Genomic DNA, 41,045 nt, shown 5'->3' with positions numbered 1-41,045 from the left:
CGATACGCAACGATAATGAAGCCTATCAGCATATTGCCTACTCACCGATATATCCGAAGTTCAAGGTTACAGATATACTTCGCAGAAATGGTTTTAAGGATAATTTCTATGGCATCGTGCCTACCCAACTTATTCCTGCATTGCTTACAGACAGCCGTGTGGAAACATTGCTAAAGGCAGGTCGTACAGACCACTTACGTTATTTTCTTGGCAACAGGAGGACTTTTGAGGAACTATGGCAGTCCTACAAGATTGCAGTCCGTAACGGCTATGAGATAGCAGACATTTCCCTTTGGAGTGATTATGTAGATACACTTAGAAGATTGGGCAAGGACATTCAAAACCCGAAATTTCTTTGCCCCACCCACCTCAAAGCCGAACACGACCGCAGACACGAGGAACTTCTCAGATTGCGTGAAAGGGAGGAGATAGAACAGAAGCAAAAGAAGGCAATGGAAGATGAAAAGCGTTTCAAAGAACTTAAATCCAAGTTTTTCGGTATCCATTTCACGGACGGCACTATCCAAGTCCACGTATTGGAGAGCGTGCAGGAACATTTGGAAGAAGGTGTATCAATGCATCATTGCGTATTTTCTAATGCATACTACCTCAAGGAGGACTCCCTTATCCTTTCGGCTACCATTGAAGGCAAGCGAATAGAAACCATTGAAGTATCATTACGAACTTTGGAAGTGGTACAAAGTCGTGGGGTGTGCAACAAGAACACGGAGTACCACGACCAAATCGTGAACCTTGTCAATGCCAACCGAAGGCTTATCAGACAGCGGATAAAGACAACAGCATAGTATGAACCATTAGATTATTAAAGACATGAAAGCAGAAATTGAGAACATCATTTGCAACTGGGCGGACGAGATACCACACATACTCATTCGGGTTATCAATGCGATAACCTTGTCCGACAACGAGGAAGAGTTAAGGACGGCAATAGGCAAGATAGCCGAAGAAACGGAGCTTGACAGGTTTTTTGCCTACGGTTATGGCGCACATCATTTTTGGCTCACACATCGCAAATTATCTAATGGAGAGCCAAAGGAATACAGATTATTAAAAGTTGAATTTTAAGATTATGAAAGAGAAAGTTTATAGAGTACGGACGCAATACATCTTTGAAGGAGTGTTTGATGTGGTTGCGGAGAGCAAGGAAGATGCACGGCAGAAAGTCCTGCAAAATTGCGGATTGGTGATGGGTGGCAGTATTCACAGCACTTTGCCCGATGATGAAGTAAATTGGGCTTTCTCTACGACCCCCGAAGTAAGGACGGGACGAATAACCATTCAAAAAGAACAGACGGAGTAATGCGGTCGGCAGATTTGCCGACCGCTCCTTTCTTTCGTGAGCTTAGAGCGGACAAAGAAAGTAGCAAAGAAACCCGATGAAAAGTACCTCGTTACTTTTGACAGTGAGTTGAGACGGCTCAAAAGTAACAAAAAGCCGTTACATTACTTTCTATGATGATTATCTATTAATTGGATTAACGTGAGTTCGACGAATTTAGAACAGAGCAAGCTGTGTGTCAATAGTCCTTTGTACATTTATACACGGCTTTTTGGGAACAGGCAATAGGCTGCAATAGCACCTAATAAATTGACGATAAAATTGTCAAAGCATCTATGCATGGAGTGCTCCACCTGTGCAATATTCTTAAGCTCATCATTCACAGTTTCTATAATGGCTCTTTTTCTGAGTAAGAGTCTGTCAGAAACGCTCATCAAAGCTCCTTTCATGTTGCTTTTCAGCTTGGTAATAAGTTGTATTCCATCCACAATATACTTTTGTACCCAAGAAAAGAGAGCAGTTGTGCTTTCAACAGGTAGTCAGAATGGTAGTCATCAAGCGGTCAAAATACTGCTACAAAAATGCTACACTACCGATTTGTCAAAATTGATAGAACAGTTAATTACAACGAGTTAGCAGAGTTTGGTTCATAAACCTCTCTCTCCGCATCACACAGCAAGTTAAGTCCCTTAGTTACAACAACTTAGGGACTTTTTATTTGTCTATACTAAAAAGTTGCCCCACTTTTTGCCCCAAAGTTGCCCCACTTTTTGCCCCACTTTTTTCTCCGAAAATTTGTTCAATCCTGAAAAACGCTTTTTTATGTAAATATTTTTCAGCATTTGTAATTACCTGTTTTTCAATGAATAACAGAAGTCGCAAAAAGTAGGAATCGAACCTTTTATATCAGATAATATCAAAAGTTTCATTTAGCGGACTTTTCGGCACTTGCAATATCACTTTCCCTTATGGTTCTTTTTCGCCCTAATCAACTCCGAAGCTCGAATGATAACCTTCTTGTTTAACACCACCCCTCCACAAACAAAACAATGATATGCAACACCAAAATTTTTATCACCAATATGCTTCTATTCAGGAAGAAGAAATAAGAGTATTAAACGAAACGTTACGCAACAGAACCGACAAGGAGTTTCATTGGTATGCTGACTTCCCTTATGTCATTGCCGAGCTTTCCACTTGTGATGGTCATGTAGATGCTAAGGTCATGGCAGTAAAGTATCCTATCACCCTTTCAGGCGGTATCCTCATAATGCCCGATGAAGATAACGAGTATTACGAGGTCGGATATAATGATATTCAATTCGGAGATATTGATGGGATATTGGACAAATTGCCCGAGGAATGACAAAAGAATACCCCACTGATATTTATCATAGAATAACATCAGTGGGGTAATACTTTAAAATATGTAGGGCTTAATTCACCTTATCTCCAATGATAGGCACTGTCATAGGCATACCGCTATTGTTCATATAGCTATACGTTCCTGTCCTTTGAGGATTTTTCATGGTAACCACTTGGTCACTATAAAAATCCTTACCAATCAGCACAACCGTATTGCCAAGATACATATCTAATTCCTTGTCAGATATTTCTTTTGCTAACGCAGCATCTTCACCAATCACCTGAAACACCTTGAATGATGTCTTCTTTTTGTTTTCATAGCTAACAGGCTTTTCAAGACGCTGTATAGCATCGTCTTCGTTGTTCTTTTGTCTTACAAAGCCAATAACAAATAGTGCTACTATTGTCAGGACTATACCTGACAACATGCCGATAAAAAAAGATGTTTTGTTCATTAGTTATTTATTTGCAAAGTTACTGGAAATAGAACTTAAAAGCAAATGGATATACTCTTTTTTTAATACTTTGAAATTCTATTGACTTTAATGTTCTCATACCCTATTTACCCCTATAGGGTAGCCCTTCTAATTTTTATTCATTCGCCAGAGCCAAATAGCACTGACTTCATTAAGCCCTCAGCAAAACACACTATCGTAAGTTTTGGTCTTGTATATAGCCCTAATCAGCTTCTATGAAGCCCTGTGGTCATAGGCGTTGCCTACTTTTGTGTTGCTACTCTGCATTGATTTTTATTGTGCAAAGGTAGCGTAGCTTCCATTCCTGTGAAAGTACCGCTAACACTATTTTCAGTAGATTTTTCACAAACCCACCGCAATTTCTCTTACAGACAAATTGGGCATCCATGAAAAATCTACTGAAAATTCCTTGCACATCCATTCCATCCACGCTTTTCCCATGCACATAAAAATTCAATCCCGAGCAGCCCCACTTAAAAAAGTGGGAACTAAAGGGAAAAGTATCAATCATTAAAACTTTTAGCTTATGCAGACAATTCAATTGCAAGTTAGTAACATCGACCCTATGATGATGGGGTATGAGCAAAAGACTACCTTTTGGATGGACTTTTCCATTGCAGACAAGTTTGGTATCGCTGCCATCAAAGACACCTACAAACGAGCTTTCAACGCATGGAAAGACAATCATGTGTATCTCACAGAGCTTGTTATGGTACTCAATCACAAAATTTGGCAGTGGTACGAGGAGAATGAAGCCATTGCAGGAGTGTACAACACACTTTGGGAGGAAGCTGACCTATGGGCGCAAGAAAACCTCAAAGGCAAAAAACTTGAATACTTCTATAACGTAACCGACTAAAAGGAAACGGAGAGGCTAACCACCTCTCCACAAAACTTACTAAAATGAAAGACCTAATTATACTGATTTGCTTTATAATAAGTGCAATAAATCTCATTGTAGTGGAGCATCCTGGCGATTTTCATAAGTGCATTGCATTAATCTTTTTTGTGGTTATGGCTTGTTTATGGATAGGTTCAACGAAGCAGGGGCATAATATCATTAAGTATCTATGTGATAATGTTTAAATCTGTATATCATGGGAAAGTCACATTTATCAAGCCCCTGCCCTGTGTGTGGAGAAAGAATAGTCATGAATAGTCATGGATACCAATGTGAATGTTGTAGCTTTAACTTTAGCTATTATATCTGTAACAGATACATTGATAAAAGAGAGGCTGAGATTATTCTTACTGGAGAAAGAATTATCTTAGATGGTTTTTCAACAAATTCTGGGCATGTGTTTTCTTCTATCCCAGTGTTAGATGGAAATTCTATTCGCCTTGATAATACGATTGATTATATATCTGGAATTGGTAGAATTATTGTAGGCAATAAAAGCTTTACCAATAGTGAGCAACCACATAAGTTGAGAATACAACGAATGTATAACGGTCATAGACTGACCATTTCAGAGATTAAAATCTTACTCCATGAAGGAACTGTTTTAATTGATACTTTTGACGAAAAAGGTAATGAAACTAAGAATATTCTTCAATACATGAAGAATAAACAAAAGGTTTCATTCCGCCAAAACTAAAGCAAAGGAGTCCCTGTCTCACGACAGAGACTCCTTTTAGGATTTAAAAATTCAATTGTCATTAAAACTTAATTGCTTATTTTCTTGTGGTTCTATGTGCCAACCATACTCTTGCAAGTTCTTTGCAAAGACAAAATCAATAAGGCTTTTTTGCTTATATTTCTTTGTTCCTTGCACAAACTTAGGTTGTTTTTGCTTCTCATAAAGAACCTGGATCACCTGAGAGTAACTTTCCTTGCATCGCAACTGTTCTTTATCTATTCTTTCCATGTAATAATTTACATCTTCTTTATCTAAATAGCTGTTAAGTAATTGTAATATGGTATCTCTTTGAAATGTTTCATCAAGTTGCAGCCAGCTGGTTTGCTTTATTTGTTTTCTTTTAGCAGGACGATGTTGTTTAACTTCTTCATATGGAAAGAGGTTCTCCCCTTCTTTACATGGACGATCTAACTCGGAGTCTTTAGATTTAGGATGCTCACGTGTGTAGATATAAAAGCGTAAAAACTTTGGAGAGCCATTACGCCCACGTCCATACCGTTCTGCAACTTCATAATCAAACCATACATCTGAACGTTTTTCACTATATAACCTATAAAGTTCTTGCTGTGGAGGGATAATAACCTTCTCAACCATGGTCTTAAATCGAGTATATTTCTCTTTTTCCAGCAACTCACCAGTCTTTGGGTCATGTAATTCAGAAAGTCCAAAAGTAAAACGGAATGCTTCGACAGACATCTTGACAACTCGTTTCTTATATGTTTCGTTCGGGGCAGATGGATCTACAAACCGAAACTCACCTGAGTACTGACAACAGAACTCATAGAACTTTTGTGAATACTTTGATTCAAGTAAAATGGCTGTGTGAAGATTTAGAACCGTAAATGATTTGGTTAGGCAGATAACATAATCATATAGCTCTGGTGAAACACGTACAGTATAGTCATTTGTTGCTGTATTCCAACGAAAGGCATCTATCCAATGAAAGTAATCTATGACAAGTTGGTTTTTCTCATTATTATGAAATTGAATGATTGATTTCTGCGCAAGCGAACGAACGGTTTTATAGGTTCTAACAATATTCGTATTGCCTCCTATTAAAGACAAGTCTTTATCCGTCATGTTAAAGACAAGATTTTCCCAGTTTTCACGCATCTTTAATCCCATTTCTTCATAACGCATTTTGATAGCTTCTGACAACTTATAAAGAAAACGTCGTTCCATCATGGTATAGCGTAATGGAGAACGCATCAACAGATTGCTGAAACTAAAAGGACTTCCTTTCGTTCCTCCATTCTCAATCAAAGTAAAAATTCGTTTTGTCATTTTTAAACCCTTTAATAACTTTTCTTTTGGATAAATCCTTATAAGGTCGTAGCGAAAAATGTATTAAAGGGTACTGTAGCGACTACTGCCTACTAAACCAGTAATTATATTAAAGTGTCTCGAAACGACGATACAAAGATATTTCTTTTCATTCATATAGGCAAAGAAACTTCATCTTTTCATAGTGATTTTGCAATTGTTCTAACAAGCAAAAAGAAGATATTATTCGTTCTCAAAAGGTTACATAATGCTTCTCAAAAGGTTACATAATGCTTCTCAAAAGGTTACATAATGCTTCTCAAAAGGTTACATAATGCTTCTCAAAAGGTTACATAATAACAAATAAACAAAATGATAATCAACGAGTTACAAGCCTCTAAAATAAAGCTTATAAATAAAATATATAAATAAAGCTTATAATGCGCGTGCGCAAGGAAACTTTTAACTAAAGGGAAAAGAACATTAAGGTTTATATCTCCCAGTTCCTTTTATATTGACCAAATACAATGGCTGGCTTGGTGGGATAAGGAATTTAAGGATAGATATGAGGAGATTTTGTTCTACAACTTTTTTCTTTATATCATTTATCTATATATTGACTCTTTTATATTACAATACATTTTCTATATTATTTCTTGTTGAATTTCTGCACACAGAAGGCATTACTATATTTTTCCCTTTCGTTTCTTTCTCATAAGGTTACATGAATATCATTCTTTTCCCTATAAGGTTTTATTATATCTATAATAAAGAAATAACATCATATTTTATTATTCTAATCGTGTATTATAATAATCATATAATCGTATTATGAAAGCATAAAATATGCTTACTTTATAGATGTATTTTATTATTGTCATATTTTAATAGTGTGATAAAGGAATAAATTCATAAAGGTATATTATAAAAGTGTGATATAGCTATTTATATAATATCAGATAATAGGTATAAAGTAATAATAGAATAAAGCTATATAATAATATTAGCATAGTTTATTATTATCACATTATAATCATAAACTACTTATCATTTTAGTATATTAGTATAATATAATACAATCATACTGATAATAAATATTATTATCATGATGTTATATAGAAAAGAAAAATCATTTAAATGGTTTATTAGTATGGTTTATACTTGGTATAAGTGTTGATTTCAATCGGAAGCAAGTTGTACCTTTATGCACCTATTTTTCAAATCGGGGCATAAAGGTTACTTGCCCACAGAAGTGGGAAATATACTGTCGCAACTCCAGTATAAGGACAAAAAGGTATAAGAATTTTATAATTTGAGCAATTTTTTAAAGATTGCTGATTGCTGTTTTTTCACATCATTTGTTAGTTCCTGCAATACTTTTACTTGAGGGAGAAATACATTTTCATAATAGTTTTTGTCTAATTCCCCAATATAAATGAGTTCATTTGCACGCTTAGTTATTTGATTTAGATTACCCCCTTGCTTAGAGAGTTCAGTAGAAAATTTGGATATAAGTATAGATAAATCGGTCAGAGATTTAATCCAACCTTTCGTTTTTGTGTCATCTAATTGAGATACAGCAGCTCTAATCATCGCAGACATATTGCTATAATTAGTGGCTTTCTTTTTAAATAATTCTAACTCACAATCATTTAGATTGAGAGGGATTCTGTTTATTCTTTTATATTTCTTCATTGTTATTTCTTTGATAATTACATAAGTAAAGATACAAAATCCCATCCAAATTAAATTATTTTCTTTACCTTTGTATTATCACTTTAAGAGGCTTTAATATAATTACTGATATAGCTGACAGTAGTCTTCACAGTATCCTTTAACATATATCTTTAAGTGAGTATAAGTATAATTAAAGGGTAAGTATGATTGCAACTATTTTAAGGTCAAGCTCAAATTTTAATGCAGTAGAATATAATGAGGCAAAAGTCTCAAAGGGTGTGGCAGAACTGGTTGAAATTAAGAATTTCGACCTTCTTCAAAATACAGGTAATGTTACAGCTTCTAACTTGCAAGAGTTTCTCATCAACTATTCTTCTCAAAATGACAATATTAAGAAACCACAGTTTCATCTTGCTATCTCATGTAAGAAAGATGAATATGATTATGATGAGCTTGTCAAAATAGCACATCAATATCTCAAAGAGATGGGTTATGGAGAAGATGGACAACCTCTTTTAATATATGCACATCATGATACAAGTAATCATCATATTCACATTGTAACAAGCAGAATTAATCCACAAGGAAAAAAAATCGACCATGATAATGAAAGATTACGATCACAGGCTGTTATAAATAAAATAATGGGAGTCAAGCCCAAACAAGATGTGAAAAACATAGTGCAAAAGTCTCTACGCTATTCATACGAGACCCTGGGACAGTTCCAGGCAATTCTTGAATCAAGTGGATACGAAAGTTATATAGAAGGAGACAATCTGAATATAAAGAAGGGAGGCACTGTACTCGAAAATATATTAATTGCAGAGATAGAGAAACATACACAAAAACGTTCTAAAGAGGAAACGCAAAAGAGGCGTATGCAATTAAAAGCTATATTGCTTAAATATAGAGATATTACGTCAAATAAGGAAGAACTCAACGAAGTTCTTAAGAAGAAGTTTGGTGTTAGTTTAGTTTTCATGGGAAAGAAGGATACACCATACGGATATATCATAGTAGACCATAAAGAAAAAGCCACCTACAAAGGAAAAGACGTGTTAGGGATAAAGGAATTACTTCACTTTAATAAAGAGGCTGTAACAGAAAAGAACAAGGACGAAATAGCAGTTTTCATACACAATCTTCTGGAGGAAAATAAGAAACAAACAATAGGTGAACTGAATGAGAAATTATGGAGAAAATATAATGTTAATGTTTATCATGATGGCTTTGTGCGAGATAGACATTACAAGATGGTTTCACAAGTAAATACTAAAGACTTTGATATTCTAAGATATAATTTTAAAGTGCAATGGATTCAGTCGTTTAACCCTTCAAGCGAGGAAGAACGATCTATTCTATGTAAGTTCGGGCATATTGAAGATGTAAATAACATCATAATAAATGAAAATAATGATGTGAATAAGATAAATTCGACAATCAATAATATCAAGAGTATCGTAGATGCAGAGGGAACTGGTTCTATATGCAAGGAACTTAATAGGGCAAAGATTGTTATTATCAGAAAAGAAGAAACTTTATATGCAATTGATATGGGAGCATCTACTATCATAAATCTAAATGAAACAGATATTGATATAACTAAACTTAAACAACATAGTTCTGTTGGAGCAAATGCTTCTAATGGTATTGTAGCAAATAAAGATAATATGCAACCGCAGATAACGAAAGTTGAGAGCTTGTTAAACTCAAAAGATACTGGACATCATTCTAATAGAGAGTGGGAAGTTGGTGGTTTTGATAATTGGGACGATATAGATGATGAACGGAAATTACGTCGATAAGTTATTACCAGGTAGTAATTTTTTGTTCATTCTCTATCGGTTTGAAATAATTTTCTAAATATGAATATGACAATTTCTTTTCATCAAGGAAAGAAATAGATATGGTACCATTACTTGATATACCCATAACTATTTCCATACCATTTGACAGCCACTTTGCCCTTGGAAGGAAAGCCCCCGAACTACACAAGGAAATCCATTGTGCATTATACTTTTGAGACATATTATTTTGCTTTTGAGAGAGTGCCTTAATTTCGTATTCTTCAATTGGTTTCCCATATTTTCCAGAGAGATATATAACCAATTTGTTTGCTTGATTTATGAGCTTATTATGGAGAGCTGTATTTAATATATCAAATACAGCACGATTTTTAGGTAAATCCATAGAAGAAAGAAAATTAGGTATATAACACATCATACTCTCTTCCGATGGTAGAGATTTAATAGTTATAGACACTAATTTACCATCAAGAAAATATGTAACTCCAGTAAAGAAAAAAGGAGAGGTATTACTGCTGTATTGTTCGAAATCCATTGTACCAATATCATGACAAGATGAAACATCTGTACAATCCATATCGAACTTAGCGCCATTAATTAATATTAAGTGTCGAGCAATTCCAATAGAGTCTGTCATAGCACACTCTTCTTTCATCTTGCTTGCCTGGTTATAGTGACCTTCATAGGTCATACCTAACCTATAATATCCTAAAATAGGATATTGAGAGGGGATAGTATCTGTTTCTTTGGAATGTACAGATAAGGCTATAAATAATGAGATTACTATAAATAGACAACGCATATTCTTTGTATTTTATGGTTTATTTAGTAATAACGTCATGATATACATTTTATTACCCACAATCAATTATTTCACTATTTTATTTATGATACACTTAGTCTACCTTTGTACTACTATTATTTTTGTATCCTGTATAAATAGAAATTATACATATTAGTATAAACATGCAATATAGACAAATTAGTCCAAATAAATATAGTCTTTTCATCTACTCATTAAGTAAGTTGATATATTATATCATCATATGTTTGATGAACGATAGCAGATAAAACCGCTTCTTTTTCTTCACAAGAAGGCAATCTGAAATAATAGCCACCAACAACACTTGATATTTGTTGTTCAGGAAGTGAATAACCATTAAAAACAGCTGAAATTGTAAAATCCCCATTCATATGTTTGCGTATTATAGTATCTATATACGATATTTCTTTCTTATATCTAATATTTAGAAAACTTTCTTTAAGTCCCAGACTATACAATGGAACGCCTTCCGAATAAGAGATAATAGAAATATTATTTTGTTGCTTACAGAGTTCGATAATTTGTGTTGGATTAATTATCACACATATATTTCCTCTCACTCCTAATGTCTTTATATCATACAGATAGGCATTGTTTAATAAGTTATGTACAGCAATTGCATCATCATCGAACGTCAAGTAATAATCCGTGCATTTCACGCAGACTATATTCCCGTTATGATTTTCAGACTTCTTTTTTAAAAATAAATTATGCAATATTGAGTTTTTTGACTGTTGAGTTCTCGCGGCAAGGCTATAATTTTGCACCATATATAGAATATATGCATATTGCTCTTGAAATAGATCTTTCAATGAGTCCAATATAGCTCTCTCAACTTTGCTAAAACTCCATTCATATTCATTAACCAAGGTAACTACCTCGCTGTTATCTATTAATACAGAAATCTTATTTCTATCTATGTGGAAGGAAGAAAGGCGAAGGGTTCTTATAAAGCTCAATCCTTCCACAGAAAGTTCTTTATCAACAATTGGGTAATCTATAGTTCCCTCATTGGAACTTATTCGCAAATAGTCCAACGATTGCTGCAATTCTGCAATTGTTGAAAGTATATCATTATGATAGATAATGCTATCATGTTTCACTATATCATAATTCATGGATTCCAATACTTTTATACCATATTGATTAATAATCATAAAGGAATAGATAGTATTATCTTCCTCGAAGTCAATTAACTCCCAACCCATCTTTAGATACAATTTGTCTGCTTCATTATTAATAGCGACACAACATGCACCTATATTAAAAAGCACAAGTGCCTTCTGCTCTATAATCAGATTAGAATGACACTTGTATAAGCTTTTAATAAGATTTGTAAAATCTTTCTTTAGCTCCATTATGGCAACGGTATCTCAAAGGTTTTAATTACATTCTTACCATCTTTATCAAAGAAGACCCATCGTTCAGCCCGATATTTTAGTCCGTCTTTATCTACACATTCATAATCAATTTTGACTTTCCACCCAGACCATTGTCCTTTTGGTACATTCTTGAAAATCATGTTTTGAACCTCAGTTGCAGCATTCATTTGACGACGCATTAAACCAACAGTATACGCATCACTATTCGAAATATCACTAATGTCTTTTGTCTTAGCCATAAGTTGTTTAGTAACAACAGCCATAACTTTCAACATACCAGTAATCTCATTGCGTGTGAAGTAGGTAACTCCAAAAGCAGAGTCAGGTTGTGAGTAGGCGATTATCTTTAATTGCTTTGGATAATCAAGCGATGCTTCAAGATTCTCTTTGGCTCTGTGTGTCATTTCAGATTTAGAAGATCGACAAGAAATAATAATCAATGCAGCCAAGAGAATAATAATTATAGGCAACTTCTTCATAGAATTTAGTATTTTATGTGATAAAAAAAAATGTTCTTAGAGGGCTTAAAACGAACTATCTGATGCTTTGGAACAATAACAGGTGTATTGTGGGGTGGAGGAGGAGTAACAGTACGTTCCTCTATTGTTCTTACACAAAAACTACCGAAGTTATCTAAAGATACCCTTTTGCCTTCATCTAATGCCTCACTTGCTGCTCCCAAAAGAGCTTGTAAACTCTTTCGTAAAGTTTCTTGTGATAAACCTGAACGTGTCTTTGCAAGACGAATAAGTTCATTTAATGTAATTGTTCTTTCTTCCATATGCTATCTTCATTTATTTGAAATTATTTGTATCTCGTTATGACTTCCCAACTGTAAATTAAGTGCAAGAATGTGACCATACTTATCAAAAGCCGTAAATGGTTTTTGTAAATGACCATTAGAAAGGAGTTCTTTTGCATCCTGCAAATTTACTTTATGACCATAATAATGCTTCCATATTTTAAAATTACAGCCATGTTTATAATTAGAACAATTGAAAGCTGTTGTACCAACAAGAATATCACCTCCACATTCAGGACACTTGCCTACAAATGATGTTAGTTCAACCTCTCCATGTGAGCCTCTTGATAAATAGGCACAGAACCACTTTCCTTGCTTATTATAAAATCCATCAAGTATGTCCCCTCTTCCATTGCAGAAGGCTTCTGCTTCTTCTGGGGATATAAACCTATTACAGATGAAATTTGAAATATGAAAGCTACAAGTCGGATTTGCATTAAGACTATTTTCACACGCATACCCAAAACGAGTTAATATAATCTTGCCACCACAGTCAGGACATACAGCATTGAGTGTTATCTTTTGTGTTTCTACAATATATCCTTTATCCTTAACTATAGTGAGATGTCCTTTATATGAGAAACCTCTTTGATCAGATAAAGTAAGTTCCTCTGTTCTACCATTCTGTATCAAGTGGTGTATCATCGAGTCTGTGAATGCGATACCATGCAAATGTAATGGTAGCGAAAAACGACAAAATTTTCCATTACCTGATGGCTTTAGTTTATTCGTACATACATAATCTCTATTGGTTCTAATAATATGTCCTTCACCACACACAGGACACAATCCCAAACCTCTTTCTATTTTTTCCATTAAAGTATCATTAAATTGAACGTGGATCTTTTAAATCGGCATTATATATGAACAAGTTTACATTCCAATCACGAATAACACCTTCTATAATATTTTTTCCTGACATAACAGCAGCCCATCCTTCTGGGTCAAGTTTGAAAAACAAATCTCGCCAACGCAATGTTTGAATTTCCCATGCAAGAAGATATAGAGAGGTGTTGATGTTCTCTAACTTGCTTAACACGGTATTGCAGATGTAATAGCGTTCTGCTGAGTTAAGTAGATTAACCTTATGCTTCTTGTCTATTATATTACCTTTCTCATCAAACTCTTTAGTATTGTATGTACCACTGGTAACAAGCTGCTCTAAGAAAGGATATAAACTCATCATTTCTGTTGTCAGGTTAGTAAGTTCACTACCAACCACAGTAGAAAGGAAAGTACCCTGAAAACCTCCTATACGAATTGCCTTACGAACATTCCCTATATTAGCAGGGATATCTTTCGTTACTAATTCACCAGCTCGTTTGATTTGGTAAAGGTTCTGAAAAGCTCCTTGTACATTTGCCATATATCCAAGTACTTTATTTTCCACCTTGTGCATTTTATCCAATGCTACCGTTACAACCGCTTCTGTCTCTATAATCTTCTTCTGAGTTTTATTACGTTTAGAATAAATACTTTGAAGAGTTCTCATTTGAATAATTATGGCGCTTGTTAAAGCTGGATCTACTTGTGCTACAGAAGCAGAGATAGAAATTCTGTTGATACATAGAAAAATAGCAATAATAGCTATTGTTTTACTGATTTGTAATTTCATATATTCTTTTGTCTTGTTTACATTTTTCTACTCGATTACGAATTATCTGTACTAAAGGGAGAGTTGCTTTTACTCCATATATGCACATTAAGCTATCAGTTTTATCTGTTGATATTATGCTAATAGTCTTAACTTTCCATATCTTTTGCAAAAGAGTTTGTGTTTCTCTATAATCCACAACACGGTAAAGCTCGATATAGTCCGTATGTCGTGAGAAAACACCTTGAATACGGCTCAAAGTAGAATTACCAACAATCCATATAACAGCTGTAAGCATAATGTATCTAACTGTGAGCACAACCGCCAATATCAAAGAACAAGAAGAAATACCTATTTGAATATACCGGTTATCTATAGCTCTTGACAAAGGCATAGCAACAATACTCATAAAAAAAAGACAGCTTATCCCTAAGTTTTCAGCAAGGAACTCTTTATAGTTTGGCTTTATTGATATATCCATAATACATTTATATCTTAATTCCACCAGTCCTTCTTTTATGAAGGTTTTCGTCTCGTTCATACTTGTTTTTTGAAAATATCATAGTGGAGGGCTTATTCTGGATAACATCATTCCAGTCTTTGAAGGCTGCAGGAGCCTTTTCTATTCCGTATTCTCGTTTGAAAGGAATAATAGAGCGCAAACTATGTAAGTTGGCAGTTTCTGCATTAAGGATATGAATTACTCCATTATTATTTACATCTATCATTTTATTATGTTGATTGATTGAAAGAGGTACTTTCTCAATAACACTAACCATTCGCATTCCATAAATACGACCAGGAATGTCATTGTCAAAGCAATCTACAGCACGGGCATATGAATAATAGTTCATTATACCTGCAATCTGTTGATTAGAGAATGTACCACCAATAGATACAAAAACAGACTTGTCCAGTTCTCCCTGTAGTTTTGCTTTGTTTGCTTGAAAGAACGCCATAATGTCATAAGCACTTTCTGCAAAAAACACATGCTTTATATCTTGCGGATTGTTGTTTTTGGAGAAATCAACAATCCACGCTGCCGTAGTAGAGTTTGTTCCAGTTGCTTTTCGTTTGAAACTCCCATAGCCACGTATTTCATAGCCTTCAACTTTATCACTTCCTGGTTGTTTATAAGGAAAACCTATATTGAAGAAATCCTTTTCAATTCGATTGTCCTTAATCTGTTGAATCCAAGGAGCAAATGTTTCTACAGTTTCTCGCTTTATACCTCGTTGTTTAAAGATATATTGAGCCTTATCAATATTCTTCATGATAGGCTTTGTCTGATAAAGTTTAGGGTCGAATTTTTTACTATCAGTACTTAATTGTGCATAAGGGCGAGGAACTTTTTCTTCAATAGGTTCATTTGCAAACTTTGCCATAACTTTACTAATTAAGTCCCAATTGTTACGCCGCGATATGCCAAAAGAACCAGCATTCTCTTGAATGAAATTAATCACATCGCCACGTTGCCCATTACGACGAAAGAAAGTTTGTTGTGCCTTATCATTTAAATGGCTAACAATAATCGTATCTTTCCTTCCGCCAGCACCATCAGGAAGAACGAACTCTACATATCTTCCGAGTCCAGCCTTCCTGTCCACTTGATAACCTAAGCTATATGCTACGTCATCAATTCCTACCTTTGACTTCAAAGCTTTGAAGTCTATTTGATATTCCTTCATAGGCTTATCATATCTTTAATCCTTGTGAAATATGCTGTGAAACTTTTGGCATAGATAATTCTTCTCCATAATGCTTTTTTACAATATCAGAAAGCATCTTATCTTTTTGAGAATTATCACTGATTTTGAGGTAGCTAACAGCTGTTTTGTTATCTATAGGCTTAGACTCTAATTCTTGACCATCTACAGATGCACGAACAACATAATTACCTGTTGGTTGCTTATATATTCCTGCTGTAATTGAAGACTTTTCAGAGTCGCTACGACTAATGTTTAATATCGGCTTTTCTCCTAAAGCAAGTTTTTGCTCATCAATTTTTTCAAGAATAAGATGTGAAGCCTTATTCACGTCTGCCATCACAGACATGATAAATCGAGGTTCTTCACGAAGCGTATGAAGCCAACTGTCAATATAAGCTGCATTATTATCCGTAATTCGCTTATCAAAGCCCATGGTATTACCAACCATTGCTGCTGACAACTCTGCCACAAGCTCTTCCTTTGCGTATTTAGGATCTCCATAACGTCCTTCCATATTTCTGTTTAGACGCTCAGCTGTACCTGTAGAGTGTGTCATTTCATGTAAAGCAGTAGAATAATACTCCATGCCATCCTTGTAAATATCGCTTTCTGTTTTCCCTATCTTGAATTGCTCTTTCTGTGGAATCACAATAAAATCATGAGTGGGGCTAAAAAACGCTCTATCAGATGGTTTGTCGCAGTGAATTTTACATAACCATTCTTGATACTCGAACATTCTATCAAGAGCAGCGTTCTTATACATTCCTTGTGTATCTGTAACTTTGGGGGACTGGAACTGCGCAACAAGTTTTTCGTATTTTTCTTTATTGACCTCTTTCATGTTAGTTTGGTCAATATTGTAGACACGGAAAGAGCGAAGAAATGGGCGAGCTTCACAGTGTTCCCGTTCCTCTTTAGACATATCTCTATAATCTGTCAAAGAGACTTTTTCCCCTTCTGCATCCTTAATATTCCAATCCCAGTACACTACAGGCATAGCTTTCGCTCCTTTATTAAGGCGCAAACCTTCTTTTTCCTTCTGAAGGAATGTAAGATATATAGGAGCTGCATAGTTATTCATTGCGGTGTGCATGAATAGGAATAAGGAATTTGTACCCGAATAAGTTCTGCCATTCAGATTTTGGGGTATTCCTTGGAATCCTTTTCCTCCAATCCAGCCTTTCTTCCACTCACTTGCCTTAACTTCTTCAAGACGAGAGATAATCATTTCAGCAAACGCTTCTACAGCCTTAGCGCTGGAGCTTTGAGAATTGCCTTTATTATATTGGTATGCCATTGTCCTTACATAAGAAAGTCTAGATTATCAAAAAAAGAGGCATCTGTTTGTTCGAGAAACAACTCTGCATTATCTTCATCAGCTTCTGCACCTCTGTCATTAAGCCAAAGCTTGTAGCTCTCTCCATACTCACTTTGCAGGAGAAACTCTACCCATCCTATTCGTCCTTCCTGCTTAAGCAGTTCTAACTCTTCAAAAGATTTTCTTTCCATATAGTTTATTGTAATTTTGAAGTTTGCCACACCTCACTCTAAAGTGAGGTTGTAGTAATTTGATTTTAAGTTTCTTTGCAATTACTCATATTTATCTTTTTAAGCCATGTGAGCGTTCTAATGGTTTACTACGAGACAATTCTTTAATATCCTCTGTCAAATACTTTGCAGCCAACTGTTCTCTCGTAGCTGTCTTAGACTTAAAAAGAGAGTAGAGATCATTACTTGAAACTTTATGTTCAGGGGTCTGTCCTTTGTTTCCTAAACTGGCAGAAATAAGCCAGTTGCCATCAGGTACTTTTCTAACACGAACTTCTTGGATTGGTATGTTGTCAGGTAATTTGTATTTCTCATACGCTGACTTTAGATGAAGTTGTTCGCCAATTACCTTTTCTGCTATTTGCCCTTTGCTTTGTGTTTTATCAAAGTAGGCATCTAATTGGTCATGACTTAAAGGGGTAGCATGGAAACGTTTATTACCCATCTCGGCATACAAGAGGTACTCTCCGAAATGTGATTTTTCCTCATTACGTTGTTTATATACTCTGAACTTGGTTAATTCATTTCCATCTGAAAGTTTGAGACTATCAAAGTCTTCTTTATCCAACTGTTTTGCTATCTTAGTTGGGTAATATTTTTCAAACATATCCTTAACGGATAGTTCTTGTTTCATGAAGGCTTCTACGTCCTGTGGCTTAACAGCCTTTGGATGTAAGCCTACACCATCGAGGCGAGCATAGAAGAAATATTTTCCTTCCTGTTTTGGTGATTCATAAAGATTTGCAGATGTAACTTTTTGACCATTCTCAGTAATAAGCTGTGGAGCAACAGCTTTCTTCACTTCGCTAACAAGATAATCATAGAACTCAGGACGAATATTTTCAGGATGATAATATCTACGCTTTTGAGCATCATCACCTGGTACAGAACCAGCAAAAGAAATGTTGTCATTCCAAGCGTATACACGACTTAGAGATATACCTTTATCTTCTCCAGTACCAGCAACAACACCCTTTTGAGTTCCAAAATCAGGGAGAACAACCATTCTTGTAGTACCCATTGCTGCCTTAATATCATCTATAAATTTTTGTTGCTGATCTGATGTTGCACCAATTGTTTCAGATGATTTTTGAGGGTTTCGATGATTATCAAGTTTTACATCTTCTTCCTGTCTTTTACTCTGAGTTTCTTGCTTATGCAGTATATTTTCAACTTGATCAACAATAGCTACACGTTCTTTTGCTTTAATCAACATCGGGAGATATGTGTCAAGTTCGTGTTTAGGGAATTCTACTTGTTTTGTCCCATCTTGCTGACTTGATAGTTCGATTCCAAGATGCTTTGACGCTTTCACAGCATCTTCATTATATGATTTAAAAGAATCACCAACACGAAAAAGAAGTAAAGCGTCTGGGTGTTGTTCCTTCATTGAAGTATACCTCTTCATAATAGGTGACAAAGAACTGCTATCAGATTGCTTTTGAGTCCGACTTTCATTTGCTTTATAGAGCTGTTTTACATCATTGGTTGAATTTTCGGATAATCCATAACGCTCTATATTCATCTTTACTTCCTGCGCTTGAACTTTGCGGAATACTTCATAAGTTCCTCCAACTACACTGTTGTACACAACCGCATAGTTCTTGTTTTCGCGCAAAAGTTCGTCTCCTTTATTCTGCAATGGTGACTTAAAAGTGCTATTGAGGTTTATAGCTTCGCCATGATCATAGCTGGCAACAGTAGTAAGCAGTTTATTTAAATGACCTCTTTTGTGCATAGCACTAATATCTTTTATATCCTCTCCTGCTTGCAAATAAGCAACAGAGGAATAAAAGACTTCTGATTTCTTTGCAGTCTTTTTATCAGAAAGACTCTCTGAATCTCTCCGAACGGCTTTTTCCTGCTCCACCAACGGTTTTACTTTTCCTTCCATATGAATGATTGTTTATTATGTGTAGCTGAAAGAATCCTCCATTCGCAGCGCACAAGCATATCTATCATATCCTGCCAGTTCAACCACGATGTGGACATATTCTTCCCATTCTGTTTCTTTGAAATTTTGAAAAGCCCAGTATTAGAATCATAGCTTTCAATAGAAAGCAAATAGTTGCCGTTTTGAATATTTACATTAGCATACAAATTACCAACAAGTGCTTGTAATCCACTATCAGGTCTTAACTTATAATTACGGCACTGTGCTGGAGAAAGTAAATGATCAAAAACGACTTGCCCAAATATAGTTCCTGAGTCTTGATGACGTACGAAACCAAATTCGGGCTGAGTATCTCTACCATATGGACGTGCCATAAGGGTATAGATATATTCTTGCTTATCAGAAATACCTTTAAACTTCTGATAAGACTTTAATTTATATAATGATTGTTCCCCTGCGACAGGAGATAAGTCTTCTCTGGGCATAAAACAAAATCTTATGCTCCTTGAACAACAGTCTTTAAAACTGGGGAAATATATTAAAGACTACCGAGAAGACTACTGTCAGCTAATTCGGTAATTGTATTAAAGTGTCCCTATCAAGGGTGAATTAATTATTATCTTAATCCCTAATAAAATATAGGACTATACTTGTGTTAGTAACAGGATATTTAGTGCTAAATCTTAATACCTGCTGACTTTTTTTGTTCTTCTTTGATTTCCAACTTATTTTCTTTATGTTGGAGTTTATCAACAACTTTTTGATATTCCCATCGGTTTTGATCGGTGAGAACATAACCCATAAAGCCCTCATTCGCCATATCGTATTTAATCTTTTGTTGGCGTTTCCATTCCGTCATGTCTCCTTTTACAATTTTGAAACCTTGTGGTTCTTTCAAATCGACACCAACGGAGACTTTCTCATGACCAATCTCCAGTTCGATAGGCTTCCCCTCTTTAATGGCATTTTTCTGATTCTGACCAAGCTGAATATCATTAATCTTCTCCATTTGTGCAATCTGCTCAGGAAGACGTAAATTACTCACATTCCGTTTAATAAGGGATTTTGTCTCATTATCCATTTGAATGAATTGCATTCGACGAATTCCATTCTCTTTTATCTCCTTGCGAATGGTATCACCCTGTTGCAGTCTCTCCCTCTCATTTTCAGAAAGAGAAATATCACTCATTAAACTCTTTCTGACAGGGTAAGTCATCAAATCTATCTTTCCCTCTCGATCTCTTATAAGTTGCAGTTTAAGTGGAACTTCATAAGTTATTCCACTTTCTGAACGAACATGAGCTTGAACGAGAGGAGTAACTTTACCACTCATCAAACTCTCTAATAAATCTTTTGGCATAGATAAAGTCTTTTCTCTATCAATACCAAGATTAGCTAATTTGCCGTATGGAATGTCTTTTTCCAAAAAACGATTTACCATTGCCATATCCATATATTTGTATTAATTTTGATTCAAAATTAAAAAAAAACATTGTAAGATGAAAGTAAAATCGTTGATAATTGGTACGACCTCTTTAGTGCTATTTCCATTAACAATGAAAGCACAATTCTACACTATCATGAGGGAAAAAGAAATTAAAATTACTAATAACACTGCTACGAAAAAGAAAGCTGTACGTGGTAGTCATGAAGATTATTTCTATGCTTATCAAGACTCTTTAAAATCTATAAAATCATCCAAGAAAGAAGAAGATTATCTAATCGACTTTTTTTCAACTACAGAAGGACATGAAATTTCTATAGAAAAGGATATTCCTATTTTTGTCAATGTTAAGGATAGCCTGTTATTTGGCTTGATAAAGCAACGTATGGATGTCTGTCTTCCCTTGGATTTTATTAGTGTTACGTCTAAATATGGCTATAGAAAAGACCCTTTTAAAAAATGTTCTGCTTTCCACGATGGAATAGACCTTGAGTGTAATATGAAACATGTTTATTCAATGCTTCCTGGTAGAGTTTTAAAGGTTGTGTATAGTAAAAAAGGATATGGTAATCACGTTATTCTTGATTATGGACATATACAATGCCTCTATGGGCATCTATCTGTAATAGCGGTAAGACAGGGAGATGAAGTATATGCAGGGACTATTGTAGGAATATCAGGAAGTACAGGACGCTCTACGGGACCTCATTTACATATTAAGATTTCCTCTAATGGTAAAAGCCTTAATCCTGCTCCTTTCATAGCATATTTAAATAAATATATTACAAGTTTACGTGATAAAATTGCATATGTTAGATTTGGAACAAAGCCACCTAAAGAACTCAATATCAATAATTTATATCAGATATTAGATAAATATGGTATCCTATATCCGAAGATTGTAGTAGCACAGGCTTTACTTGAAACAGGGTACTTTACTTCCAATGTATGTCTTAATTATAATAACTTGTTTGGTTTACGTCGTCCCTCTGATGGTTCTTATTATAGATTTAATAATTGGGAAGAATCGGTAAAAGCATATAGGGATTATGTTCAGTATAAATATAAGGGTGGAGATTACTTCGGTTTTCTTAATAGAATAGGCTATGCTTCTGACCCAAATTATTTGTCTAAAGTAAGAAGTATCAGTAACTCATTATAAGAGGTTTTAGATGTTGTCATAAATAAGTGATGGGAAGTAGTTTTTTATGCTACTTCCCATCTTTTTTAACTCAAAAAATTATACCTATAAAGTCCACAAAATGCACCCAATTATAATAATATCTACTTATTGACCCTTTTAGATTGCTATATTATTGATGGCTAAAAGTTCTTATTTCAGTTCCTCTAATTTTATTTTTTTTATAATACTGGTAAGCCTTATCATAGATAAATCTTATCATACGAATTGTGTTCTTGCTTACAGCTAAGATTATTTTAAGCAGCATTTTAGCTATAGAAGCTAACAGTAGTGCTACAAAAACGAGGAATTGAATTAAAAACCTACCAAAACAAAACCCAACGATACAAGCAAGAAGTACTATCATAATATTCTCTTTTTTAAGTGAAACAATTGGCTGCTAGAACCTTGATGTGATATATTTGTATATCAAATATACAAATATATTTCAACATTACTCTTATTTTCTCTTAAAGTAAATTAGCCGTTTCGGTAAGTTTCTGTATATATTCAGACTTTAGCCTAGATAGTTCCTTCTCAAATTCTTCTCTTATCACTTCTATTTTAGCCTTAACTATCGTATTTAAGGAGAAGGATTTTGTGTAATTATCTGCATCTGCAACATTGAAATCCTTTGCAAATAGGAAATCTGCTGATATGTAATTAGAGTAAAAGAGAAACAATCGTAAGAAAGAATCTGAATTAACAACTTTATCGTGTTCTATCTTAGATATTGTTATCACAGATACATCTGTTTGTTCAGCAACTTCCTGTTGCGTCATCATTAAATACCTGCGCACATTCTTTAAACGATTACCTAATTTCTCTTGCAGCAAGTTACTTACATTTTGTGTCATATGTTTCTTCATTATTTTACTGGTTTACCAGGTGGTAAAAGTTCATTAATCATGTTTTCTATCTCAGACTCTATTCTGTTAAAGTTACGACTAAGTATGACTTTCATATTTCGGTCAGAGCCAAAGTCATAAATTGGTGGAATATTCTCATATTTTTCTTCCTCAGTCTTTATCCTCTTCATGTCAAAATCAGTCTTACAGAAATACTTTGAAGTTTTAAACTCTTCTGAGTTTTCGATTTCAAAAGTAGTCATGGCTTCATTAGGAGTAGGGGTGAAATCTCGAGCAACTTGTCCAGCCAACCACCCGGTAGGCATATCAGCTATTTTTGCAGCAGGAAGCATGTGATCCATTTTCTCAGATATAGAAGTAGAAACCTTTTGGTCATTGATAGAAATTGATTTACTTGTCTGCTTTACTTTTCCAAACACATCATTCTGTGCCCATTCAAGTGTCTCTTTGTTGCGTGCAGCACCCATAAAAACATTACCACATGTAGCTATGATAGTTTGCATACCATTTTTTCCATAATCAGCTTCGAGTTGAGGTAGTTCCTGGAAGCCGAGTGTAACAGAAACTTTGTTACTTCGTGCAGTTCCGATTAGTCGATCTATTTTATGAAAATAGAGTGTTGGCAACTCATCTATTATCAAACTACAGGGATAGTTGTTTTTACTATTAATCTTAACCACAAGACGGTTTAAAATTAATGCATTTAGTGAACCTATAACCTGTTCCTTTTCAGGGTCATTAGCAATGACAAGATAACTTGGATTTTCCTTATCTGATATTTTTAGGTCAAAGTCATCACCTGTAAAAACCCAGTAGGCTTCCTCTGTGGCAAGGCGACCAGCTGCAACACGAAGTGTTCCCACCATACCTTCCAACTGATCCATAGCCTTGTTCTTAAAAGCAGATTCAAAAGGAGCCATGAGAGGCTTAATAGCTTTATCACTCATCAATATCTTGAAAACACTATCATACGATTTATTAAGGAATTGTAGCACGTGAGCCATATCAGAGTACTCTCCAGTGATAGTGTCTGGTGTAACCTTATTTCCATTACTATCCTCGTACCATGCATCTGTAATACTAACAAGACAATTATCACTGTCTTTGTAGGAGAATCCATCTAGTTCTACGAAGATGCCATCTTTGTCTAATGACATATTGACAAATTCTTCATTATTAAAATCAAGTATAACTTCTCCCTTTTCGTTAATACCAGCATAATCCGTCCATTGTCTATACACAAGTTGCAATATACCTTCTTCAACTTGATCAATATTGATTATTCGTGTATAGTGGAAGAAGCGCTTTAGCTTTTTCCCTTTCAGATAACCTGTAGGATGAAAATTAACAAAGAAATATATGATAGCTGCAAGAAAGTTTTCAGAAGCATTCTTAAAAAAAGCCTCTGAACCACCTTTTTTGTCTCCTCCTCCTTTATTGAGAGACTCTAAGAGAGTTGCTGCTGTTTCTGATGCTGCTGCTATATCGGGGATATACTTCTTTTGAATTGGATTGATACGGTTCGAGTATCTTACATTTGCGAAATTAATGATACGAAAACCACAATTCTCAGGCAAATGACCATATTTTTTGTTCTTACAATATTGATAAAGTAAATTCTTTGCGAGAGTAGGGAATTTGTAATCATATACCATCATCGTAAACCCTTTGGCAGAGTGTTGTCGAATAAAAGGGTCTATGATTCCAAATGATTTGCCAGAGCCTGGAGTTCCTAATACAAGAGTAGCACGAAAGGGATTGATAATATTTATCCACCCATGGCGCATACGTTTCTTAAAGTAAAATATCATAGGTATGTTCACAGAATACGGATTATCAACCTTATTCTCCATCTGTTGGAAACTCTCATTTTCAAAATTGAAGCGGTCATCTCCAAGTTTATGATTAAAATACTTGCTTATAGCATCTAATCCCTGATGTACGAGCATTATACCAATGACAGAACAAAAAGCATATATAATCCTATTGGTAGGAAAACCTAACATTGTTCCACCCCAGCTATCCTTATGTACTAATACGCTTGTTAAAAGAAGGTAAAAGCCAATACCTAATGGTATGACTACCATTGTTTTCATATTGAATTTCAACTCCTTTTTTGCCCTTGTCCCTGTACACGTAACAGCTATACATACCAGTTCCATAAACTTACAGCCAATAACACTATTAAAGAGCTTTAGCTTGTATAAGAAGGATAAAAGAAATTTTGTTATCGGATCACTTGTCAGAATTGGTAAATTCATAACAAGTTCAAGGATAAGGATAATATAGATACAACTTCTGAAAATATTGTATATCTGCTGTTGTTCCTTAGTTTCTTCTATTGGCATAGAGCAATTTGCGTTTATTTATCTTACGTTTATTCGCAGTACGGGTCGTATTTGTGCTACATCTTTTTTAAGGATAGATGATATATAGCCTGATTGAAGCATTATACACTTTGCATATAATTCTTCTGTTTGTGAAGAAGAACCATCTGATGTAGAACTTAAATAGGGAGAAGATGAGAAAATGTCCCCCTTGATAGTCTGCATAGACTTTCTAATAGTCTCTAAATTAGCTGATAGCATTTTAAGTTCACCAATAGATGGTAGTGCCCATCCTGTAACAGAAGAGGGGTAAGCCATTATTGCATTAACAGCAGGACTATTTCTTTTTGATTTAAGGATAGCTGCAGTGTTCTCTAAACCACATAAAAGCATCTCATTTGAAGAGACGTCAGAGACCGTGCTTAAGGTGTCAAGATAAGAGAATTGTCCTAGTTCCTTAGTATTGACAACCCACACGGTATCTTGTCTTGTGCCGATAACAACACCTACAGCATTCATTTTTGTTGCATTAAAGGATTTCTCTGATATAATCTGATTGTTTGTTAGTAAAATGCAACCAGGCGTTATGTTCACATGCCATTCGTCATCTAAATGTTCTGAACATGAAGATAACTGAAAAGACAATGATATAACGAATAACATCCATATTATTGATTTTGTTTTCATACTCTTTCTTTGATTTTTTTATAATATCTTTTTGTAGCACATAATTGTCTCTCCATTCGTTGACAAAGGGAGTGAATATGTGGTACATAGCTCCTTTGCGTAAAATGAGGCAACATTGCAATCAGACGTTCTTATTCTGTACAGGATTTTCTTACAATGGAATTTTAATACCTACAGTTAGTCCGTTTCGGAAAGTATCACCATGAATGAAGCATACGTTGTTCTTTTGTTTAAGAACAAGTTTTATTCCATTACGTAAAGTATAGCTATATTCAAAACTACCTTCTGCTCCAAAGAAATAATTGCCACGTACTGCTCCAGCTAAAGGACCGACATTGAGACGCAATGTTGAATTTCGCCAGCGAACAAGACTTTTCTTATAGACAACCCCACCATTCCAGTAGTAATTTTTCCAAAAGGACTTACTACACACCTTACCACATTCAGGATCTCTTTCCCAGCGGTTTCCAACTTCACCAAATATCTCGAAGGCATTGTCATAATTTAATTCTCTCTCAAAACCAAAACTGGCGTTTAGAGTGTTTCTAAACAGAATTCCAGTATTCAATGTAAAGAACTGATCTCCATCACCTGCATAGGTATTTAAAGTTACAATAAGTAGTAACATTAGGGGTAATAGTATTTTTTTCATGCTCATATCCTTTTCTCTTAATTATCTATTACGTGAAAGGCTTTTCATTAAATGCTCATCAAAACCATCGGCATGCAATATATCTGAATATTCTATTGGAATATACAATATTCGCCCCGATATTTGATTTTCAGAAATTTCTAAATTGAGTATCTTTTCATCAGGGAAAGTTAGCTTGTTCAACACAATAACATTACGATATCCCTTTTTGAAAGAAGTTGCTTTGTTAAGTTCATATACAGGAGTTAGCTCTATAGTTTGAGTATTAGTAGCTTTACTTTCTTTCTTATCTGTTAGCTTAACTCTTATCTCATCAATATCAAACTTAATGTTAGTGTTATTATACAAAGAGAAATCTATGAAGAAATAATCATCTATAGAATAGATGTTATTAACAACAGCCTTGATACCATATTTTTTGTAATGAATGTTATGGAAACGAGCAGATGTCCCATATATAGCCCATGCAAGACGTGCCATATCAGCCTCTGGTATCATCACATCGGGATTAGTGTAGCGTTTAGTATCATATAAATCTATATTATAGATAGAATTTGCAAGTGCTGGACCTTTCACATAGACAATATTTAATTGTGCTATATGACGTTCGCCTATCACAGTCATTGTACCTGCAAGTTCATAGTTATACATTTTACCTGCTGGCTTAATTCTTACAATATTATCTGCACATTGATTGCCAATAATATTATTTGTTGATATATCTACGAGCTTAACATTTTCGGGCATGATAATGTGGGTTGTAACCTGCTCATTTACGTATACTGTATTTTTTTGAAGATTGCTATCAAAGATGTAAGCATCTTCTAAACTTCCACGTTGGATATAATGCACCTTTGCTGTATCAGGTACAATTTCTTTATATCTCTTTTGTGCCCATGCTGTTATTGTACAAAGGCACACTAATGATAATAGCATTAATTTTTTCATTACTTTCTCTTTTAATAAGTTATTCTTCGGTTGATGTATTGACAAGATAAACAATAGTATTGTACTTAATACGTGCTTTGTTCTTACGCATATTGGAAGAAAAAGCACTGCTTGCCGACTGATAAATGTTCTGTAGGGCTTGTAGGGCTACAGATTCACCACTTACGGTACTTCCTGTATTATTACCAAATTGCATATTCTGTTGAATAGCCTGCGCACCAGCTTCTTTCATCATGTCTCTAAAAGCAGATTCAGGAACATAAAATCCCTCCATACCATCATTGTCATATACTGACAAGTTTACTTTTATGAATTTATTACCAACAAGAACACTAGTGATACTTGCAAGTACACGTTGCTGCCCGAATCCAGTAACGAGACCATACAAATATGTACCTCTCTTTAAGCGTACTTTATTAATTGTTACATCATCAAGGAGTTTGAAACGTAATCGAGTTCCTTCATGTGCTTTAGTAGTCTTATCTATCATTGCTTTGATTAGAGGAGAATCTATACTCTTGTTTGCAGTTACAGTGTTAAACTTATCTGCATTTTGACTCTGCACCTTTTTTACTGTTTGTGGTTTCTCCTCTTTCTTTGATTTTTTACTCTTTGAAGAACTTGAAGGACGTTGCGATTGCCCATTTCTATGCCCATAGCTTGGAATATCGTAATCATCATAGCCCCCTCCGTTATAATCATTATCTTCTCTATAGTTTTCCTCTACGGCTTTTTGGGCAGCACGACTTCGTTTCTGTATATATTCAAGTTCCTTAACATAATCGTCTAACTCGTCCTGACGACTACGAGGGTTATTTCTGCTTGATATTCTTCCTCCTCCATTATAACTATTATACCCACCATTAGCATAAGAGTTAATATGCTTACGAGATTCTGCAAGACTACGCTCCATCTCCTCCTGTGCTTTCTGCTGTGCTTGTCGTTCTGCATTGTCTTTATCGATCTGATTCATTTCGTCCTCAGAATAGGCATTACTATATTTTTCCCTTTCTCCATCTTCTCCAAATCCTCCAATAGCAGAATAGCCGTCGGTCCCCATGTTTAAATCTTCCATACCAGCCATCTTATTTTTCATCTCACTATTCTCTGCATCAGGAAGAGCCATGTTCAGAGAATCGGTAGCTACTTTCCCGGTTGTTGTATTTCCTCCATCAAATACTGATGAAATCTCATAGGCAAAGAACGTTAAAGGGAGAAATATTACCAGAGGAAAAATATACTTAGGCTGTTTTAAATTTAGCTTTCTCATTATTTTCCTTTCTTTAAAAAATTGACAATACGTTGTAACTGGCGATAATCCTGTACGATACGCACAGAATCTTCATGACTTTTATCTTTAATCGCCAAAAGAGAATCAAGTTCTCGATGAATAGACACACCTTTATCAGTAACTTGCTTAAACTCTAATTTGGTTGTCTTCTTTGTTTCTTCAATCTGTCTAAGCCCATTCATCATTGGAGAAATATCCTCGATAGAGTTCTCTTGCTTATTAATATTCACATCTATATTATCTGATGACTTATCTCTTGTCAGGTCATAGACAATAGATATAGCAGTAGTTGCAAAAGCAAAGCCAAGAATACCAACAACTAAGGCAAAGAAAGTCTTTCGATTTTCTAATGCCCATTGGTTGCCTTGGTCTATTCTATCTCGTAGTTTCCAGCCATTGGATGCTTGTCTGCAAAGATACCGTAGCTGACGTTTGTATCTTGGTATTTTTTTTTCGTTTTCTTTTCCTGTCATAGCTTTAATATTCAAGATCTGTATTCTTTAGAGTTCTCCAATGTGTAATGAGTAGTCCATGTGGGTTGTTCTGAGTGCGTGGTACAGTTTCTATATCACCAGCAGTAATGAGCGAACGTCTCATACTCTTTGTACGTCTCTTTATATTTTGAGTCCCATAATATGTAAACTTTCGTGTTCTTTCATTCAATTTTATACTATCACACATAATTGTACACGTTGCAGAGGAAGATACAATGTCAGAGAAGAAACCATTCTCTTCCATAGCTTGCTTCTGCTTCAATGCTGTGCCATCAGCCATATACATTGCTTTCCCTAATGTCCATTTAATATAGTCATCATCAGGTGGGAGCGTGAAAAAATATTGGTGAAAGAGCTGAATATGGGCTTTTGCTTCCATGACGAAATTAGCCTCCTGTTTACTACGTTCAGCAAGGAATGGTATATCGCCATCAAGCACATAGACTTGATTACGTTCATCTGTCAACACCTTAGCTCCATATATAATAAGCATACCGCAGATAACTACATTGCCGACAATAGTCAGCAACACTGTCATCAAGGCTAATTTTGTTTTCTTTTCTAAACTCTGTATTAACATATTCACTTAATTATCTACAATTCTATTTTTTCATTTCATTATTAAGTTTTTCAGCTCGCTCTGATCCTGATATGAAACTCTTACCAATGCTTGAATTACTAATTGCACTATTGACAATAGAACCAGTAACAGAACCTCCACTTGAACGGCTTTGGTTATAAGCTCCTGCAACACTTGCAGCAGTACTTGCACCACCTGTTACAGCTCCAGCAGCTACACCGACTGCTGCTCCAGCAGCTCCAGCAACGCCACTTGATGTACCAGCAGCCATAGAACCAGCACCAGAAGAAACACCTCCAGGAATGAGCCAAGAACATACCTCAGGTACCATACTTAAAATCTTTGCACCTGCTAACATTCCTACAACATACATACAAGTTGTTCCTATAGCTTGCATACCAAGTGCTCCAATATTATTCAAATCAGCAGCATTGTGAAGGAGTTGATTATATGCCGTTAAGTCCGACTTTAAATAATACATAATTAAGAAGTCTATGTAGTACACTATGAGATATACAAGAAAGCCCCAAAGGGAAATAGTAAGATACTTTGATATCCATTGTGACCAAGCACTTCTCCAGGGTGGAACAATAGACAAAGCAAACATGACAGGGCAGAATAATTTTAATACACTTAGAAAAATTCGTTGTCCTACTAATATTCCATAATAGCACATTTGAAAAATAATCTCTCCTATGAATCGAATGATGTCATTTGCCCATTCACTAATCTTTGTTTCGAGCAATACAGCAGCTTGCTTTGCATAATTTTGAATACTTATACCTATATTTTCTATGCCATGTTGGATTTTGTCAAAGATACCATCTTCTGTAGCAGCATCTTGTGCTGCTTTCTGCTCTTCTTGTTTTGACATTTGACTTCGAAGCGAATCCATGTACTCTTGCTGTTTTGTTGCAACTGCTCTTTCTAAAGTTGCAACTTGCTTATTTGCAACTTTTGCCATGCCTTGCGTTCTACTTTCTAACCAGTTACCTGGAACATCCAACGCATTACAGATCGAAGGGGAAAACTGGATGCATATTGCAAGGCCTAAGATACGGAGTATCTTTAGGACATCCATTGCACGCCTTCCAAGTATCATCACCCAACATTCATATGAGCCAACGCACAAAGCAAGTGTTATACCTAACCCCCTTGCCATACTTTGCATTTCCCCAAACAGACCATTTGTCGGAGCAGACTTCATAACACTCATAAGTTCAGCCAAACTTTCATCTATGACAGGTAAGCCCATTGTTAGAAGCTGATTAACAAAGGCTGTCATCATCATATTTATACTCAATAATTGGTCTATCATAATCATCATTCTTATGAATTAATAAAAAGCTTTTGCGAGACGTGCAAGAGTTGTTACCTTCTTTACAAGTTCTTCCATATCTTTCTTTGCTTTAGCAAACCCTCTTTCTCTTTTTGCATTTTCAAGTTCATATCCAACTCCTGTTTTGCGAAGGTAGGCTATGTTTGAAGTTATCACTTCATTTCTATCTGTGAGTTCTTTAATACTTCCAGCCATCTTACCTTTGCTTTTTATCATACAATAAGTCAATCCTTCTGTAATGGACGATTGCATGTCCGTAAATAACTCCTTATACTTCCCATACACCATATCAGAGTTTCGATCGGCTGCACGAGCTATTTCTTCGTTATTGAGTTCTTTTATCTTTTTACGTTCTTTTTCTACAATTTGTTGTTTTAAGAACTGAGCAACAAGCTGCTTTTCTCGACGTGGAGCAATTGTCTTCACGTTAGAATCACTTTCCTTGAAAACAACACGCCACCCGGATTTAAAGCCTCTCCATTTCCATTTCTTGCTTGCACCGCTATATTTTTTATGGAAAAGAAGATACCACCAACTTGGAGAGAAATCCCAATGTCCTTGTTCCATAGAACGTATTTGGTGCTCTTTTTGAGGATCATGAACAGGTCGCTGAGCTGTAACATTTAAAGTCACTATTATGAGGACTATAAGGCAAAGTGTTTTTTTCATATCTCTGTAAGATTTTTATTCCATGAGTTTATAATATCGTTTGCTATACCTGTATAGACTTCGCTGTTGAGAATGTCCCATATATAATCATATTTAAACCCTCCGATGGCAACACAACCGCTCCAAAAAAGAGCTTGACTGATAATTCCTCGGATAATAGATACTTGTGCTTGAATATTAAAGATAATTTCTATACGTTCATCTAATGATGCTTTAAGAATATTGGTCTCGGAAGCAACGAGTAATGCAACTGATTTTTTTAAGAGCGAAACTCTTTTACTTACGTTGTAGTTTGCTTCTGCAAAATACCATGCTATCTGTGGCTTACGTAATAAGTTTTTTCCCATTAGTTTGGTGAATTGTATATATTCCTTTACAGTACTTCCTACATCAAGTGTTGTTTTTGACATAGCAGCAGCAAGAACTATCCATTGATGTGCATTATTGAGCTTTGTATTTAGCGTAGTGCGAACATCATTAAACTTAGTAGCATTATTTGTTACAAGTTGCTGTTCTATATAACTTGTGTTTACTTGATTTACAGAAGCATCCTCAGCCTTAGCCATTTTCTTATGAAGACTTATAAGCGCTGATAATGTAGGCATATCAGCTGGGAATTCAATCCCAGCATGACAATATGCAAACGAGCCAACTATAAAAAATAATATAAGCAGTATCTTTTTCATTCTGTACAGGATAAATTGAGAGTGATAAACTTAATTAACCTTGCATTTCATACTTCCAATCATTGATAACCCCTTGTACCATATTTGCTCCCTGAAAATATGAAGCCCAAGTCAAAGGATCAATATTGTACATGAAATTACTGAATGTACGGCAATATTCGCATATATAAACAATTTGGTTAAGTCGTGTATTAATATCAACAATATGGGCTAGTAATTCATTGGCTAATGTAAGGCGTTGATACCGATCGAGAAAGTTATATCCATCTCCTTTCCCTAAGTGGGCATTCTGTAATAGTTTGGAGAGCTTATCATTACTTTTTCCACTTGTAAATGCGGAAAAATCAACTTTACCATTATTTACTATATCTACAAATTTTTCTACTAAACCAACAACATCTGACTGAATATTAACAATTTCATTTAAACTATTGATATAGTTAATACCAGGACAACGATTAATAGCCTTTACCGCTCTTGCAGTGTTACCTGGTATTTGTAAGAAGTTATCAACCATTTGTCTGTAATAGGCTGATTCCTCTCCAAATCCACTAATATTCTGCATTGACATGCGATAAAGTTCTTTTATGGATTCCATCGTAGCAGTATAGGACATAATCTTTTCTTGCTTCTTACGTATATCCTCCAAAGTCTTATTGTGGACAATTTCAATGGTACTTTGAATAGCAGTATTAGCCGTTACTGCTGCTACACTTTTCTTATCAATTACTACTCGTACTACCGCATTACTTGAAATACAATATAATGACAAGATTATTAAACTCAATAATACCTTTTTTGTTGATTCCATAAGCTCATAATATTTTGATGTTTATTAACGAGGACTGCAAAGTCAAAGTATCGACTAATTTTCATAGCTTTTCTGTCAGCTTCTATATGAGCAATGGCTTGCTCAATATCATCATTGAAAGCTTTTTCATAGACTTTTAAAGCTTCTTTCTCAACACGTTCTGTTGTAAATGCCCAGTACCATTCCGGTGGTACTTCTACAGAATACACATCAGAATTTTGTCCACGACTTATCCACACTTCTTTATGATAAGGGATACCTTCTTTGGGAGGTAAAGCATTAACCGTAAATATCTGTTGTCGTTGAACAACTGTTAATCCAAGGATTGCAGAAATAGCCTCATATCTATCCTTAAATTTACTTTGATCCAAAAGTATTTTTATGTCAGAGTTATTGATGATTGCCTCCTTAACAATAGGGGAATCTATCACGTCATTGAGCTCCTGTGTAACAACACCAGCAATACCATTGAACTTACGAACTGTTTTATAGAGGTACTTAATATATCCTGCCATTGTGGGAGAAGATATAGCTTTCCATGCTTCCTCAATGATAAGAGCCTTTCGCCCTTTCTTTAGACGCATTTTTTGTAAAAATACATCCATTATAATCAAGACGACAATAGGAAAAAGTATAGGGTCATCTTTTATCTTATCAATCTCAAAGACTATAAATTTTTCATCAAAAAGCGACTTATCGAGGTCGTTATTTAGAGTATGCTCCAATTCTCCACCTTTATAGAATTGTTCTAAGATGGCTGCAAAATCATCTATATCGAATTCTATTTTCTTTTCAGCCATTATTTGAGGAATACGCTCTAAAGCAAATTCATAATATGTATTGAATGATAGGTTGGTAACGTGCAATTTACGACGTTTCCTTTCCATTCTGTCAATCTTCTTCTCAATACGCATCAGGTATTTTCCCTCTATAAGCTCTGGCATAAGACGAATAAGTTGCTTGTTGGCATTCTGCTTTTCACCATCAGATGCAGCCTTATCATTAACTACATTGCGCAGCTTATTAACTTGACGTTCTACTTTTGCATGATGACTTTTTTCTTCTGCGGTAAAATCAAAGTTATCAGAACTATTTTTTGAATTATAACCTCTCGAAATGTTATTATTGTCTCCATCGTCTATATCCCCCTCCAGTTCTTCTATACGATAATCATCCCCGTATTTTTCCTCTAACTTCTGCTCATACTTTTCATATTCGCCATTCTTTTTCTCTTCAAGCAAAAGACGTTCGCGAAGACGTTCTCTGTCTTTCTTAGAGAACTTTTCAAATGGGTGAAAGTATTCTTCATAATACTCTACAAGAGTTTGATTGATGATTTTATCTTCAATCTTTGTAGGTTCTTCGCTCCCTTTGAATATTAGGAAAATTAGAGATTTTAAGAACTGCTTTTTCTCACCAAAATTTAGATTATATTCATCAGTTGTAATACTGAATGGGTTCATTGATATAGGGCTCTCTTTACTATAGGTGATATAGGTACCGTGGAAATAATGGCTTATCCCTTCATAACTATCTCCAGTATCAATCATAACGACATCAGTATCTTGCATGAGAAGCTGTGCTACAACTGAATTCATGTGGAAACTCTTTCCACTTCCACTGGGACCTAGACAGAAAAAGTTAGCATTGTCTGTCATCTTAATTTTTCCTTCCTTTCCTGTTATATCTATAGAAACAGGTATACCCTGCCTATCTGTATAATAGACATTCAGACGAGAGTCTTCACTATGTTTCATGTGTTCTTTATAGAATAAACATATTGCAGCATCTGCAAGGGTAAGGAATAAATCATACTCCTTATTGAGAGAATAAGACATACCAGGGAAAGAGTTTGTGAACAACTCTAATTGGTTGTAACAAGCCTTTGATGGCATAATACTACAATCATACAACTTCGTTTCTAAAAATGAACTTACATCATTTATTTTGGCAAGGGGGCAAGAAGTTATAATATTAAAGTTACAATATACAAGCAGCTTACTTTCTTTAGCAAGTAAATCAAGCACAAGATCAATATCAGCCTTTGCAATCTTGTTACTTGGGTCAGGCATAGAATCATGACGTTTTGCCTTACTCTGTAACTTGCGCACCAGTGGACGTTGTTGAGGTATCTGTATTACTTGATTATAAATAACACAATCCGTAGATGGTATATCTGCAAGAAATGACAGAAGATCTGTTGCAATATTAAAGCCGTTGATAGGCATTGTATTAAAAGGACGAATGAATGTTGGTAGGTCTATTGTGTCTATATTAACCAATGAAAAAGATTTTATGGCTCTTTCGCCTGCCTTAATATATTCATCTGTTACATTCATATTGTTCAAAGAGAACGGCTGTGGTTTAAAATTAAAAGCAAGGAAGCGATGTACATATTCTGCAACTTCTTTCTTATTGAGTTTATAATGTGGAATGCTTTTTTCTGATAAGATATTAATAACCTTGCCGACCTTTGAATGAAAATCAAGCCATGCTTTAGGATCGTATTTAACGAAAGAACTCTGTTTGAATTCCTGTGTAATGATTAAGAATGTACGAATATTGGTATACTCACGTCCCTTGAAATAATTAAAATATGATTTATAGAGAAAGCTCATATCATCAGTGACAGCATGATTATATCCCTGCTTACAAAATACATCTTGTTTTTGTAAACAATAGCCTTCCCCTAATGTTTGAATTATATTGCTTAAAATATCAGCATAGCTATAATAAAGCTCTGCATCCGTACAATATTGTTGGATGGGATTCTCTATTTCAATAATAACAGACCAGTTGCCGTCCTTCGAAAAAAGGACGGTATTCGTGATTTCTCCACGTGCATCCTTGATCTCTTCAAGTTCTGCATATAACTTGTCAAATGGTCTCTCTTTTTTCTTTGCCATTGCTAATAATCAAATAATCCTGTATAATGTACAATTCCTTTATAGCGCTTCTTTGCGTGTAGTCCAAGTTTTTGCTTGATAAAAATGATAATAATTCCCGTACCTGCTATAACTGCAAGGGCAATTGCCCCAGCAAAGAAATTAATTATAATGTTAAATACAAGAAAGCCAATAAAACCTAATAAAAATGTACCAGCAGCATAATAGATAAACTTTCCACGAATCCCCATAAATTCTAATGGCTTTTGTAAACCCTTAAATACTGGATAGCTATTGAATTCTTCCATATCAAACAAATAAATACATATCGCTTAATGAGATATACACCGATATAGAGCTAAAAGCTGCTATATCGGGTATATTCTGCTACAACCTATTTGAAGAACAGTGGTAGTGCTGTAGCCATGGCTACCATGGCTACACAACCGCCAATAGTCATCATAATGGTCTTCTTCACATCCTGGTCACCATTTTGCATCTTAAAGTAAACATTAAATGCACCTACCAACGCAATAACAGCAGCAATGGCATACATCAGCTTTCTTACGGGTTCAGCATAGCTGCTGACCTCCCTAGTAGCTTTCTCAAAACCACCGGCACCTTGACTCTGTGCAAAAGCTTGTACACCGCCCATGAAGCCGATCATGAAAAGGGTGAATCCACGATTAAGAGAAATTTTTGATTTACCTGCCACCTTCTTGGCAGAATCTAAAAAACGCTTTAATTGAAACATTTAAATTATTTTTTTTGATATTTCGAATTAAAGTACCGAGAAAAGAAGCCTTTTGCCAATTATCACATAGTGATAAATCGTCTGGACGGCTTAGAACCTATTGTGTATTTTAAATGAAGATATTATATAGAGGAGGGCGTCATAGCTTTTACGACAATATCAAAGTTAGAGCCTTCCTCTTTGTTTTCTAACGAGGTTATCAGAGTAGAAAGGTTATCTGCTTTAACACCTCCTGACATTGCAAATGTAGGTTCACCTTTATCATCATTGGATCTTAAAGGTTTGCCTGGAATAACATTTGAAGAAGATGTGCTTACAGGCTTCTTTTCTTCACTTATACCTTCATCAGCATTAAACTGGGTGAAGCCTCCCAATTCGTCTTTTATATCTACTTCTTGTTCATCAACGGCAGCAGTGGTAACTACTTCACCTGACTTGTCGAAGTAGAGATCATAAACGATATTGTAACCATAATAGCCAATATAGCCAATTATGATAATGGTCATAAATGTACCAAACATAAATTTAACACTTTTAGATTTCTTCGTTCTCTACAAAAATTCAAAGTTCAAGTAAAGGGCTTTGTAGAAACTTTCACAAAAGTATCGTTTTATTTACAACCACACACTCCTCAATGCAGAATACAACAATGAGGGAAAAGAATCAGTGATAAAATAATGTTTTTCGTACTTTATAACGCAATAATAACTACTTATCAACACAAAAGAAAAACGGACTACCTTTCAGCAGTCCGCTTAGATTTATTTCTCATTTTTCTATTGTTGTTCCTTGACAACTTCCCATGGACGATTAGATGGATAATAGTTACCATTCCTTTCTGTAGAACGTGCTGTGTATTTTACAGTTACCATATCGCCTACATGCACATCGAACTTGCTAATATTATCTTCTCCAAAGGTTTCAAGTACCCAATGCTCGGGATATTGTTGTCCCTGCTCTTCAACAACCCATTGTTGAGAAGACCATTTTCCTCTTTGACTCTCACCAGTTTTTACTTCACCGATGGCAATTACCTTTCCATTACATTGTGACATAATTCTCTTGTTTTAAATTGTTTATTTATAACGGTAGTTTCTTGTAAACTCTTCTGCTATTTGCTTTTCAGCCTCTCCATTCTCAGAGACGAAATCTATCGAATAATATTCTTTTACTGGAAGAATGATATTGAAACCCAACTTTTGAGCTTCATGTTCAATGCTATCATGACGGCGTGTTTCATCATCAATAAACACGTCGATACTATTCCTATCTACATCGTATCGGCATCGTTTTAAGCGGTCACGCATACGATACTTCTGTTTGTTAGGAAAAACTTTTAACTTCGTCTTAGGATTTAAACCAAAAATAGCGCGTGCTCGTTCCTTCTTGATAAGACGGATGCGAGCTTCTGACATTATCTTTTTTGTCGCTTCCTTGCTGCGCTTCTTATACCCATTGGTAGTTGCTTTGTTGACAATGGTTTTTACAGATGATAGTGATATATCCAATTTGTCAGCAATGGATCTATAAGAGTTTAGTTCAGACATCTTAAGAACATTTGCTTCTAAAGCAGAATGTATCTTGCGTTTGGCGCAGACTTTCTTTAATCCTAACTCGTAAGCCTTTTTTTTCACCGAGGGAACAGAAATACCGAGGCGGTTTGCTAAATTGCCATTAGTTTTATAAGCATAATTCTCTTTTAAGAACTGCTCTCTTTCTTCATTCCATATTGTTGTAGTCTTACTCATTTCTTTTCTTTCTCAATTATGTTTATGATAGAGCTGTCACTATTTTTTTGATAAAACATGGTAGCAGAACTTGGATTTCTCTCCTCATTATAGAATTTCTTTCCTTGTTCATAAAGTTGCTCTCCTCTTTTGTACATAGATGGTGAAATGGCTACCACCCATGTCACACCCGCAATTAGTAGTACTAAAATGTATTTTGTCATTTTTGACACTATCTTTGTTCCATATTTTTGAAAATAATTCTTATTCATAGAACGTACATTTATAGCAATGACTTTTCTGACTTCCTATACTCGTTAAAATTTTTCTTATAATGAAGTATAAAACTTCGAAGAATAGCATTAACTACTGTCTGAGTAGTATAGCCTCCAACTACGTACTTCTTGAAAGTTGCAAGGATATCCTTGTCAACTTTGCAGAAGCTTACATTTCCATCTTTTCCTACAATTTTAGGCTGTTGGCTCTCTGTGGCACATTGTCTCCAAAAAGCTGTCCATAAAGCATCACCATTAACTATTTTTGGTTGTTCAAGCACCTTAGCAGGCGTCTTGGAACTTTTCTTCTTTGTAGCTTCTGTATGGGATGTTGATGTTGCAATAGGAGGAACTGCTGCTGGTGATACTTCTACTTGCCCATGAATGTCATGTAACATTCCCTCGAGTGTTCCTGGGAGTTCCATCATAGAAGATGCTGATGCTGCAATATCTGTTTTATACTTAGTCATTGTCGTTTTCTTTATAAATGGTTTTAAAGATAAAATCAAAGCACTGTTTTGTGAGTTTGTCTGCCTTATCACTATTACTAATAGTATTATAGCGTTCCAAATCGGCATAATTACCAATGCGAGGAGCAATAATACCATATCTCTTGAAGAACGCATCTACAATCTTCCATGCTTGCAACTCACTTCCTTTGCCAACTCGTACATCATACTTATTGCAAATAAAGATAAATTGTGCTTTAATCTGTGGATAAGCTTGCTTCAATCGCAGGACAGCAAGAATGAAGGCACGTGTTGAGTCTATCGTATTTAAATCATAGTGATAAGGACATACGATATAATCTGCATTAGCAAGTAATTCTTTCATTCCTTCCTGTGTTAAACTTCCTGGGGTATCAATAATAGTTGTCCCTTCTAATCCTCTTAATGTTAGCATAATATTTCGTGTGCTGGAAGGATCTTTTATTGTAACAGACTGTACATTATAAGGTATATCTTTCTGTCTACGACTATCATCTTTACGACGATTGGCAAAAGTTTGCTGGGGATCTGCATCGACAACAAGTAGAGACACTTTACGTGTATCTGCAAGGTAATTAGAGAATAAACCACATATGGTAGTCTTACCAACTCCACCTTTCTGATTGGCAAAGAGGATAATCTTATTATCTATGATCTTATTAGAAATGTCTACTTTCATAGTAACTCCTCCTATTTTACTTTTGTGAAGCCATTCTCAGGGATAAAAGCAATACTAACGACATTATCTGTTGCCTTAATACTAATATTATGTGTCTCGTCCCGGATTACCTTATCATCCTTGAAAACCTTTGCATGAACAGAGATCTCTCCACTTTCTTCCATTAAATTAGTGAGAACAAGTACTGCTGAGAATGATGAATATGCACCTTTTATTTGAGCTGATGCATATGAAAAAGGAGTGTTTTCGTAAATGAGCCCCCAAATCATACTCACGTCATGCCCGGTCGATGTATGCATAGTCATACCTTTCCCCTTTAAGTCCCATGCATGAAACTCGAGAACTGGATTAAACTTTGCATAGTCACCCGATAAGAACAATTCCATTTTCATAACAGAATTACTGTTGTTGAGAACTTCTTGGGCTCAGTAGAAAATCAGTGGGGATATGCGTATAGATTTGCAATTCTGAATAGGAAGAACTTCTTGTCTGCCACTCCTCTTAGATTAGCTCGGAAAAGTTTAATTTTGGCATTGAACGATTCTGCCATGGCATTCGAAGCCCTGTTGTTATAGAAGTTCAATATCTCATCATAATGCTCGTAGAATGTGGCAGCAATGACATTGAATGAATGAAAGCCTGCCTCTTCAACTTTATTGTACCACCGTGCCATGGAAAGTCTGGCTGCATCCTTGATGGTGTTCTTTGCAAAGATCATGCGCAGAGAATGGCACAATCCGTATGCCTTTTGGATGTCCGGATATTGTTCAAAAAGAATTTTAGCTCGCAGTTTCTGACGCTCGGTCCATTTGTCAGCGGACTTGAAGAGCAGATATCTTGACCTGGCGAGAAGCTCTTTTCTTGTATCTCCATTAGCGTATCGGTATGGGCTGTATGGTTCATCGCAGAGTTTTGCCTCCTCCATCTCGTCGTTTGCCTGCTGTATTGCATCCCAGCGGTGCTTGATACGCAATTCCTGTAC

At 35.3% G+C, this 41,045-nt stretch carries 47 protein-coding genes and 1 pseudogene; 8 read left to right on the top strand and 40 right to left on the bottom strand.

The window, feature by feature from the left end:
* From E0E16_RS00915 to E0E16_RS00905, 3 genes are all read left to right on the top strand, one after another.
* The coding region (locus E0E16_RS00915; RefSeq protein ID WP_181951308.1) for a PcfJ domain-containing protein at positions 1 to 806 on the top strand (806 nt) is incomplete at its 5' end.
* Positions 807 to 831: 25 nt separating this feature from the next.
* Complete coding sequence (locus tag E0E16_RS00910; protein WP_061450632.1) at positions 832 to 1,086, top strand: DUF8466 domain-containing protein; 255 nt, start codon at positions 832 to 834, stop codon at positions 1,084 to 1,086.
* A 4-nt stretch (positions 1,087 to 1,090) separates the two neighbouring features.
* On the top strand, positions 1,091 to 1,321 hold the full coding sequence (locus tag E0E16_RS00905) for a hypothetical protein (RefSeq protein WP_165444174.1): 231 nt from the start codon (positions 1,091 to 1,093) through the stop codon (positions 1,319 to 1,321).
* Positions 1,322 to 1,557: 236 nt separating this feature from the next.
* Here the strand turns inward: E0E16_RS00905 and E0E16_RS00900 are convergent.
* Positions 1,558 to 1,782, bottom strand: a pseudogene (locus E0E16_RS00900) (transposase); the annotation flags it as partial.
* Positions 1,783 to 2,354: 572 nt separating this feature from the next.
* Here E0E16_RS00900 and E0E16_RS00890 point away from each other — a divergent pair.
* Entirely contained in the window at positions 2,355 to 2,666 is a 312-nt protein-coding gene (locus tag E0E16_RS00890) for a hypothetical protein (RefSeq protein WP_130828412.1), read from the top strand.
* 70 nt (positions 2,667 to 2,736) lie between these two features.
* Here E0E16_RS00890 and E0E16_RS00885 read toward each other — a convergent pair whose 3' ends face one another.
* Positions 2,737 to 3,120 carry a VPDSG-CTERM exosortase interaction domain protein gene (locus tag E0E16_RS00885; RefSeq protein WP_130828411.1) on the bottom strand — a complete coding sequence of 128 codons (384 nt, stop codon included), beginning with the start codon at positions 3,118 to 3,120 and terminating at the stop codon, positions 2,737 to 2,739.
* Between the two features lie 547 nt (positions 3,121 to 3,667).
* On the opposite strand from E0E16_RS00885, the gene E0E16_RS00880 reads away from it, so the two are divergent.
* The gene (locus E0E16_RS00880) at positions 3,668 to 4,000 is read left to right on the top strand and encodes a hypothetical protein (protein WP_130828410.1); all 333 of its coding nucleotides are present in this window, start codon (positions 3,668 to 3,670) and stop codon (positions 3,998 to 4,000) included.
* 238 nt (positions 4,001 to 4,238) lie between these two features.
* Positions 4,239 to 4,739 (top strand): hypothetical protein, encoded by a 501-nt coding sequence (locus E0E16_RS00875; protein ID WP_130828409.1) that lies wholly within the window; start codon positions 4,239 to 4,241, stop codon positions 4,737 to 4,739.
* 51 nt (positions 4,740 to 4,790) lie between these two features.
* On the opposite strand, the gene E0E16_RS00870 is transcribed toward E0E16_RS00875, so the two are convergent.
* Together E0E16_RS00870 and E0E16_RS00865 are read right to left on the bottom strand one after the other, a co-directional pair.
* Positions 4,791 to 6,065, bottom strand: coding sequence for a replication initiation protein (locus E0E16_RS00870; protein ID WP_130828408.1), 1,275 nt, complete (start codon positions 6,063 to 6,065; stop codon positions 4,791 to 4,793).
* A gap of 1,284 nt (positions 6,066 to 7,349) precedes the next feature.
* Entirely contained in the window at positions 7,350 to 7,739 is a 390-nt protein-coding gene (locus E0E16_RS00865; protein ID WP_130828407.1) for a mobilization protein, read from the bottom strand.
* A 185-nt stretch (positions 7,740 to 7,924) separates the two neighbouring features.
* Here E0E16_RS00865 and E0E16_RS00860 point away from each other — a divergent pair, with 185 nt between their 5' ends.
* Positions 7,925 to 9,526, top strand: coding sequence for a relaxase/mobilization nuclease domain-containing protein (locus E0E16_RS00860; protein WP_130828406.1), 1,602 nt, complete (start codon positions 7,925 to 7,927; stop codon positions 9,524 to 9,526).
* 4 nt (positions 9,527 to 9,530) lie between these two features.
* On the opposite strand, the gene E0E16_RS00855 is transcribed toward E0E16_RS00860, so the two are convergent.
* From E0E16_RS00855 to E0E16_RS00795, 13 genes are all read right to left on the bottom strand, one after another.
* Entirely contained in the window at positions 9,531 to 10,328 is a 798-nt protein-coding gene (locus E0E16_RS00855) for a hypothetical protein (protein ID WP_255418085.1), read from the bottom strand.
* Positions 10,329 to 10,543: 215 nt separating this feature from the next.
* Positions 10,544 to 11,707, bottom strand: a complete 1,164-nt coding sequence (locus tag E0E16_RS00850; RefSeq protein WP_130828405.1) for a hypothetical protein — start codon at positions 11,705 to 11,707, stop codon at positions 10,544 to 10,546.
* Complete coding sequence (locus tag E0E16_RS00845) at positions 11,707 to 12,210, bottom strand: hypothetical protein (protein ID WP_165444172.1); 504 nt, start codon at positions 12,208 to 12,210, stop codon at positions 11,707 to 11,709. The genes E0E16_RS00850 and E0E16_RS00845 overlap by 1 nt, the downstream gene beginning before the upstream one ends.
* Positions 12,211 to 12,215: 5 nt before the next feature.
* Positions 12,216 to 12,512, bottom strand: a complete 297-nt coding sequence (locus E0E16_RS00840; protein ID WP_117654016.1) for an HU family DNA-binding protein — start codon at positions 12,510 to 12,512, stop codon at positions 12,216 to 12,218.
* Positions 12,513 to 12,521: 9 nt separating this feature from the next.
* On the bottom strand, positions 12,522 to 13,349 hold the full coding sequence (locus E0E16_RS00835) for a topoisomerase (protein WP_130828404.1): 828 nt from the start codon (positions 13,347 to 13,349) through the stop codon (positions 12,522 to 12,524).
* Between the two features lie 10 nt (positions 13,350 to 13,359).
* Complete coding sequence (locus E0E16_RS00830) at positions 13,360 to 14,148, bottom strand: hypothetical protein (protein WP_165444171.1); 789 nt, start codon at positions 14,146 to 14,148, stop codon at positions 13,360 to 13,362.
* On the bottom strand, positions 14,129 to 14,632 hold the full coding sequence (locus tag E0E16_RS14070; protein WP_255418083.1) for a PH domain-containing protein: 504 nt from the start codon (positions 14,630 to 14,632) through the stop codon (positions 14,129 to 14,131). The genes E0E16_RS00830 and E0E16_RS14070 overlap by 20 nt, the downstream gene beginning before the upstream one ends.
* Entirely contained in the window at positions 14,616 to 15,815 is a 1,200-nt protein-coding gene (locus E0E16_RS00820) for a toprim domain-containing protein (protein WP_130828403.1), read from the bottom strand. Before E0E16_RS00820 ends, E0E16_RS14070 begins: the two co-directional genes overlap by 17 nt.
* A 7-nt stretch (positions 15,816 to 15,822) precedes the next feature.
* Positions 15,823 to 17,133, bottom strand: a complete 1,311-nt coding sequence (locus E0E16_RS00815; protein ID WP_130828402.1) for an ArdC family protein — start codon at positions 17,131 to 17,133, stop codon at positions 15,823 to 15,825.
* 5 nt (positions 17,134 to 17,138) lie between these two features.
* Positions 17,139 to 17,345, bottom strand: a complete 207-nt coding sequence (locus E0E16_RS00810) for a hypothetical protein (RefSeq protein WP_130828401.1) — start codon at positions 17,343 to 17,345, stop codon at positions 17,139 to 17,141.
* Between the two features lie 91 nt (positions 17,346 to 17,436).
* On the bottom strand, positions 17,437 to 19,278 hold the full coding sequence (locus tag E0E16_RS00805) for a MutS N-terminal domain-containing protein (RefSeq protein ID WP_130828400.1): 1,842 nt from the start codon (positions 19,276 to 19,278) through the stop codon (positions 17,437 to 17,439).
* A complete protein-coding gene (locus E0E16_RS00800; protein ID WP_130828399.1) occupies positions 19,263 to 19,763 on the bottom strand; it encodes a hypothetical protein in 501 nt (166 codons plus the stop codon). Before E0E16_RS00800 ends, E0E16_RS00805 begins: the two co-directional genes overlap by 16 nt.
* A 191-nt stretch (positions 19,764 to 19,954) precedes the next feature.
* Positions 19,955 to 20,725, bottom strand: coding sequence for a DUF4099 domain-containing protein (locus E0E16_RS00795; RefSeq protein ID WP_255418082.1), 771 nt, complete (start codon positions 20,723 to 20,725; stop codon positions 19,955 to 19,957).
* 52 nt (positions 20,726 to 20,777) lie between these two features.
* Between E0E16_RS00795 and E0E16_RS00790 the strand changes: the two genes are divergently transcribed.
* Complete coding sequence (locus tag E0E16_RS00790; protein WP_036883839.1) at positions 20,778 to 21,884, top strand: peptidoglycan DD-metalloendopeptidase family protein; 1,107 nt, start codon at positions 20,778 to 20,780, stop codon at positions 21,882 to 21,884.
* A 488-nt stretch (positions 21,885 to 22,372) separates the two neighbouring features.
* Here E0E16_RS00790 and E0E16_RS00785 read toward each other — a convergent pair whose 3' ends face one another.
* From E0E16_RS00785 to E0E16_RS00675, 23 genes are all read right to left on the bottom strand, one after another.
* The gene (locus E0E16_RS00785) at positions 22,373 to 22,771 is read right to left on the bottom strand and encodes a helix-turn-helix domain-containing protein (RefSeq protein ID WP_130828397.1); all 399 of its coding nucleotides are present in this window, start codon (positions 22,769 to 22,771) and stop codon (positions 22,373 to 22,375) included.
* A complete protein-coding gene (locus E0E16_RS00780) occupies positions 22,771 to 25,119 on the bottom strand; it encodes a type IV secretory system conjugative DNA transfer family protein (RefSeq protein ID WP_130828396.1) in 2,349 nt (782 codons plus the stop codon). Before E0E16_RS00780 ends, E0E16_RS00785 begins: the two co-directional genes overlap by 1 nt.
* Before the next feature lie 18 nt (positions 25,120 to 25,137).
* A complete protein-coding gene (locus E0E16_RS00775) occupies positions 25,138 to 25,785 on the bottom strand; it encodes a hypothetical protein (protein WP_255418081.1) in 648 nt (215 codons plus the stop codon).
* A gap of 151 nt (positions 25,786 to 25,936) precedes the next feature.
* A complete protein-coding gene (locus E0E16_RS00770) occupies positions 25,937 to 26,437 on the bottom strand; it encodes a hypothetical protein (protein WP_181951310.1) in 501 nt (166 codons plus the stop codon).
* Between the two features lie 21 nt (positions 26,438 to 26,458).
* Positions 26,459 to 27,385 (bottom strand): conjugative transposon protein TraN, encoded by a 927-nt coding sequence (gene traN, locus E0E16_RS00765; RefSeq protein WP_130828395.1) that lies wholly within the window; start codon positions 27,383 to 27,385, stop codon positions 26,459 to 26,461.
* A 19-nt stretch (positions 27,386 to 27,404) separates the two neighbouring features.
* Entirely contained in the window at positions 27,405 to 28,655 is a 1,251-nt protein-coding gene (traM, locus tag E0E16_RS00760; protein WP_130828394.1) for a conjugative transposon protein TraM, read from the bottom strand.
* On the bottom strand, positions 28,655 to 29,149 hold the full coding sequence (locus tag E0E16_RS00755; protein WP_255418080.1) for a hypothetical protein: 495 nt from the start codon (positions 29,147 to 29,149) through the stop codon (positions 28,655 to 28,657). The genes traM and E0E16_RS00755 overlap by 1 nt, the downstream gene beginning before the upstream one ends.
* Positions 29,150 to 29,153: 4 nt before the next feature.
* Positions 29,154 to 29,750 carry a conjugative transposon protein TraK gene (gene traK / locus E0E16_RS00750; protein WP_036883820.1) on the bottom strand — a complete coding sequence of 199 codons (597 nt, stop codon included), beginning with the start codon at positions 29,748 to 29,750 and terminating at the stop codon, positions 29,154 to 29,156.
* A gap of 22 nt (positions 29,751 to 29,772) precedes the next feature.
* A complete protein-coding gene (locus E0E16_RS00745) occupies positions 29,773 to 31,068 on the bottom strand; it encodes a TraJ family protein (protein WP_130828392.1) in 1,296 nt (431 codons plus the stop codon).
* An 18-nt stretch (positions 31,069 to 31,086) separates the two neighbouring features.
* Positions 31,087 to 31,758 (bottom strand): DUF5045 domain-containing protein, encoded by a 672-nt coding sequence (locus tag E0E16_RS00740; RefSeq protein ID WP_130828391.1) that lies wholly within the window; start codon positions 31,756 to 31,758, stop codon positions 31,087 to 31,089.
* The gene (locus tag E0E16_RS00735) at positions 31,755 to 32,444 is read right to left on the bottom strand and encodes a hypothetical protein (protein WP_130828390.1); all 690 of its coding nucleotides are present in this window, start codon (positions 32,442 to 32,444) and stop codon (positions 31,755 to 31,757) included. The genes E0E16_RS00740 and E0E16_RS00735 overlap by 4 nt, the downstream gene beginning before the upstream one ends.
* 34 nt (positions 32,445 to 32,478) lie before the next feature.
* Positions 32,479 to 33,255 carry a hypothetical protein gene (locus E0E16_RS00730; RefSeq protein ID WP_130828389.1) on the bottom strand — a complete coding sequence of 259 codons (777 nt, stop codon included), beginning with the start codon at positions 33,253 to 33,255 and terminating at the stop codon, positions 32,479 to 32,481.
* A complete protein-coding gene (locus tag E0E16_RS00725) occupies positions 33,228 to 36,161 on the bottom strand; it encodes a TraG family conjugative transposon ATPase (protein WP_130828388.1) in 2,934 nt (977 codons plus the stop codon). The genes E0E16_RS00730 and E0E16_RS00725 overlap by 28 nt, the downstream gene beginning before the upstream one ends.
* 2 nt (positions 36,162 to 36,163) lie before the next feature.
* Positions 36,164 to 36,448: a DUF4133 domain-containing protein gene (locus E0E16_RS00720; protein ID WP_036883804.1), complete on the bottom strand. Its 285-nt coding sequence runs from the start codon at positions 36,446 to 36,448 to the stop codon at positions 36,164 to 36,166.
* Positions 36,449 to 36,534: 86 nt separating this feature from the next.
* On the bottom strand, positions 36,535 to 36,894 hold the full coding sequence (locus E0E16_RS00715; RefSeq protein ID WP_130828387.1) for a DUF4134 domain-containing protein: 360 nt from the start codon (positions 36,892 to 36,894) through the stop codon (positions 36,535 to 36,537).
* Between the two features lie 122 nt (positions 36,895 to 37,016).
* On the bottom strand, positions 37,017 to 37,415 hold the full coding sequence (locus E0E16_RS00710) for a hypothetical protein (protein ID WP_130828386.1): 399 nt from the start codon (positions 37,413 to 37,415) through the stop codon (positions 37,017 to 37,019).
* A 255-nt stretch (positions 37,416 to 37,670) separates the two neighbouring features.
* Complete coding sequence (locus E0E16_RS00705; protein WP_025876626.1) at positions 37,671 to 37,949, bottom strand: DUF3127 domain-containing protein; 279 nt, start codon at positions 37,947 to 37,949, stop codon at positions 37,671 to 37,673.
* Positions 37,950 to 37,970: 21 nt separating this feature from the next.
* On the bottom strand, positions 37,971 to 38,642 hold the full coding sequence (locus E0E16_RS00700; RefSeq protein ID WP_025876624.1) for a hypothetical protein: 672 nt from the start codon (positions 38,640 to 38,642) through the stop codon (positions 37,971 to 37,973).
* Complete coding sequence (locus E0E16_RS00695; protein WP_025876622.1) at positions 38,639 to 38,893, bottom strand: hypothetical protein; 255 nt, start codon at positions 38,891 to 38,893, stop codon at positions 38,639 to 38,641. Before E0E16_RS00695 ends, E0E16_RS00700 begins: the two co-directional genes overlap by 4 nt.
* 11 nt (positions 38,894 to 38,904) lie before the next feature.
* On the bottom strand, positions 38,905 to 39,366 hold the full coding sequence (locus E0E16_RS00690) for a hypothetical protein (RefSeq protein WP_036883791.1): 462 nt from the start codon (positions 39,364 to 39,366) through the stop codon (positions 38,905 to 38,907).
* Positions 39,359 to 40,063, bottom strand: a complete 705-nt coding sequence (locus tag E0E16_RS00685; protein ID WP_051274770.1) for a ParA family protein — start codon at positions 40,061 to 40,063, stop codon at positions 39,359 to 39,361. The genes E0E16_RS00690 and E0E16_RS00685 overlap by 8 nt, the downstream gene beginning before the upstream one ends.
* A gap of 11 nt (positions 40,064 to 40,074) precedes the next feature.
* Positions 40,075 to 40,455: a hypothetical protein gene (locus E0E16_RS00680; RefSeq protein WP_181951307.1), complete on the bottom strand. Its 381-nt coding sequence runs from the start codon at positions 40,453 to 40,455 to the stop codon at positions 40,075 to 40,077.
* 44 nt (positions 40,456 to 40,499) lie between these two features.
* The coding region (locus tag E0E16_RS00675; RefSeq protein WP_130828424.1) for an ISAon1 family transposase at positions 40,500 to 41,045 on the bottom strand (546 nt) is incomplete at its 5' end.

Source organism: Prevotella rectalis (genome assembly GCF_900607215.1).
GTDB classification, from domain to species: Bacteria; Bacteroidota; Bacteroidia; order Bacteroidales; family Bacteroidaceae; genus Prevotella; species Prevotella brunnea.
This window is presented reverse-complemented; position numbering and strand designations above follow the sequence as displayed.

Coding starts and splice junctions, on each gene's coding strand:
- E0E16_RS00720 (WP_036883804.1), bottom strand. CDS start 36,448: ATGGAAGAATTCAATAGCTATCCAGTATTTAAGGGTTTACAAAAGCCA.
- E0E16_RS00685 (WP_051274770.1), bottom strand. CDS start 40,063: ATGAAAGTAGACATTTCTAATAAGATCATAGATAATAAGATTATCCTC.
- E0E16_RS00790 (WP_036883839.1), top strand. CDS start 20,778: ATGAAAGTAAAATCGTTGATAATTGGTACGACCTCTTTAGTGCTATTT.
- E0E16_RS00795 (WP_255418082.1), bottom strand. CDS start 20,725: ATGGCAATGGTAAATCGTTTTTTGGAAAAAGACATTCCATACGGCAAA.
- E0E16_RS00785 (WP_130828397.1), bottom strand. CDS start 22,771: ATGAAGAAACATATGACACAAAATGTAAGTAACTTGCTGCAAGAGAAA.
- E0E16_RS00890 (WP_130828412.1), top strand. CDS start 2,355: ATGCAACACCAAAATTTTTATCACCAATATGCTTCTATTCAGGAAGAA.
- traM (WP_130828394.1), bottom strand. CDS start 28,655: ATGAGAAAGCTAAATTTAAAACAGCCTAAGTATATTTTTCCTCTGGTA.
- E0E16_RS00740 (WP_130828391.1), bottom strand. CDS start 31,758: ATGAAAAAAACACTTTGCCTTATAGTCCTCATAATAGTGACTTTAAAT.
- E0E16_RS00695 (WP_025876622.1), bottom strand. CDS start 38,893: ATGAATAAGAATTATTTTCAAAAATATGGAACAAAGATAGTGTCAAAA.
- E0E16_RS00865 (WP_130828407.1), bottom strand. CDS start 7,739: ATGAAGAAATATAAAAGAATAAACAGAATCCCTCTCAATCTAAATGAT.
- E0E16_RS00745 (WP_130828392.1), bottom strand. CDS start 31,068: ATGATAGACCAATTATTGAGTATAAATATGATGATGACAGCCTTTGTT.
- E0E16_RS00810 (WP_130828401.1), bottom strand. CDS start 17,345: ATGGAAAGAAAATCTTTTGAAGAGTTAGAACTGCTTAAGCAGGAAGGA.
- E0E16_RS00835 (WP_130828404.1), bottom strand. CDS start 13,349: ATGGAAAAAATAGAAAGAGGTTTGGGATTGTGTCCTGTGTGTGGTGAA.
- E0E16_RS00800 (WP_130828399.1), bottom strand. CDS start 19,763: ATGCCCAGAGAAGACTTATCTCCTGTCGCAGGGGAACAATCATTATAT.
- E0E16_RS00820 (WP_130828403.1), bottom strand. CDS start 15,815: ATGAAGGAATATCAAATAGACTTCAAAGCTTTGAAGTCAAAGGTAGGA.
- E0E16_RS00705 (WP_025876626.1), bottom strand. CDS start 37,949: ATGTCACAATGTAATGGAAAGGTAATTGCCATCGGTGAAGTAAAAACT.
- E0E16_RS00700 (WP_025876624.1), bottom strand. CDS start 38,642: ATGAGTAAGACTACAACAATATGGAATGAAGAAAGAGAGCAGTTCTTA.
- E0E16_RS00780 (WP_130828396.1), bottom strand. CDS start 25,119: ATGCCAATAGAAGAAACTAAGGAACAACAGCAGATATACAATATTTTC.
- E0E16_RS00805 (WP_130828400.1), bottom strand. CDS start 19,278: ATGGAAGGAAAAGTAAAACCGTTGGTGGAGCAGGAAAAAGCCGTTCGG.
- E0E16_RS00775 (WP_255418081.1), bottom strand. CDS start 25,785: ATGAAAACAAAATCAATAATATGGATGTTATTCGTTATATCATTGTCT.
- E0E16_RS00840 (WP_117654016.1), bottom strand. CDS start 12,512: ATGGAAGAAAGAACAATTACATTAAATGAACTTATTCGTCTTGCAAAG.
- E0E16_RS00855 (WP_255418085.1), bottom strand. CDS start 10,328: ATGCGTTGTCTATTTATAGTAATCTCATTATTTATAGCCTTATCTGTA.
- E0E16_RS00870 (WP_130828408.1), bottom strand. CDS start 6,065: ATGACAAAACGAATTTTTACTTTGATTGAGAATGGAGGAACGAAAGGA.
- E0E16_RS00690 (WP_036883791.1), bottom strand. CDS start 39,366: ATGACTAAGTATAAAACAGATATTGCAGCATCAGCATCTTCTATGATG.
- E0E16_RS00715 (WP_130828387.1), bottom strand. CDS start 36,894: ATGTTTCAATTAAAGCGTTTTTTAGATTCTGCCAAGAAGGTGGCAGGT.
- traN (WP_130828395.1), bottom strand. CDS start 27,385: ATGAAAAAATTAATGCTATTATCATTAGTGTGCCTTTGTACAATAACA.
- E0E16_RS00905 (WP_165444174.1), top strand. CDS start 1,091: ATGAAAGAGAAAGTTTATAGAGTACGGACGCAATACATCTTTGAAGGA.
- E0E16_RS00860 (WP_130828406.1), top strand. CDS start 7,925: ATGATTGCAACTATTTTAAGGTCAAGCTCAAATTTTAATGCAGTAGAA.
- E0E16_RS00830 (WP_165444171.1), bottom strand. CDS start 14,148: ATGAAATTACAAATCAGTAAAACAATAGCTATTATTGCTATTTTTCTA.
- traK (WP_036883820.1), bottom strand. CDS start 29,750: ATGTTAATACAGAGTTTAGAAAAGAAAACAAAATTAGCCTTGATGACA.
- E0E16_RS00770 (WP_181951310.1), bottom strand. CDS start 26,437: ATGAAAAAAATACTATTACCCCTAATGTTACTACTTATTGTAACTTTA.
- E0E16_RS00845 (WP_165444172.1), bottom strand. CDS start 12,210: ATGAAGAAGTTGCCTATAATTATTATTCTCTTGGCTGCATTGATTATT.
- E0E16_RS00735 (WP_130828390.1), bottom strand. CDS start 32,444: ATGAAAAAGATACTGCTTATATTATTTTTTATAGTTGGCTCGTTTGCA.
- E0E16_RS00725 (WP_130828388.1), bottom strand. CDS start 36,161: ATGGCAAAGAAAAAAGAGAGACCATTTGACAAGTTATATGCAGAACTT.
- E0E16_RS00875 (WP_130828409.1), top strand. CDS start 4,239: ATGGGAAAGTCACATTTATCAAGCCCCTGCCCTGTGTGTGGAGAAAGA.
- E0E16_RS00755 (WP_255418080.1), bottom strand. CDS start 29,149: ATGACAGGAAAAGAAAACGAAAAAAAAATACCAAGATACAAACGTCAG.
- E0E16_RS00815 (WP_130828402.1), bottom strand. CDS start 17,133: ATGGCATACCAATATAATAAAGGCAATTCTCAAAGCTCCAGCGCTAAG.
- E0E16_RS00730 (WP_130828389.1), bottom strand. CDS start 33,255: ATGGAATCAACAAAAAAGGTATTATTGAGTTTAATAATCTTGTCATTA.
- E0E16_RS00880 (WP_130828410.1), top strand. CDS start 3,668: ATGCAGACAATTCAATTGCAAGTTAGTAACATCGACCCTATGATGATG.
- E0E16_RS00850 (WP_130828405.1), bottom strand. CDS start 11,707: ATGGAGCTAAAGAAAGATTTTACAAATCTTATTAAAAGCTTATACAAG.
- E0E16_RS00885 (WP_130828411.1), bottom strand. CDS start 3,120: ATGAACAAAACATCTTTTTTTATCGGCATGTTGTCAGGTATAGTCCTG.
- E0E16_RS00710 (WP_130828386.1), bottom strand. CDS start 37,415: ATGTTTGGTACATTTATGACCATTATCATAATTGGCTATATTGGCTAT.
- E0E16_RS00680 (WP_181951307.1), bottom strand. CDS start 40,455: ATGAAAATGGAATTGTTCTTATCGGGTGACTATGCAAAGTTTAATCCA.
- E0E16_RS00910 (WP_061450632.1), top strand. CDS start 832: ATGAAAGCAGAAATTGAGAACATCATTTGCAACTGGGCGGACGAGATA.